Below are 56,599 nucleotides of genomic sequence, written 5' to 3'. Positions count from 1 at the left end.
TCGTGTACTTGTGTCCCGTCAGCTTGGTGGGATCGGTGACGGTGCCGCCGGAAATGATGCCGGCGCCGCCGCGCGTGAAGTTGCCCGGATCGGCCGCCGTGGTGAACTTGCCGTTGCCCGTCAAATTGTTTTCGAACACGGCCGCGCCCGAATCGCTGGTGGCCAGGTAGCGCGCCGAGCCCACTTGCAGCTCGCGCTGGCCCTGGTCGCCCACGTAGGTGGCGCCGCCCGGCGTCTGGCTGAACGGCTGGGTGGTCGACTTGTAGCCGGAAAACAGGTAACCGCCAGCATTGTCGGACGTGTTGGCGATGCCCATCAGGTCGGTCAGGCGGCCCTTCAATTCCGTGGCCAGGCTCTGGCGGTCGATATCCTTCAATGCCGGATTGCCGGCCTTTAGCACCAGTTGCTGCACGTCGGCGATCAGCGAGGTGGTGCTGCCCAGCGCCAGCTCTTCCTGCGAAAGGAAATTCTTGGCGTTCGAGCGGTTCGTCACGAATTGCGTGTTGATCGATTGCGACTGCGTCACTTCCAGCGCGCGCGCCGAGGCGATCGGGTCGTCGGCCGGCGTCAGGTTGCGGCGATTCGCCGACAGCTGCATCTGGGTGCGGTTCAACGCGCCCTGCAGATTGTTCAGCTGCGTGCTGCCCGCGTCATAGATCATTTTGGTACTGATGCGCATGATGCTGCCCTTCCTGATGGCGGCGGGGCGCTATGCGCCGCCGCCTGAATAATTAACGTCCGAGGCCGATGACCACGTCGAACAGGGTGCTGGCGATCTGCATGACCTTGCCGCAAGCCTGGTAGGCTTGCTGATAGCGCAGCAGGTTGGCCGCCTCTTCATCGAGGTTGACGCCGGAGACAGCCTGCTGCTGCGTGCTGGTTTGTTGCAATAACGCAAGACTGGCCAGGCCGCTGACCTGTACTTCGCGCGTCTTGTTGCCGACATAGCTAACGGTTTCCGCGTACGAACCCTGGAACGTGGCCTTGCCGCCATCGAGAATGTTTTTCGTCTGCAAGCCCGCCAGCAAGGCGGCATTGCGGCTGTCGCCTACGCCGCCCGAGTTCGGCGCGATGGTAAATTTGTCGCCCTGCGCGGGCGCACCCGTCATGTTGAAGTTGATGCCGCCGAAGCTGAAGCTGTCGCCTTCCGTGTACGGGATAGTCGCCGTGCCGGCCGGATATGTGGTGGTCGCGCCGTTCAAGCCTTTCACCGTCACGGCCTGGCCCGCAGGGAAACCCGACAGCGAAGTAGTGGCCTTGTCGTACGTCAAGGTGACGGTACTCGTCAAGGCATTGCCCGGCGTTAAATACGCCTTGTCCACGCTACCCAGGCCGAGCTTGCCGCTGCCCGTATTGCTGACGGGCGCGCCCGTGGCGATCGGCGCGCCGGCGGCCAGCTTGTTGCGGTCGGTAATCGCCACGGCCAGGTCGGCAGCGCCATGAGCGGTCGGCCTGACCATGAAATTGTCGCCTTCGGCGGCCGCGCCCGTGATGGAGAAATCCACGCCGTCGATGGTTTGCGGCACGGTTTGCGGATACGGATTGATGGTTGTTTTCGCGCCATCGCTCTGGCGCGTCACCACGTAATTGGCGCCGTCATACTTGACGGCATAATCGCTGGCCGTCAGCTTGGTTGGATCGCTGACCTTGGCCGACACCACGGTCGTGCTGGTCGCATTGTTGCGGTAGTCGGCGCCGATGACGGGATCGGGCAATTTGAAGAAGTCGCCCCCCATGTCGCCGTTCAAGTCCTGGCCCAGCTTGTGCTGTTCATTGAAGGTGGACGCCAGCGCGATGGCAACCTTGCCCAGCGAATTCTGGATGCGGTCCAGGCTGCCGCTGCGGAATTCCAGCAAGCCGCCCAGCGCACCGCCGCTCAGGGAACTTTCCGACAGCTTGGTGACGCTCGTACCCGTCACATAGCCCACGTCCAGGCGGTTCGGATCCGTCGGCGACGGCGTGGTGGCCAGTTCAAAGTTCTTCTCGCCCACCACCAGCGGCTGGCCCGAGCCGATCGAGACGGTAATCGAGTTGCCGGCGCCAGGCTGAACCGTTGCCTTGACGTATTTGTTCAGCTCCGTGATCAGCTGGTCGCGCTGGTCCAGCAAATCGTTGGGCTGATTGCTTTCATTCACGGTCAGATTGGTAATCGCGGTATTGAGTTCCGCGATCTGCTTGGCGTAGGAGTTGATCACTTTCACGTTCGAGGTGATCTGCGAATTGACGCCGTCGCCGATTTCCGTCAGGCGCGCGCTGAGGCCCTGGAAGCGCGCCGTCAACGAGTTTGCGCTCGACAACAATGCCTGGCGCGACGACACGGACGAGGGATTCGAGCTGAAATCCTGCACGCCCTTGAAGAAATCGGCCATCGCCGGCGACAGCCCGGCCGTGGGATCGGCCAGCATATTGTCGATCTGGCTGATCTGCGTGTAGTAGGCGTCGAGCGAACTGGTGGCCGACTGCGCGCCATTCACCTGGGCCGCCATGAAACCGTCGTACTGGCGCTTGACTTGCGATACCTCGGTACCATTGCCAACAAAGCCATAGCCGGCATTGTTGAACTGCGCCGTCTGCTGCAGCACCACCTGGCGGTTGTAACCGTCCACGTTGGCATTGGTGATGTTATGCCCGGTCGTCGACAGGCCCACCTGCGCTGCAAGCAAACCGCTCTTACCGATGCTGAGTAGATTCGAAGTCATGGTGTCTTATTGGTTACTGTCATGAGTATTTACGGCAGCCGCGGCGAAAACTTGAAGCGCGCGGCCTGCACAGGGGTGCGGCGTGTTACTAGCCGACCAGCGAATTCTTGATGATTTTTGTCAATTTGGCAGCGTAATTCGGGTCCGTCGCGTAGCCGGCTTTCTGCAAGCCGTGAGCAAACGTGCTGGCGTCGCCCGCGCTGGCCAGGACTTTCTCGTAGCGCTTGTTGTTGGTAATCAACTGCGCATAATCCTTGAAGCTGTCCGCATAGCTGTCGTAGGCGCGGAATTTTTCCACCTTGCGCTGCGCCTTGCCATTCACGTATTCCGTGGTGACGGCTTCCGTGACCTTGCCCTTCCAGTCGCTGGACGCCTTGATGCCGAACAGGTTGTGGCTGCTGCTGCCGTCGCGGGCGATGATTTCGCGCTTGCCCCAGCCCGTTTCCAGCGCCGCCTGGCCCAGCATGAACTTGGCAGGGATACCCGTGGCGCGGCTCGCTTCTTCCGCATGCACGCCCAGTTTTTCCTGGAAGGCGCGCACGTGCGGCGCCTGCGTGGCGTTGGCCTTGTCGCTCAGGGTCCTGCCGGTGGTGGCGGCGGAACCTTCGGTGAGAGCGCCCTGCTGCTGGCGGAACGCGGCCAGCGCCTGCGCCATGCTCGACGAGCGGGGCGACGGCGCTTCGGCGCCATCGGCGGCCAGCGCCTGGTTCGACGACGACAACTGGCGGATCAGCACGTCCGCCAGGCCCGTGCCCCGCTTGGCCAGGTTCTGGCTCGTCTGCTGGTCCAGCATCGAGGTGTACATCTTGCTTTGCTGGCTATCCATGATGCCGTCCTGCGGCGTGGCTTCGCGCATGCTTTTCATCATCATGTTGATGAACATGGCTTCGAATTGCGTGGCCGCCTCTTTCAGGGCGGCGGGGTCCTTCGCCTTGGCGGACTGGCGCAAGCCATCCATGCCCTTGACGTCATAGGCGGCGGTATTGCTGAGGTCGGTTTGGCTGATCATGGCGTGTCCATCAAATGATTTCAAGTTCGGCGCGCAGCGAACCGGCCGCCTTCATCGCCTGCAGGATGGCCAGCAAGTCTTGCGGCGAGGCGCCGATGGCGTTCAAGGCTTTCACCACCTCGGACAGCGAGGCGCCGCCCTTGACCAGCATGACCTTGCCCGGCTCTTTCTTGATATCGATCTGCGCCGTCTGCGTGACCACCGTGCGCCCGCCCGACAATGGCGGCGGCTGGCTCACCTGCGGCTCGACATTGATGGTGACGGACAGGTTGCCGTGCGAAATGGCACATGTTTCCAGGGTGACGGACTGGTTCATCACGACGGAACCCGTACGGGCATTCATGATGACCTTGGCCGCCAGGCGGGCCGGATTGACTTCGATGCTTTCCAGTTGGCCCAGGAAGGACACGCGCTGGTCGCTGCCGCCCGGCGACTGCACCTGGATCACGCGGCCATCGAGCGCGGCGGCCGTGCCGGCGCCGTAGCGGCTGTTGATGGCGTCGACCACGCGGCTGGCGGTGGCGAAATCGGTGGCGTTCAATTCCAGGCGGATCGTGTTGTTGGCGCCCAGCGCCGAAGGCACGCTGCGCTCGACGGTCGCGCCGCCCGAGATGCGCCCAACGCTCAAATGATTGATGACGACGGAGCTGCCGGCCGCCTGCGCACCCACGCCGCCCACCAGCACGTTGCCCTGCGCCATGCCGTACACCTGGCCGTCGGCGCCCTTCAATGGCGTCATCAATAAAGTGCCGCCGCGCAAGCTTTTCGCATTGCCCATCGACGACACCGTCACGTCGAGCAACTGGCCCGGCTGGGCAAACGCGGGCAAGGCCGTCGTCACCATCACGGCGGCCACGTTTTTCAACTGCAAACTGGTGCCTTGCGGCAAGTTAATGCCCTGCTGCTGCAGCATCGCCGCCACGCTCTGGATGGTAAATGGGGTTTGCGTGGTCTGGTCGCCGCTGCCGTCGAGGCCGACGACGAGGCCATAGCCCATCAGTTGATTCTGGCGCACGCCGGCGATGCTGGCCAGGTCCTTGATGCGCTCGGCTTGCGCCGCGGGCGCCAGCAGGGAGAGAGCCAGGCCGCAGATGGCCAGCAAGCGGGGAAAGGTTACGCTCGCCATGATCAGAACGGCAGCAGGCTGAGGAAAAAGCGCGACGCCATCGAGGCCATTTCGGCGCGGTCGATCTGGCTGTTGGTGCGGTATTCGACGCGCGCATCGGCCACCTGGGTCGATGGCACGACGTTGCCCGTGCCGATGGTATCCGGATTGACCATGCCCGAGAAGCGGATGAATTCCGTGCCCTTGTTCATGGCGATCTGTTTCTCGCCGGCGACGATCAAGTTACCGTTCGGCAGCACTTCAATCACCGTCACGCCGATCACGCCGGAAAAGGTATTGCTGGCGGACTGGTTATCGCCATCGGCAAATTTCGTCGCGCCATTCGCCGCCACGGTGCCACCCAGGCGGCCCTGCAGCATGCCTGGCGTGCTGAAGCCCACGCTGCCCGACTTGTTGCCCGAACTGGCGCCCGCCTTGACGGCGTTCGTGCGCTCGGTGATGGCGATCGTCATGGTGTCGCCCACGTGGCGCGCGCGGCGGTCTTCGAAGGCGGGACGGTAGGTCGACGGCTGGTAGATGGAGCCATTGTTGACGACCACGGGTTCCGGCATCGGCGCGCGCGTGGTGGTGGGATATTGCACGATGGACGTAGGCGTGATGGCGCAGCCGGACAGCAGGACTGCAGTGAACAAAGCGATGATGGGGTATTGCATGGCGAACCTCCGCTGCCATCCGGCGGCGGATGGCATGACGACTATGAAAATTAAAGTTGCGACAATTTCTGCAGCATTTGATCGGATGTGGTGATGGCCTTGCTGTTGATCTCGTAGGCGCGCTGCGTCTGGATCATGTTGACCATTTCCTCGGCCACGTTGACGTTCGACGTCTCGATATAGCCCTGCATCAGCACGCCGGCGCCGTTGGTGCCCGGGGTGTTGGTTTGCGCCACGCCGGAAGCGCCCGTTTCCATGTACAGGTTTTCTCCCTTCGATTCCAGGCCGGCCGGATTGACGAAGGTGGTCAGCTGCAGCGAGCCGATCTGCGATGGCGCCACGGTGTCGGGCAAGGTGACGGACACGGTGCCGTCGCGCGCCACGGTCAGGCTCAGCGCATTGGTCGGCACGGTGATGGCCGGCTGGATGACGAAACCTTCGGACGTGACGAGCTGGCCGTTGGCGTCCGTCTGGAACGAGCCGTCGCGCGTGTAGGCGGTGGCGCCGTCCGGCATCAGCACCTGGAAAAAGCCCGTGCCGTTGACCATCACGTCGCGCGAATTGCCCGATGCCTGGGGATTGCCCTGCGTATGGATGCGTTCGGTGGCCACGGTGCGTACGCCCGTGCCGATCTGCAAGCCCGATGGCAGCTGGGTCTGCTGCGACGATTGCGCGCCAGGCTGGCGTACATTTTGATACAGCAAGTCTTCAAACACGGCGCGCGACTTCTTGAAGCCCGTGGTGCTGACGTTGGCCAGGTTATTGGCGATCACGTCCATCTGCGTCTGCTGCGCTTCCAGGCCGGTCTTGGCAATCCAAAGGGAACGAATCATGATTTTTCTCCAATAACAGCGCTAACCAGCCCTGTAGACAATTTCTATGTGACCATTATGCGGGCGCCCCCATCAATTCAAAGCGAGGATCTGGGTGGCTTTCGCCGCGTTATTCTCGGCATTCTTCAACAAGCTCATTTGCGTTTCGAACTGGCGCGCCAGGGCGATCATGCTGACCATGGAGTCGACGGGGCTGACATTGCTGCCTTCCAGCGCACCGGTGGTCAGCTTGACGGCCTGGTCGGCCTGCGCCACCGTGCCGTCTTTCAGGCGGAACAGGCCGTCGTCGCCGCGCACCATTTGCTGCTCGGGCGGATTGACCAGCTTGATGCGTCCCAGCACCGTCGACGGGCCTGGCGGCACGTCCGTGGAAATCGTGCCCACCGTGCCGTCGCTGGCGATGGCCACCGTCACGCCGGGCGGAATGGCCATGGGCCCCGTATCGCCCTGCACCATCAGGCCCGACTGCGTTTGCAGCATGCCGTTTTCATTGAGTTTCAAGGCGCCATTGCGCGTGTAGGCTTCGGAACCGTCAGCCGACTGCACCGCGATCCAGCCCGCGTTTTCCACGGCCACGTCGAGCGCGCGGCCCGTGTGCTGCATCGGACCTTGCGTGAAATCGGAACCGACCGTCGAATCGACGACGAAGGCGCGCGTCGGCATCATGCCGTCGGCCACCACGGGCACGGCGCGGAACGAGTCGAGCTGGGCACGGAAACCCGTGCTGGTGGCGTTCGCCAGGTTGTTCGCCGTGGTCGCCTGCTTGTCGAGGATGTGCTTGGCGCCCGAGCCGGCGGTGTAGATGAGACGGTCCATGTGTTTTCTCCGTGCAAAACGAAAGCCGGGAGCAGTCCGAGAGGACGGCTCCCCTTACTCTTAACGCAGGTTGACGAGGGTCTGCAGGACCGAGTCCTGCGTCTTGATGGTTTGCGCATTCGCCTGGTAGGCGCGCTGGGCCGTAATCATGTTGACCAGTTCCGCCGTCAGATCGACGTTCGACACTTCCACCGACGAAGCGCGCAAATTGCCCAGGTTGCCCGTCTTCGGCTCGCCCGTGACGGGTTTGCCCGAGGCCGAGCTTTCCACCCAGGCGTTGTTGCCCAGCGGCTCCAGGCCGTTCGGGTTGACGAAGTTGCTCAACACCACTTGGCCCAGGCTGCGCGTCTTGCCATTGTTGTACTGGCCCTGGATGACGCCGTCGTCGCCCACGATGAATTGACTCAGCTGGCCCGCCTTGTAGCCGTCCGCTTCCGTTTTCTTTTCCGCCGTGGGGCTGCCCAGCTGGGTGGACTTGGTGAAGTCGACCTGGAGCGACAGGGTCGCATTTGCGCCCGTGGCCGGGAAGATCGGCAAGTTGACGGTGACGGGCAGGGTTTGCGGCGGCGTCATGGCCAGCATGGCGGCCCGGTCCAGGCTGCCGACCGTGTTGAAAACCAGCGAACCGGTCTTGATGGCTGGCACATTGGTGACGGCGCGGACGGCCGCGTCGATCTGGTCGGGCGTGCGGCTCGAATTGATACCGTTCGGCACGGCACTGCCGTAGGTGGCGGCGATGGCGGCCAGCTGCGCCGGCGTGGCGCCCGCAGCGGCGGCGGCGGCGGAGACGGCGGCACCGACGGCATTGCCATAGGCGACGGCGGCGGTCGTCACATTGGCCGGCACCAGCGGCACGGCCGTGGCGGCGGCCTGGTAGGCGGCGCGCGCGGCCAGCGAGGCAGGGTCCGTCTGCAGGGCGGCCGCGGCCTTCATGCTGGTCACTTCCGTGCCGTCAACGGCCGAGTAGACATCCCAGGTGTTGGTGCCCGTCTTGACGTAGAAATTCGACATGATGTGCGAATTGCCCAGCGAATCGAAGACTTCGACGGGAAACTGCTTGCTGTACGACGTGTCTTCACCGAGCTTGAACGGCACCGTGGTCGGCATGGGCGTATTCGAATTGAGGTTGACTTCCGTGCTGACCTTGGTCGTTGCCTGCGGTTTCATGTCCGACTGGTCGATCTGCAGGGGCACGATGGCGCCGGCGACGATCTTGCCGTTGGCGTCGGCCGGATAACCGGTCAGCTGCGCCAGCTGGGCGTTGACGATGAAGCCGCTCTTGTCGACCTGGAACTGGCCATTGCGCGAATACTGGATGGCGCCGTTGACGCTGGTACGGAAGAAGCCGCCGCCATTGATGGCGATATCGAGGGGATTCGACGACGATTCCAGGTTACCCTGGTTAAATTGCTGGGCGATTTGCGAGACCGACACGCCGATCCCCGCCTGGTTGCCGCCCACGCCATACAGCGAGTTGGCATAAATGTCGGCGAACTGGGCCTGCGACTGCTTGAAACCCACGGTCGACGAGTTGGCGATATTGTTGCCGATGACGTCCAGCGATTTGGCGGCGCCATTCAAGCCGCTCAGGCCTTGTTGGAAAGACATTGTGTTCTCCTGGTAGAAATTAGGGGTAGAGGTTCACGCTAAGGGGAAGCGGCTTACAGAATCTGTTTCACGTCGGCCATGGTGATGCTGCCCACGCCCGGGACATTCAATTTCACGCCATTCGCACCCGTCGACACGCTGGCGACCGAACCGAACATCAGCGCCGTTGCATCCTTGAGCTGGACACCGCCCCGCGTGGCTTCCACCGTGAAGGTGTAGGCGCCGTCGGCTAGCACGACCGGCTTGCCATCCTTGTCGAGATCGGCGGTGGAACCGTTCCAGCCCAGCGGCAAGGTGCCCGCCGCCTGTGCGCCCAGGTCGATGGAATGGACTTCCTTGCCAGCCTTGTAGATGACGACCCTGACCTTGTCGGCTGGCGTGGCCAGGTCCACGCCCAGCAGCGCGGCGCTCTTGCTCAGGTTGATGTCCTTGCCCGCCGTCAACACACCATGGCCGATGATGTTGGCCGCCTGCATCGATTCGGCTTGCTGGTAGCTGGCCTTCAAGCTTTCCACGGTGGTATTGAGCTTGTTGACGCCCGTCACCGTGGACAGTTGCGCCAGCTGGCTGGTCAATTGCGCATTGTCCAGCGGATTCATCGGATCCTGGTTTTTCAGCTGGGTGACCAGCAGGGTGAGGAATTTGTTCGTCTCCGCTTCGACACTGCCTGGCTCGGCCGTCGTCTTCTTCGGATTCATCGTCGCCATCAGGTCGGTGATTTTGGAGGTACTGGTATCGATGGTTGCCATAATGATCAGTCAGCCTTATTGGCCAATGGTGAGGGTTTTCAGGAGCAGCGACTTGGCCGCGTTCATGGTTTCCACATTGGTCTGGTACGAACGCGAGGCCGAAAGCATGTTGACCATTTCATCAACGGTATTGACGTTGGGCATGGTGACGTAGCCCTTCTCGTCGGCCAGCGGATTCTTCGGGTCGTAGACCAGTTTCATCGGCGAAGGATCTTCGATCACCTTCTGCACCTTGACGGCCGTGGCGCCGTTGGCCATGGGCACGGCTTCGAACACCACCTGCTTGGCGCGGTAGGCTTCGCCCGTGGCGCTGGTGGCGCTGTCGGCATTGGCCAGGTTGCTGGCCACCGTGTTCAGGCGCTGCGCCTGGGCGCTCATGGCCGAACCGGAAACATTGAAGATATTAAATAGCGACATGATTATTGTCCTCCCTGGATGGCCGTCAGCATGCCCTTGATCTGCGAGTTGAGGAACGTCACGGCCGCCTCGTAGCGGATGGCGTTGTCGGCAAAGGCGTTGCGCTCGAGGTCCATGTCGACCGTATTGCCATCGACGGCGCCCTGGGCCGGCGCGCGGTACAGCAGCGGCGTACCGTCGGCCAGGGTTTCGACCTTGCCGCCGCCGGTGGCGCCCGCAGCCGCGGCCACGCCCTTGCCCGGCAGATGCTGCGGCGCCGTGCCCTTCAGGGCCGGCGGCACGCCGTCCTTGCGCTCCATCGCGCCCTTCAGCGCGGCGGCGAAATCGACATCGCGCGCCTTGTAGTTGGGCGTGTCGGCATTGGCGATATTCGAGGCGAGCAATTCCTGGCGCGTCGAGCGCAGGCTCAGCGCCGTCTCGTTGAAGCGCATGTAATCGTCGAGTTTCCCTATCATGTCAGGCTCCGGAAAGATCTGCCACTGGCGCCCGAGATGGCGGAAGGATGGCGGTATAGTGATGACAGGAAACATAGTACGGCGCCCACCAGCAAGACCATCGCCGGATCAGACCGTACTTTTACCCCTTAATCGGCGCTTCGAACGGGGCCGCGCGCACTATCATGGCAGTATTCCAGAGGCCTATCACCATGAAAACACCGCTTGCTTTCCTCTTTGCTCTTGCCGCCCTGCCACTGCTGGCGCAGGCGCAAAACGCCGGCCGGCAAACGCCGGAAGCGCTGCGCAACAGCGTGGAACAATTCCTGCAAGTGCAAAGCAATGGCTTGCCCGGCAAGGTGACGATCACCGTCGGCGCCGTCGATCCGCGCCTGAACCTGGCCGCCTGCCCCGCGCCGCAAGCGTTCATGGCGCCGGGCGCGCGCGCCTGGGGCAAGACCACCGTGGGCGTGCGCTGCACGGCGCCCAGCAACTGGACTATTTATCTGCAGGCGAACGTGGCCGTCGTGGGCGACTACGTGGCCAGCGCCGTGCCGCTGGCGCAAGGACAAGCCATCGATGCCAGCCAGCTGGTGACGATGCAGGGCGACCTGGCCGCATTGCCGGCAGGCATCGCCACCGACATGGCCCAGGTCGTGGGCGCCAGCACGAATATTTCCTTGCCACCCGGCACGCCGATGCGCCTCGACACCCTGCGCCGCAAGCCGGTGGTGATGCAGGGCCAGCTGGTGCGTGTCGTTTCCAGTGGCAACGGTTTCCAAGTGGCATCAGAAGGACGCGCCATCGGCAGCGCCGGCGATGGCCAGACGGTACAGGTACGCACGCAGAGCGGCCAGCAGATCAGCGGCGTGGCGCGCGCGGGCGGCTTGGTGGAGGTCGCCTTTTAAACACGGATGGACAGCGATATTGTGGCCTGGCGCACTAAAGTTTCGGGAGAAGGTGCCGATAATGACACATATCCCGGAGTTTTTTGACTTCGACCAGACGAGGATCACGCTGTGAAAATTACCGATAACACCATTAAAAGCAATCCCGGCCTGCCGGTGGCGCCCGCGAGTACCTCCGGCGCCCGGAATGCCGAGAAAGCCCAGGCAACACCGACAACGTCGGACAATGTACGCCTGTCGCCGCAAGGACAGGCATTAGCGGCCAGTGCAACTGCCGGCAGCGGCGCCGTGTTCGACACGAAAAAAGTCGAACGCATCAAGCTGGCGATCGCCGACGGCCAGTTCCAGGTCAACTCAGAAAAAGTGGCGGACGGTCTCCTCGACACAGTCAAGGACTTGCTGCACTCACGAAATAGATAGGTTTCCTCATGCAATCAGTGACTCCGTTTTCCAGCCTGCGCGACGAGCAACAGCTCATGACCACATTGCTGGCATTGATGAAAGAAGAACAGCGGCATCTGGTTGCGGCTGACATCGATGCAATCACGGAGATCACGGCGCGCAAGACGGCGCTCGTCGGACAATTGAGCCAGCTGGCGGCGCAACGCCACCAGGCGCTGGCGGCAGCCGGCTTCACGGCAGCCGAAGCGGGCATGGAAGACTGGCTGGTCAGCGCCAGCGAAGCGGAAGCGGCGCCCCTGTGGAAAGCCCTGCTCGAGACGACGCGCGAAGCGAAGGAACAGAACCGGTTGAACAGCCTGCTGGTCAACAAGCACATGCTGCACACGCAAGGCGCCCTGAACGCCATGCGCCCTACTGCCCAAAGCGGCAATTTCTACGGCCCCAGCGGCCAACCGACGACGAACACGGCCAGCCGGCGCGTCGTGATCGGCTAAGTTTTCCCTCGGCGTTCACTACTCCAGACCAGGAAACAGCAGCGACAAGCACAGCAATAAGCCATTGCTGCACGCATGCGCCGTGGCCGCCGCTATATAGGCGGGCGCCACGCCCATGCTGCGCGCCGTCAGGTAGCTGGCCGCGAAGAAGCCGCCTGCAATAAAAGTCATGCTGGCGTGCAAAATGCCGGAGCCACCCATGACATGCAACAGGGAAAACAGTGCCGCGCTGGCCAGCAGGCTGTATCCGGTACGCACCCTGTAGCGGCGCAACACTTCAAGGGGCAGCCACTGCCCGATGATCGTCTCGAACAGCGGCGCCCAGACGACGACCGTCCAGAATATCGTCGCCATGCCGGCGCCCTTCAGGGATGCCGAAGCGGAGCCGCCCAGTTGCTCCTGCGAAAACAGTGCCAGCGCTGCCAGCAGCATCAATATGCAAACGAGACAATTCACGGCGCCTGCGCACAAGCCCAGGCACATGGCGCCCCGCATGGGGCGCGCTGCCATGCGCGCCCGCAGCGCAGCCAGGTTGACCGGCAGTTGCGGCATTGGCCAGTTCAGCGCTTTCAACATCCGTGTGTTGCTCCTCATGCGTATATTGCCCGCACGGGCAAATGTACGGCCATCATAGCCCGGCGCGGCAGTCACAAACTACGCCAATTGTTGCAAGCCATGCACAGGCACGGGCGCGGCAGCCATTCCCTCAAGAACGCCGCACCCGGAAACAACAGCGGCATCCCTTCCAAGCCGCACCTTTGAGCGCGCTCAAACTTGAGGCAGATGATAACTATATGCTAATCCCTAGCGTACGCCGCACATCTCCAGGTGGGACTTTCCTCACCGACACGAACATCGTTTCCGCAGGCATAGCTAATCCATTTCACGCGTCCAGCCTGCGCTTTTGCGCTGCGCCATGACGCACGCCACTTCAATCGCAAGTACACAGGAGCATGATATGAACTCTCTCTCAGTAACCAAGGCTGGCGCGGCGCTGCTGCTCGGCTGCACCCTGCTGGCGCCAGCCGCGCAGGCCGAGACGCAAGCCGTGTTCTACAACCATCTCGTCTCGACCGCCGTGGTGGCCACGCCGCTGCTGGCGCAAGACACCTTGTTCGTCGACACCTTCACGACGGAGCGCGGCTCGCTGCTGCAAACGACCACGTTTACGGTCGGCGCCGGCGTGCAGTCGTTCACGGGCAACGCGGCCTGGCTGGTCACGGGCGCCAACGAATTCGGTCCCCGCCTGACTGGCGTCAACATTGACTTGTTCGACTCCAGCAATAACCTGGTGCAATCGGATACCTTTACCGGCGTGCTGGGCGCGTTTGCCCATTCCACATTCAACGGTTTGCTGGGACCTGGCACCTACACCCTGGTGGCAAGCGGCACCGGCGTGCGTGATTCCGTGCTGGACATTTCCATCACCACGGCCGTGCCCGAACCGGAAACCTATGCCATGCTGCTGGCGGGAATGGGCCTGATCGGCTATAGCATACGGCGCCGCAAGACGACTGCCTGAGCGGCATCCGGGCGCCTGCAAGTACTGCCGTCGCTGGCATACATGGGGCCGGCGCGGCGGCTCCATGCACGGGCCAGCCTATGCAGGGCGGGCCTGCGCACTCAACCGTGCGCGGGCCGGCCCGTATGCTGGCGAAATTTCGCGGCGATGCCATTCGCCTTGATGAGGGCGGCGGCCTGCTGCTCGGGCGTCAATTCGTTTTGCAGCCAATGCCAGTATTCATCCTGGTAAGGGTTTGTCGTCCCTGGCGTGAGGATATCGCTGTACACCATGCGCAGGGCCAGCAGGTAGCCATACGCTTGCGGCGCGTCTTTCTGCACCACGTCGCCATCGCGCAGATACGCCATCATCAGGGTCGACACGCTGGTCAGTTCCGCCTCGTCCGCCTGCGCCGTCAGCTGGGCGATGGCTTGCCGCTTCCAGGCCTGCACCAGCGGATCGTCGGGACGGTTGCGCAGCGCGCTGCGGTCGCCGAACGGGCCTTCCGACAGGAACAGGGTGGCCGCGCCCGGCACGCCGCCCTGCGCGGCGGTGGCCAGATAGCCGAGGCGGTCCTCGCGCTGGCGCTGCGTCAGGCCTGCGCACAGCTGCTGCTGGGCGGTTTTTTCTTCCGCCGTCATCTCGCGCCCCAGCTCGAATTCCAGCCCCGGCAAGCGGCTTTCGCGCTGGAAGACGATGCAGTCGTCGATCAGGTTGTAGGCCGCATACGCGTCGTCCGGCTTGCCGCTGGCCACCAGGCGCGCAAGCTGCTGGGCCAGGGTCACGGGAACGGGTGCGGCATCGGCGGCGGGGGTGGCGTCGATATTCAAATACGACGCCAGGCTGCGTCCCGGCGGCGCGCTGGCGACAGCGGTGGCGGCAGTGTCCGGCGCGCCGCCATCGGGCGCGGGCCAGTACACGAGCGCCAGCACTGCCGCGATGGCAGCGGCGATGGCGATGCCGGTCAGTTTGCTATTCATGATGAGGTGGCGCATAAAGGAAATGCACGTTACCACAGGCGCACGGAACAGTGCCGCACGTACGCACCCCGCCTAGCCGCCAGCCTTTTTCGGCTGGTGGCCCAGTTTCACCAGCGCGGCCAGGATGGTGTCGACATGGTCGCCCTGCACTTCGATCACGCCATCCTTGACGGTGCCGCCCGAGCCGCACTGCGTGCGCAACTGCTTGCCCAGCAGGGCCAGCGCGATGGCGTCCAGCGCCAAGCCCTTCACGACGGTGACGCTCTTGCCGCCGCGGCCCTTGGTCTGACGCGAGACGCGCACCACGCCGTCGCCCGCAGGCGCCGCCTTGGCTTGCGCCTTGCACGCGCATTGCGCCAGCGGCTGGCGGCAGGCGGGACACATGCGGCCCGTTTCGGTGGAATAGACGAGACCGCCCTGGGAGCTGCTTTTCATGAGGAAGAGATAATAAGAGAGAAGGCCGCGATTGTACCAAGCGGCGGCGTTCAGTTGGCCGGTGTCGGCGCCACGGGCGCCGTCGGCACTTCCGTCACCGTTTCCGGGATGCCAGAGAGAATCGTCACGGCGACCCGGCGGTTGCGCGCGCGCCCTTCCGCCGTTTCATTGGGCGCCACGGGGATGTTGTCAGCGTGGCCGACGGCCGTCAGGCGCGACGCCTTGACGCCGCTGGCGATGAACAGGCGCACCACGGCGCTGGCGCGCGCGGCCGACAATTCCCAGTTCGAGGCAAAGTTCGAATTGCTGATCGGCTGCACGTCCGTATGCCCTTCCACCTGCACGTCGTGCGTATCGTCCTTGAGCAGCACGGCGACGGCGCGCAGGGCCTGGTCCGACTCCGCCGTCAGGCGCGCCGCGCCGGGGTCGAACAGCACGCTGGCATTGATTTCCACGCTCACGCCGCGGCTCGTCTGCGTGACCCGCACCTTGCCTTCCTTGACCAACGGCGCCAGGGTGGAGGTGAGGTCCTGCGCCAGGCGCGTCATGTGTTCACGCTCGCGGCGGATTGCTTCCGTGCGGCGTTTCAGGGCGGGATTCGGCAGCGGGATCGCTTGCGGCGCTTCCATGATGATGGGCGGCGCGCCCTTTTCCAGGCTGAAGGCCTGGCCGATGGCGTTCTGGAAGACGCGGTACTTGCCTTCGTTGACTTGCGAAATCGCGTACATCACAACAAAGAAGGCGAACAGCAGGGTGATGAAGTCGGCGTACGAGATCAGCCAGCGGTCCTGGTTGTCCGGTTCCTCGTCATACTTCCTGCGCGCGCGCCGCATCATGGTCAGTGCTCGTGCAGCAGGCTCGACACGCGCTCTTCGATGATGCGCGTATGGTCGCCCGTGGCGATGTCGTACAGCACGGCGGCCGTGATTTCGTACTGCAGCACGCGGCGCGAGACGATGGCCTTGAGTTTATTCGCCACCGGCAGGAACAGCAAGTTGGCCAGGCCCACGCCGTAGATGGTCGAGACAAACGCCACGGCGATGCCGCTGCCTAATTTACTTGGGTCGGTGAGGTTTTCCATCACGTGGATCAGGCCCAGCACGGCGCCCAGGATGCCGATGGTGGGCGAATAGCCGGCCGCCGACTCCCATACCTTGACGGCCTGGCGCTCGGCCATTTCGTAGGCGGAGATTTCCACGTCGAGCAGCTGGCGCAGCTTGTCCGGCGCGATGCCGTCGACGATCATGCGCAAGCCCTTGGCATTGAAGCGGTCGGCCGTGTTTTCCATCAGGCGCTCGAGCGCCAGCGGGCCGTCGCGGCGTGCCGTCAGGCTCCACTGGCCAATGTCGCGCGCCAGCGCGGCGCGCGTATCGGCTGGCGGCAGGAAGACCCAGCGCAGCATTTCCAGGCCGCGCACGAAAGTGCGCAGCCGCGTTTGCAGCAGCACGGCGCCGAAAGTGCCGATGATGACGATGGCAAAGGCGGCCGGCTGCAGCAGGGAGGCCATCTTGCCGCCTTCCAGTGCCTGGCCGACCAAGAGGCCTGCCAGCGCCAGCGCCAGCCCGATTACGCTGGACCAGTCCACGCCTGCTCCCTCAAAGTTGCGCGCAGGCGCGCGACGGCCTGGGTATGCAGCTGCGAGACGCGCGATTCGGATACGCCCATCACCGCGCCGATCTCCTTCAGGTTCAGCTCTTCTTCGTAATACAGGCCCATGAGTATTTTCTCGCGTGGTGGCAGCGCGTCGATGGCATCGATCACGGATTGCCGGAAATCGGTATCGAGCAGGGAACGCAAGGGGTCGCTGTCCTCGTCCACGCAGTGGCGGTCGAGGAAGCTGTCATTGCCGTCCGGGTCATGAAAGTCTTCGTAGTACACGAGCTGGTGGCCGCCGCCGTCGCCCAGCATTTCCTGGTAGTCGGCCAGCGACATCTTGAGCAGCTTCGCCACTTCCGACTCCGTCGGCGGATGGCCGAGGCGCTGCTGCAAGGTGCTCATCGCCTCTTCGATCTTGCGCATGTTCTGGCGCATGCTGCGCGGCAGCCAGTCGCTGGTGCGCAATTCGTCGAGCATGGCGCCGCGGATGCGCAGCACGGCATACGTCTCGAACTGCGCGCCATGCGTCTCTTCATAGCGGCTGATGGCATCGAGCAGGCCGATCATGCCGGCCTGGATCAGGTCATCGACCTCGACCGAAGGCGGCAATTTCGCCTTCATATGGTGCGCCAGACGCTTTACCAGCGGAATGTGCTCCGTCAGCAAATAGTCCTTGTTCGATTTCCCTTTGACCGTGTACATAGGCTGCTTATTGTTTTCTCATCTTATCTGGTGCTACGGTTGGCTTCAGGCGCTGAACTGGTGGGCGCTCCCCGTCTGGTACAAGGTGCCGCCAAGCACCGGCGCCGCCGAACGGGCCAGCCGCTCGGCCAGTCCGCGAAACGCCACCGAGGCGCCGGCCAGCGGAAACGCATCGACCACGCTGCGGCCCAGCCGCGCCGCGCGGTGCAGATACTCATCGGCAGGCACCGACCCCATCGACGTCAGCTTCACGGCCAGGTAGCGGCTCGCCGCCTGTGCCATATTATCGTATACCACTTTTGCTTCGGATTCGGAAGCGCCGGTGACGAGAATGCCGAACGGACGGCGTCCCAGTTCCTGGCTCAGGCGCTTGATCAGGCAGTACGCCGCCTTGATCGAAGTGGCGCTGGTCGACACTTGCACGACGATATCGGACGAGGCCATCAAGGGCACGGGGAAGCAGGCGCCCTCTTCTGCCACGACGCCGTCGACCAGCACGATGCCGCTCTGGCGCGCCAGCACGTCAAAGGTCTTGCCCAGGCGGCGCAGTTCGTCCTCGCCCGCATAGTCCATGCTGTCCATCAAATGGTTGCGCGCGCCCAGGCTGGCCACGCCGAAGCCTTGCGGCACTTGGTGGATGACCTGGTTCAAGCCGCACTGCTGGCGCGCCACGTCGCGCAGGCTGGCGCCGTGCGCCAGTCCCAGTCGCGCAGCCACGCCATCGCTGCCGCCGCTGGCGTCGAGCAGCAGCACGTCATTGCCGCCGTAGACGAGCGAGGCGCCCAGGTTGACCAGCATGGCGCCCTTGTCGTCCTGCGGCGTGGCCGAGAGGAACGTCATGACGCGCGGCTGCGGGCCGGCCAGCATGCGGCGCAAGCCTTCGGCCTGGTCGAAATCGAAATTAGCCAAGATGCACCCCGCGCGCTTCATTGTTGCGGGCGGCTGCCTGCGCCATCAGCAACGGCAGTTCGGCATCGGAAAACTGCGTGGCCGCCGAGTCGCGCTTGAGCTTGAAGGCGCGGTCGATCAGGTAGCCGCGGTCGGCCAGGTACAGGTCTTCCGGCACGCGCTGGCCGTTCGACACGTAGAACAGGTTCAGTTTCTGGCGGATCACCACGTCGAGCACGTTGCCGATCGAGGCCGCTTCATCGAGCTTGGTCATGATGCAGCCGGCCAGGCCGCTGCCCTGATAGGCGCGCACCACTTCGTTGAGGGTTTCCTGGGTCGCCGTGGAGTTCAGGCACAGCAAACGCTTCACGTCGGCGCCGGCGCCCGACAGCATGGCCACCTGTTCCGTCACCATCTGGTCGCGCTGGCTGACACCCACCGTATCGATCAGCACCGTGTGCTTGTTCTTCAATTCTTTCAGGGCGATGCGCAAATCCGCTTCATCCTTCACGGAATGCACCATCACGCCGAGGATCTTGCCGTAAATGCGCAGCTGTTCATGCGCGCCGATACGATAGGCGTCCGTGGTGATCAGGGCCAGCTTTTCCGGGCCGTGGCGCATCACGCAGCGGGCCGCCAGCTTGGCCGTGCTGGTGGTCTTGCCGACGCCGGTCGGGCCGACCAGGGCGAACACGCCGCCCTGCTCGATCATGGCATCTTCATTGGCGACCGTGTTCAGGTTGCGGCTCAGGACAGTCTTGATCCAGCGCATGCTTTGCGCGCCGTCCAGGCCGGCGGGCAGCTTGTCGATCAGGTAGCGCGCCAGGCTGGCGGAAAAGCCGGCGGCCAGCATTTCGCGCAGCACGACGGCTTTTTGCGGCTCGCGCTGCTGCGTCGAACCCCACGAGATTTCCGCCAGCTGGGTTTCCATCATGCCGCGCATGGCGCGGATTTCATTCATCATGCCGCTCATCTCGGCGGCGGCGTTCTCTTTGACGTGCGCCAGCGCGCTGGCCATCATCTGCTGCATGCGGGCCATGTCCACTGGCTCGGAGGCAGCCTGGCGCGGCGCGGCAGGACGTGGCGCGGCCGGGCGCTGGGCCGGGGCGGCCGGACGCTGCGGCGTGGCGAACTGGGTCTGCAACTGGGGCCGGGGCTGGGCCATTTCGGACGCGGCCGGCGGCGAAGCGAGCGAAGCGGCATCGTCATTGGCCAGCGCGAGGATTTCCACCACGCCGTCGGCCTGGCGGTTCGACAGGATCACGGCATCGGGGCCCAGCGCTTCGCGCACCTTGCGCAGCGCATCGCGCGACGAGGCGCCCGTAAATTTCTTCACATTCATGACCGGCCTCCCAAGGCGGGGGTGGCGCAATATTGGCTGAACTGTGTGACCATCATCGACTCCTGTTGCTTGAGTGCTGTCTTCCACATGGACACAGATCACTCGGACAGTTTCCATTATTAGCGATGCTTGCAGGAAACGATCGAAGGAACAGGACGGGAAAGTACCCGTTATTCAGTTTGCCGGGAGGAAATTGATGCTTTTTTGACCAAAAGCAACTGCTGGGGTCAGACCCCCTCGCACGTTGGCGATGACCTTCGTGTTGGCGGTGTTGAGGGTCTGACCCCGGCATTAACCATGTCAACTACTGCGCGCCCACCAGTGCCGTGACGCGGATCGTCTTGGTTTCCGGCACTTCCGCATGCGACAGCACCTTGAGTTGCGGCAAGGCGCGGCGCAGGAAGCGCGACAACAGGGCGCGCAGCGGCGCCGGTACCAGCAGCACCGGCGTCAGGCCCAGCGCTTCCTGCTGCTGCGCAGCCAGGCCTGCCTGGTGCGCGATGGTGTCGGCCAGGCCAGGCTCGATGCCGGCGCCGTCGCCGCCATTGCCCATCGCCTGCATCAGCAAACGTTCGAGGCGGCTGTCGAGGGTCATCACGGACAGTTCGGCCGCGCCGGGGAACAGTTGCTGCACGATGGCGCGGCCCAGGGCCACGCGCACCAGCGCCGTCAGCTCGTTCGGGTCTTGCGTGTTGACCGTGTGCTCGGCCAGGGTTTCGATGATGGTGCGCATGTCGCGGATGTGCACGCCCTCGGCCAGCAGGTTCTGCAGCACTTTTTGCAGGGTCGACAGCGACAGCATCTTCGGCACCAGGTCTTCCACCAGGCGCGGCGCATCCTTGCCCAGGTGGTCGAGCAGCGACTGCACTTCCGCGCGGCCCAGCAGCTCCGACGCATGCGAAGTGATCAGGTGATTCAAGTGCGTGGCCACCACGGTGCCCGCATCGACGACCGTATAGCCCATCGATTGCGCCTGGTCGCGCAAGCTGGCGTCGATCCACGTGGCGGGCAAGCCGAAGGCGGGGTCGTTCGTGGCCAGGCCCGGCAAGGTGCCGCTGGCCATGCCGGGATTAATCGCCAGGAACTGGCCGTTGAACGCTTCGCCCACGCCCACTTCCACGCCCTTCAAGGTGATGCGGTAGGCAGACGGCTTGAGTTCCAGGTTGTCGCGGATATGCACGGGCGGCGCCAGGAAACCCACTTCCTGGGCGAACTTCTTGCGGATGCCCTTGATACGCTTGAGCAATTCGCCGCCTTGCGTCTTGTCGACCAGGGGGATCAAGCGGTAGCCCACTTCAAGGCCCAGGGTATCGACGGGCATGATGTCTTGCCAGCTGGCTTCTTCCTGCTCGGGCGCCACGGTTGCTTGCGGCGCTTCGGCCGGCTTTTCGGCCGCCTCTTTTTCCTGCGTGCGTTTCTTGCTGATCAAATAGGCGGAACCGGCCAGCAGTGAGGCCAGCAGGATGAAGACCATGTTCGGCATGCCGGGAATCAGGCCCATGCCGCCGATGATGCCGGCGGTAATGTAGAGCACTTGCGGTTTCGCAAACAATTGACCCACCAGCTGGGTGCCGATGTCCTGTTCGCTGGCCACGCGCGAGACGACGATACCGGCCGCCGTGGAAATGATCAGCGAAGGAATCTGCGCCACCAGGCCGTCACCGATGGCCAGCAAGGTGTAGTTCTTCAGGGCGTCGGCAAAGCCCATGTCGTGCTGCAACAAACCCACCAGCAAGCCGCCGACGATATTGATGACGGTGACCATGATGCCGGCGATGGCGTCGCCGCGCACGTATTTGCTGGCACCGTCCATGGCGCCATAGAATTCCGCTTCCTGCGCCACTTCCGTGCGGCGGCGGCGCGCTTCGTCTTCGCCGATCAGGCCGGCGTTCAGGTCGGCATCGATGGCCATCTGTTTACCAGGCATGGCGTCCAGCGCGAAGCGGGCGCCCACCTCGGCGATACGGCCCGCACCCTTCGTCACGACGGTAAAGTTGATGATCGTCAAAATAATGAAGACCACGATACCGACCGTGTAATTGCCGCCAATCAGGAAGTGACCGAACGCTTCAATCACTTTACCTGCCGCATCGGCGCCCGTATGGCCTTCCGTCAGCACCACGCGCGTGGACGCCACGTTCAGCGACAGGCGCAGCATGGTCGACACGAGCAGGATGGTCGGGAACGCCATGAAGTCGAGCGGCTTGACCGTGTACAGCGCCGTCAGCAGCACGATGATCGATAGCGCGATATTGAAGCTGAAGAAGATGTCGAGGATGAAAGCGGGCAGCGGCAGTACCATCATCGCCAGCAGCATGATGATGATGATCGGCGCGGCGATACCCTTGCTGGCGTTGCCTTTCAATCCGCTGAGCCAGGCTGGCATGGTCAGGCCGTTCATGGTGTGCTTCCTTTATTCTTGTCTGCCGCGTCTGCCGCGGGTTTGGTCTGCGATGCGGGGTCGAGCGGGTCGAGCTCCGGCGGCACGTCGAGTTTTTTCGGCTTGTCCGGGCGCTGGCCTTGGCCGCTGCCATAGCTGCGCAGCTGGAACACATAGGCCAGCACTTCGGCCACGGCGCCATACAGCGCCTCGGGAATCTCGTCGCCGATGTCCGTATGTTTGTACAGCGCGCGCGCCAGGGCCGGCGCTTCCAAGATGGCGACCTTGTGTTCACCGGCCAGTTCGCGGATCTTCGCCGCCACCTCGTCGATGCCCTTGGCCACCACCTGCGGCGCGCCGCGCGAATTCTCGCCATACTTCAAGGCCACGGCGTAGTGGGTAGGATTGGTCACCACCACGTCGGCCGTCGGCACGTCGGCCATCATGCGGCGGCGCGACATTTCATGCTGCATCTGGCGAATCTTCGCCTTGATCTGCGGATTGCCGTCCGACTCCTTCGACTCTTGCTTGACTTCCTGCAGGGTCATTTTCATCTTGTTGGCGTAGTGCCACATCTGGTACGGACCGTCGATGGCGGCGATCAGGCCCAGCGCGCCGACGATCAGCAAAAAGGCCGTGATCAGCAGGCTGATCAAATGGGCCGAACCGGCGCGCAGCGATTCCACCGACAGGCCCAGCACGGCGTCCTTTTGATGCTGCATCACCATCCAGGCGACGACGCCGACGACGAGGGTCTTGGCGATGGCCTTGAGCAGCTCCACCAGCGCATTCTTCGAAAACATATTGCCCAGGCCGCGAATCGGGTTGAGCTTGCCAAAATTGGGGGTAAACGCCTTGGAACTGAACAGCCAACCGCCCACCAGCACGGGCGAAGCCAGGGCGACGAGCATGATGGCCGCGGCGTACGGCAAACAGGTCAGCAAGACCGAGCCGACGTCGTAGCCGATGCGCAGCATCATCGCATCGGGATTGAGGATTTGCTCCCGGTCCAGGGTCAGCCCGGAAACCATGACGGCCGTCAGCCGCCGCACGATGGCGTCGCCGGCAAACCACAGGCAGCAGCCGGACGCCATCAACACCGTAAACGTGGCCACTTCACGCGATCGCGGAACGTCGCCTTCCTCACGCGCCTGCTCGAGGCGCTTCGGTGACGCGGCTTCGGTCTTTTCTGCGTCGCTGTCTTCCGACATCAATCAACTCCGGTGAAGTCCTGCAGCCTGGCTAGGCGCAATACGGACTGGGCATGGAGCATTATCGGTACAAGTGCGTGCACGCCATCGGCGGAACAGGGGGGCAAATCCCCTGTATTTCCTTTGCTCCTCAGAAACCTTAGCGCGACTTCCTGGCTTCCGCCTGCTTCACGGTCTGCTCGATCGCACCAAACAGCGATTTGCCGTCGTCTCCAAGCATTTCCAATCGAACAACATCACCAAACAGCAGATACGGTGTGCTGGCGACGCCATCGGCGATGATCTCCTGGTTACGTCGCTCAACGATGCTGGAAAACCCCTTCTTGACTTCCTTGTTGGCGACGCCGCCCGCGCTGACCACGCTGCCGGCGCGCGCGTTGCGCGTCTGGCACAGATGGGCGAGCAATTGCGGGTAATTGAACGCCATGTCGGCGCCCGCGTGGGGCTGGCCCGTCAATTTGCCGTTCAGGCTACAGCGCAGCGCGTAATGCACCTTGCCGCCGCGCCAGGCGTCGCCCAGTTCATCGGGCGTGATGGCGACAGGCGAACAGGCCATGGCCGGCTTCGCTTGCAGGAAGCCGTAGCCGCTGGCCTGCTCGTCGGGCGCCAGGTTGCGCAAGGTGATGTCGTTGACCAGCATCAACAGCTTGATGTTCAGGTGCGCCTGGTCCGGCGTCGAGCCCATGGCCACATCGTCCGTGATGGCGGCGATGCCTGCCTCGTAATCGATGCCCCACTGCTCGTGCGCCAGGGTGATGTCATCGTGGGCGCCAAGGAAATCATCGCTGCCCCCCTGATACATCCTTGGCGCATCGCGCAGATTGCCCGGCGCTTCAACGCCTGCGGCCTTGCAGGCCCGCTCGATCTGTTGCAGATAAGAAGCGCCGGCCACGCGCAGGCTGCTGCGCGGCAAGGGAGCCATGCAGTTGGCCGGGTCGAACTCGAAGGCGCGGTGGCCGCGGCCGCTGTTGATGGTCTGGTACAGCAAATCCAGCTGGGGCGCGATGAAGCTCCAGTCGTCGAGCGCCTTTTGCAGGGTCGAGGCAATGCCATCGGCCAGGTGGGCCGTTTTCAGGTCGCGCGAGACGACAGCCAGCTGGCCATCGCGCGTGCCGTCGTTCAGGGTAGCTAATTTCATGTGCGGGAAACTTCGTCAAATGCAGGCAACAGGAGGCTAAAGACGCCAAAAAGCCGGGAAGCCCCGGCTTTGGCGATCAGAAGGGTTTTACGCCAGCAGCGCGATCTGCTCGGGAGTCAGATAGCACCACTCGCCTTCGGCTATGCCCAGCGATTCCAGGGTCAGGCTGCCGATGGCGGAACGGTGCAGCGCGCTGCAATGGTTGCCGGCGGCGGCCAGCATGCGCTTGACCTGGTGGTACTTGCCTTGCTCGAGCACGATTTCCAGCTGGTGCTCGCCGCGCTTGACGCAGACGAGGGCCGCCAGCGGGGCCGGCTCGTCGTGCAATTGCACACCGGCCAGCAACAGGGCCACCAGTTCATCCGTCACGGGCTCTTGCGTGGTGGCCTGGTAAATCTTGGGGACGTGGCGCTTCGGCGAGGATTGTGCATGGATAAACGGCCCATCGTCGGACATCAGCAGCATACCGGTCGTATCGTGGTCGAGCCGGCCAACGGGCTGGACTTCGCGCCAAGTGAACTGTTCCGGCAGCAGGGTCAGCACGCCAGGATGATGGCTGGGCTTGCGCGAACATTCGAAGTTGGCCGGCTTGTTCAGCGCCAGGTACAGGTGCGCGCGGTACACCCACTCTTCTTCAAACACGTGCAGCACCAGGCCTTCGGTCTCGACGGTGGTGCGGTAATTGGTCTGGGTGACGCCATCGATGACGACATCGCCATCTTCGATGAGGGAACGACAATATTTACGGGTGCCAAAACCCTGCGATTGCAGGATGCGGTCTAGGGATAATTTACTCATGGGCGTGACTTTACCAGAAGCGGCTGGCAGCGTGAAGCGGCCATGCGCCAGGCCTTTGAAGACACACCAGCCTTGCGCAGGCACAGATGAGCTAAAGTACAAGGTGAGATTTCGATATAAATGGCCAATTCCTTTGAGAAATATCAAGCGCTCGGAATATCGCATTGATAGACTGAAACTTCGTTAGGAATCCGCCTAACGAGCTTTAGGAATAATAACCAGACAACGACTCACAAGGACATTGTATGAAGCATACCGATACCATCGCCTTACAAGGCAGCATCGCCGACATGCGCCAGCGCATCGCTGCGGAACAGGCGGCCATGCACAAGGTCAGACTCGGCGTGGCACGCTGGAGCAACACCTCTGCGCAGCAAGATGCGGACGCGCCGCCATCGCCAGCAAGCCAGACGCACTGGCATGCCGAAGCGCAATGCCATTTCATGTGCTGGCTGGAACTGGGCGGTTTTGCCCACGCGGATGCGGACGCGGAAACCGACAAGGTGACGACGCCCGCTATGGCGGACTCACCGCCCGACATCAGTTCCGGCGTCAACACCATTGCGGCGCCGGCCCGGCAGGCAACTACCCTGCCCGCGCACTGCAACGGCTGCGCCGTCTGAACCCGGCCCACCTGCCAGCCATGCCCTGCCCTCGCATGCCTGCCTTGCCAGCACGCCCAACTACGACATCCAGCAACATGTGTCCGTCCGGCACGGACGACGCACAAAAGGAAACGGCGGCATTGCGCCGCCGTTCCCAAGCCCCATCGGGACTTTAGTGAGGAATGTAAATTCACTCAAAACCACATCTGCGATGCGGCGAGTAGTTCCAAGACCTGCCAATCAAGTTAGTACTGACAACATAGTTGATATATCGCCCCTCCTTGAAAAGAACTACGCTTTCACTATAGCCCAAGCAGCCCCTTTTTCAAGCCAATTTACCACCTTATTGAAAATCATTCTCGATTGGCTTGCCTGCCAGCCAAGAGTGATGTCCTCAGCGCAACGCCGGTTGTGACTGCTGCACGGCCGCCTTCATGGCACCCGCGCCCATGGCGGCGCCAAACTTTTTCAGCACCCGCTCCGGCAAGCCTTCATGCTGCGTGTAGTCGACGATGTCTTCCGCCTTGACGACGTCGCGCGCCACGCTGTCTACCGTGCCGAAATCGTCGGCCAGGCCCATTTCCACGGCTTTCGCGCCCGTCCAGTACAAGCCGGAGAAGGTATCGGCCGTTTCCTTCAGGCGCTTGCCCCGTCCCGCCCGCACCACCTCGATGAATTGCTGGTGGATTTCATTGAGCATGCTCTGCGCATACGCCTTGTGCTTTTCCGTCAGGGGGCTGAACGGGTCCATGAAACCCTTGTTCTCGCCCGCCGTCAGCAAACGGCGCTCGACGCCGACCTTTTCCATCACGCCCGTAAAGCCGAAGCCATCCATCAGCACGCCGATGGAGCCGACCACGCTGGCCTTGTTGACGTAGATGCGGTCGGCGGCGGCCGCGATGTAATAGCCGCCCGAAGCGCACATTTCATCGACCACCACATATAAAGGCTTGTCCGGATAGCCTTTGCGCAGGCGCTGCATCTCGTCGACGATCATGCCGGCCTGCACGGGACTGCCGCCCGGACTATTAATATGCAGCACCACAGCCACGGAACCGCTATCGGAAAACGCCTTGTCCAGCGCAGGGATGACGACGGCGGCCGAGCCGCTGCCTTCGGATTCGATGGCGCCACTGATGTCGATCAGGGCCGTATGGCGGCCCAGGGTTTCGCTGTCGTCGGCCGTGTTGTAGTCATAAAACACCCACAGGGCGAACAGCACGATCAGCAGGCCGAAGACCTTGAAAAAGATGCTCCAGCGGCGGTGCGCGCGTTGCTCTTGCAAAGTGGCAAATACCAGCTTTTCCAGCACGTCGCGCTCCCAGTTCCCCGCAGGGGCGCCGTGGCCGGCGGCTGGCGCGCTGCTGTCCAGCTTGTCATTCGTGTTATCGCTCATGATTCACTTTGTTTAAATTGCAATAAGGCTTGCCCCAGCCTCAGGCCGGCAGCGGCTGGACATATTCGTCGGGTTGCCAGTACAGCTGGCCATCGCGCTCGGCCACGGCGATCGGACGCAAGCGCCCGCCCTTGCAGGGACCGCCCGCGCACAGGCCGCTTTCCGGCACATAGATGGCGCCATGCGTCGAACACATCAGGTACAAGCCGCTGGACTCGAAAAACTCGCCTTCCGCCCAGTCCAGTTCGATCGGTACGTGGGCACAGCGGTTCAGGTAGCCATACGCCTTGCCACCATGGCGCACGACAAAGCCCGTGGTCGCTTCGCCGCCGGCAGAGACGGGAAAGCGCACGCCCTTGCCGCCATCGGCCACGGCGTCGGCGTCGCAAATGAAAACATCGACAACATCGTTCATCATGCGTGCTCGCTCAGCCATTGATGCAGGTCGGCCACCGTGGCGGCCGAATACAGGGGATTGCAAGCTTGCAACTGCGCCACCGGATGCGCTCCATACTCTACGGCAATACCTGCCGCGCCTGCATTGCTTGCCATCAATAAATCATGGCTGGTGTCGCCGATCATCACGGTACGGCGCATATCTTGCCCCAATTCGCGCGTCAGCTCCTGCAGCATGGCCGGATGGGGCTTGGAAAACGTTTCATCGGCGCAGCGCGTCGCATCGAACAGGGACAGCAGCTTGACGGCATTCAAGGAGCGGTTCAGGCCGACACGGCTCTTGCCCGTGGCCACCGCCAGGAAATACGCCTGCTGCGACAGTTCCTGCAGCATCTCGTGTACGCCGGGAAACAAGGTCAGCTCATGGTCGCGCGACAGGTAGTGATAGCGGTAGCGTTCGGCCATGCGCACATGGAATTTCGGCTCCACGTCGGGCATCACCAGCTGCATGGCTTCCTGCAAGCCAAGGCCGATCACATGCGAGGCCAGCAACTCGGTGGGAATGGGCAAGCCGAGGTCTTTGGCCGATGCCTGGATGCACTTGACGATGGTCGAGGTACTGTCTATCAGGGTACCGTCCCAATCGAAGACGATCAGATCAAATTGCTTTCTTGCCATGTTTCCCGACGGCATAGCCGCCGGCTCCTTGAGAATGAATGATGGCGACTGACTACCTTGTGAGTAGTGTCGCGCGCACGCAATGGTTACTTATCGTGCGGCAACGGCCAATGGTTTGCCCAAGCTTACCAAGAAACGCTCGCATTCGGCAGCCAGCGGCGCATTCAGGGTCATCGTCTTGCCCGTTTCCGGATGCGTAAACGTGATCTGGTGCGCGTGCAGGAACATGCGCTTCAGGGCGCCGCGCGTGCTGTCGGCTTTCAACAGGGCACGGTTGAGGGCGAAGTCGCCATATTTATCGTCGCCGGCGATGGGGAAACCGGACGAGGACAGGTGCACGCGGATCTGGTGCGTGCGTCCCGTCTTCAATTCCGCTTCCAGCAAGGCGAAGTTGTGATATTTATGCAACAGTGAAAACACCGTGTGCGACGCCAGGCCATCGGCCTGCACGGCCACCCGGCGCTCGCCTTCGGCCGTCGTATATTTGTGCAGTGGCAACTTGATATGCTGGCGTGCATTCTTCCAGTCGCCAGCCACCAGCACCAGGTAGCGTTTGTCTGTGACGCCGTCGCGCATCTGCTCGTGCAGGTTGGTCAGCGCCGTGCGTTTCTTTGCCAGCAACAGCAGGCCGGACGTGTCGCGGTCCAGGCGGTGCACCAGTTCCAGGAACTTGGCGTCGGGGCGCGAAGCGCGCAATTGCTCGATCACGCCGAACGACACGCCCGAGCCGCCATGCACGGCCACGCCGGCCGGCTTGTCGATGACGAGCAGCTGCGCATCTTCGAAGATGATCTTGAATTCGGCGGCCGGCGCGCCCGTGGGGGCCTTTTCGGCCACGCGCACGGGTGGAATGCGCACCACGTCGCCGGCGGCGAGACGGTACAGCTGATCGATACGGCCTTTATTAACCCGCACTTCTCCCGATCGCAAGATCCGGTAGATGTGGCTTTTAGGCACTCCCTTGCACACTCTTAATAAGTAGTTGTCGATGCGCTGGCCTGCTTCTTCCTCGGCGATCGTTACGAATTGGGCTTGCGGCTGAACCGGGGGTGTTGAAGGGGGAACAACATCATTTTGACTCTTCATTTACTATGTCTTCCCAGAAATCTCTCTAAGTCCTTCATTTTGAATATATAATTGTTTTTGCTGCGGCCCTGGCTGCTGCGAGTGTAAGAATAAAAGCACATTTTACACAGGGGCGTCTCCACCGGCCTCGCCAAATTGCAAATTCGGTGGAAAAAAATGTATATGCACCATCCCTGCGCGAATCAAGGTTGCACCGTAGTTGTAATCGGATAACGCGTGGAGATGCTGAAGTGAGTGTGGGATTATAAGGATAAGTACCCGTTAGCGCGACTTATCGAGTCGGGCTCGCGGGTTGATGAAGTTGATAACGCTTGCCGTTTTCGCCAAACCCCGTATGTGGCCAAATACTGAGGGTTGTCGATGATAGGCTGAGGCCAAGCCTCGCCATCGCGATCCCTGTAATGAGCCGGCTAACGATTTTGGCTCTGAATTTGCTGACCACTTGCATTCTCTGTCCCCGATGCAGTTCATTCTCATCCGGGCTGTTTCAGATGAGTTGCAAGTGTCCTGTGCACTCGGCATGACGATCGACCTCACCGCGCCTGTTGCGGCCGTAACGTATACCTCGTACGCGTTGTTGCTCCGCACGCCTGGGCATTTCCCCCGCCAGCACTCCCGTTCTCGCATATATCCCTGTACTTCGCCGCTTCCCCGGAAGCGGCTTTGAGATGGCCTACGGGTCGCGGAGTTATAAAAATGAAACGCATGTTGTTTAATGCCACGCAGCAAGAAGAACTGCGCGTAGCGATTGTCGACGGACAAAAACTGATCGACATCGATATCGAGACAGCCGGGCGCGAACAGCGCAAATCCAACATCTACAAGGGCGTGATCACGCGCATCGAGCCATCGCTCGAAGCGTGCTTCGTCAGCTATGGCGAAGACCGCCACGGCTTCCTGCCTTTCAAGGAAGTTGCCCGCACGTATTTCCGCGAAGGCGTCGACGTGCGTAACGCTTCCGTCAAGGAAGCGCTGCGCGAAGGCCAGGAAATCATGGTGCAAGTGGAAAAGGAAGAGCGCGGCAACAAGGGCGCCGCCCTGACCTCGTTTGTTTCCTTGGCCGGCCGTTACCTGGTATTGATGCCGAACAACCCGCGTGGCGGTGGCGTATCGCGCCGCGTGGAAGGTGAAGAGCGCCAGGAGTTGCGCGAAACCATGGATAAATTGGACTTGCCAGCCGGCATGTCCGTGATTGCCCGCACGGCAGGCATCGGCCGCAACGTCGATGAACTGCAGTGGGACTTGAATTACCTGATGCAACTGTGGCGCGCCATCGAAGGCGCCGGCAAGTCGGCCAACGGCGCTTTCCTGATCTACCAGGAATCGTCGCTCGTGATCCGCGCCATCCGCGACTACTTCCAGCCCGACATCGGCGAGATCCTGATCGACACCGACGAGATCTACGACCAGGCGCACCAGTTCATGAGCCACGTGATGCCCGACATGGTGCACCGCGTAAAGCGCTACAGCGACGACGTGCCGCTGTTCTCGCGTTTCCAGATCGAACACCAGATCGAAACGGCGTACAGCCGCACCGTGCCGTTGCCATCGGGCGGCGCCATCGTGATCGACCATACCGAAGCGCTCGTTTCCGTCGACGTCAACTCGGCCCGCGCCACGCGCGGCTCGGACATCGAGACGACCGCCTTCAACACCAACTGCGAAGCGGCCGAAGAAGTGGCCCGCCAGCTGCGCTTGCGCGACTTGGGCGGCTTGATCGTCATCGACTTCATCGACATGGAAGTGGCGAAGAACCAGCGCGAAGTGGAACAGCGCCTGAAAGACGCGCTGCACCATGACCGTGCCCGCGTACAAATGGGCAAGATTTCGCGCTTCGGCCTGATGGAACTGTCGCGCCAGCGCCTGCGCCCTTCGCTGTCCGAAGGTTCGCACGTGACGTGCCCGCGCTGCTCCGGCACCGGCCACATCCGCGATACGGAATCGTCCGCCCTGCAGGTGCTGCGCATCATCCAGGAAGAGGCGATGAAGGAAAACTCGGCCACCATCCACGTGCAAGTGCCCGTGGACGTGGGCGCCTTCCTGCTCAACGAAAAGCGCGGCGAAGTGCTGAAGATCGAGAACCGCCACCGCATCGCCGTGATCCTGATCCCGAACAAGCATCTGGAAACGCCGCACTACAAGCTGGAACGCATCAAGCACGACGATCCGCGTCTGGAAGATAGCCAGGCCAGCTACAACCTGGCCGAAAGCGCTGAAACCGACATGGCTTACAGCAAGCGCCAGAAGGAAGAAGCCAAGCCGCGCCAGGAAGCCGTCGTCAAGACGATCACCCCTGACCAGCCGGCACCGCTGGTCGAGCGCAAGCCCGTCGAAGCGAAACCGGCTCCAGTGGCCGCGCCTGCCGCACCACAGGGCCTGATCGCCAAGATCATCAGCTTCTTCACCGGCGCTCCGGCACCGGTGGCGCCAGCACCTGCCCCTGTCGCACCAGCCAAGCCGGCCGGCGCCGACCGTGGCGACCGCAACAGCCGTGGCCCGCGTGGCCGTGGCCGCAACGGCAAGCCAGGCCGCGAAGAACGCGAACCGGGCCAGGGCCGTCCAGCCCAGGACGATGCAGCGAAAGAAGCGGAAGCACTGGAAAAAGCGGCCCGTCCGCCACGTCCACCGCGTCCGCCACGCGAACCGCGTGAAGCGCGCGAGAACGGCGATACGGCAGCAGCACCACGCGAACGCGGTGAACGCCCTGAACGCGCCGAGCGTCCGGAACGCGCGGAACGTCCAGAGCGCGCCGAACGTCCGCCACGCCAGCCACGCGAAGGCCGCGAACCACGCGCCGACAAGGCTGTTGTTGCTGAAGTGAAAGCTGAAGAGCTGGCACTGGTTGGCGCCACCGCCAGCGCAGTGAATGTCGTCGTGGCGTCAAACGGCCCGGAATCCGACGCCGCACCGGCAAACCTGCTGAAAGCACCGGCAAATGCCGGCCCTGAAGGCGAAGAGACGGAAAACGACGTGGAAGGCGAAGAACCGCGCCGCCGCCGTCGTCGTGGTGGCCGCAACCGCAACCGCCGCGACCGCGAAACGGGCGAGCTGATCGAATCGGCAAACGGTGACAACGAAGGCCAGGACGCACCCGTGATCAGCTTTACGGTCGCTCCGGCGCCGGAAGCTGCAACGGATGCAGCTCCAGTCGCCGTCGTGGCTGCCGCCGCTGTCGTTGCCGTCGCCGCGCCAGTGGAAGCTGCAACCGAAGCTACCCCAGCCGTCGTGGCTGAAGTCGTGGAAGTGGTCGAAGTGGTGGAAATGGTCAAGGTTGAGGAAGCCGCACCAGCGGCCGAAGTGATCGTGCCGCCAGCCCCTGTGGAAGCCGTCGTTGCTGCAGCGCAAGCTGAACCAGCTGCTGCCGAACCGGCACCAGCTGCCGAGTACAGCTTTGCCGAGAAAGCGGAAGCTGCACCGGCGCCAGCGCCTGCTCCAGCGGAAGTCATCGTCGAAGCGGCGCCAGTCGTGGAAACGGCAGCTGCCGTGGAAACCGCCGCCGTGGCTGAAAAAGTTCCAGCAGCAGCGCCAGTCATCGAAGCGGCGCCTGCCGTAGCGGAAGCGGCACCCGTGGTTGCCGAAGTGGCTCCTGCACCTGCCGCTGCCCCGGCACCAGCACCTGTCGTTGCTCCTGCTCCGGCGCCAGCCCCTGTGGCAGCGCCGCTGGACTTGAGCGCAGTGCTCGGCTCGGCCGGCCTGACCCTGGCTGCCACCGATCCGGAAAAACTGCGCCTGGCGCAGGAAGCGGCCGCCAAGGCAGTCGCTCCGGTACGCAAGCCGCGCGAACGCAAGCCATTGCCGCCGCAATCGGATGAGCCGTTGATCCAGGTCAACACGCAGCGTCCATAAGCGCGCCGGGTTCGCCCAGCCGCCAATGATGAAAGGGGAAGCTCAGGCTTCCCCTTTTTTATGTCCACTTTTTTGCTGCCATCCACCCGCCATGCACGAGAACGCCAATCTGCCTCCCGCCCCCGTCAGCCTGCGCAGCGCCTTCTGGTACTGGCTCAAGCTGGGCTGCGTCAGCTTTGGCGGCCCGGCCGGGCAAATCGCCATGATGCATGCGGAACTGGTGGAAAAGCGGCGCTGGATTTCCGAGCAGCGTTTCCTGCACGCCCTCAATTACTGCATGCTGCTGCCGGGGCCGGAAGCGACCCAACTGGCCATCTACATCGGCTGGCTGATGCACCGTACGCGCGGCGCCCTGGTGGCGGGCCTGCTGTTTTTGCTGCCCTCGCTGCTGGTGCTGATCGCCCTGTCCTGGCTGTACATGGCGTATGGCCACGTGGGCGCCATCGCCGGCGTCCTGTACGGCATCAAGCCGGCCGTCGTCGCCATCGTGCTGGCGGCCGCCTGGCGCCTGGGCCGGCGCACCTTGCGCAGCCCCGCCTTGATCGCCATCGCGGCGGCCGCATTTGCCGCCATCACCGTGCTACAGCTGCCATTTCCGCTGATCGTCTTCGTCGCCGCCCTGCTCGGCATGGCGGGCGGGCGCTGGCTGCCGGGCCACTTTCATGCCAACGGCGCGTCGCACGGCGGCGCGGCCCGCTACGGCGCCGCCCTCATCGATGACGACACGCCCACGCCGGACCACGCGCGCTTCCGCTGGCCGCGCCTGCTTGGCACGGCTGCCGTGGGCTTGGCGCTGGCCTTCCTCGCCTGGCTGGGCCTGGCGCTGGCGGGCGGGGCGGACCAGCCGCTGGCGCAGATGGGCGTGTTCTTCAGCAAGGCGGCCCTGCTGACTTTTGGCGGCGCGTATGCCGTGCTGCCCTACCTGGTGCAGGGCGCCGCCGACCACTACCACTGGATCACGAGCGCGCAAATGATGGATGGCCTGGCGCTGGGCGAAACGACGCCCGGCCCCCTGATCATGATCGTCGCCTTCATCGGCTTTGTCGGCGGCTGGAGCCACGCCGTGACGGGTGAGCAGCTGTGGCTGGCGGGCGTGTGCGGCGCGCTCGTTGCCAGCTGGTTCACTTTCCTGCCCTCGTTCATCTTCATCCTGGCCGGCGCCCCCCTCGTGGAAGCGGCGCGCGGCAATTTGCGCCTGAGCGCGCCGTTGACGGCCATCTCGGCGGCCGTGGTGGGCGTCATCGCCAGCCTGGCCCTGTTCTTTGGGCGCCACGTCTTCTGGCAAGAAAACCCGCTGCCGCACTGGGACTGGGTAGCGATTGCCATCGCGCTGGCGGCCGGCGTGGCGCTGATCAGGTTTCAAGTAGGCACCATCAAATTGCTGCTCGCCTGTGCCATCTTCGGCCTCGTGCTATCGTATCTGCCTTGACCGATTTTACGTAAGTGGCATGACCTTTCATGGCTGACAAGATTATCTACCTCGCCGAAGCCCGCAATGGGGCACCGGCGATCCCCGCGCGGCTGGAAAGTCCCAGCGGTAACGTGGCCGACAGCCTGGGCCGGCCCCTGCACGACTTGCGCATCTCGATTACCGACCGCTGCAATTTCCGTTGCGTGTACTGCATGCCGAAAGACGTGTTCGACAAGAACCACGTGTATCTGCCGCACACGGATTTGCTGTCGTTCGAGGAAATCACGCGCGTGGCGCGCCTGTTCGTTGAACACGGCGTGGAAAAGATCCGCCTGACGGGCGGCGAGCCGCTGCTGCGCAAGAATATCGAAAAGCTCATCGCCATGCTGGCCGCGCTGCGCACGCCGTCGGGCCAGCCGCTGGACCTGACCCTGACCACCAACGGTTCCTTGTTGGCCAGAAAAGCGCAGGCGCTCAAGGATGCGGGCCTGAACCGGGTCACCGTGTCGCTCGACTCGCTCGACGACGCCACCTTCAAGCGCATGAACGACGTCGATTTCGCTGTCGCCGACGTGCTGCACGGCATCGATGCGGCGCATGCCGCCGGCCTGGGGCCCATCAAGATCAACATGGTCGTCAAGGCCGGCATGAACGAGCAGGAAATCGTGCCCATGGCGCGCCACTTCAAGAATACGCCCTACATCCTGCGCTTCATCGAATACATGGACGTGGGCGCCTCGAACGGCTGGAACTTGCAGGAAGTCATCCCTTCGGCCGAAGTCGTGCGCCGCATTGCCGCGCACCTGCCCTTGCTGCCCATCGACCCGAACTACACGGGCGAGACGGCGGCGCGCTGGCGCTATGCGGATGGCGGCGGCGAGATCGGCCTCATTTCCAGCGTCACGCAGGCATTCTGCGCCGACTGCAGCCGCGCCCGCCTCTCGACCGAGGGCAAGCTGTACACTTGCCTGTTCGCCAGCAGCGGCCACGACTTGCGCAGCCTGCTGCGCGGCGGCCGCAGCGACGCGGAAATATCCTCGGCCGTGGCGCAGCTGTGGCGCGGCCGCGGCGACCGCTATTCGCAATTGCGCACCAGCCAGACGGACTTGACGAGCGGCGCACTTGAGCACGGTAAAAAGAAAGTGGAAATGTCGTACATCGGCGGCTGAATCCGCGGCGGCGCACGCCCCGCGCTGCTACCATGGCGCATGCACCAATTTTCCTACCTGACATGATCAACAAACACGACATTACCGGCCTGATCCTGGCCGGGGGCCTCGGCACGCGCATGGGCCAGCGCGACAAGGGCATGCTGCCCCTGCATGGCCAGCCCCTGGCCCGCCACGTGCTGCAACGCCTGGCGCCGCAAGTGGGCCAGCTGGCCATCAGTGTCCACGCGGATGCCGGCGATTACGCGCGCTTCGGCTTGCCCGTGTGGCCGGACTCTCTGCCGGGCCAGCTGGGGCCCCTGGCAGGTTTGCACAGCGGCATGCGGCACGCCGGCACGCCCTACTTGCTGACGGTGCCGTGCGACTCTCCCTTGCTGCCGCCCGACCTGGCAACGCGCCTGGCGGCCGGCTTGATCGATAACGATGCCGACCTGGCCATCGCCGTCACCGAAGAGATCGACCCAGCGACGGGCTCGGCCGTGCGCCGCCCGCACCCCGTCTTTTGCCTGGTGAAAACCTCGGCCCTGCCCCAGTTAGACGCTTATCTGCGCGGCGGCGAGCGCCGCATGCGCACCTGGCATGGCCCATTGAGACTGGCCGAGGTACTGTTCGAGGACGGCGCCGCGTTCGGTAACATCAATACCCCGGACGAGCTGGCAGCCCTGCAGGCGCAGGGATTGAGCGTACCGATGGCGCAAGCCATCCTGGCCGACACCGTCGCGCCCGTCGCCGAGATCGAGGAACTGCCCCTGCCGCAAGCGTTCGAGCGCATCCTGGCGGCCGACATCATCTCGCCCATCAGCGTGCCCGCGCACGACAACTCCGCCATGGATGGCTATGCGCTGCATGGTGCCGACCTCGGTGGCGACGCACCCGTTACCCTGGCCGTGGTCGACACCATCCTGGCCGGGCGTCCCGGCACAGTCACCGTGCAGCGCGGGCAATGCGCGCGCATCATGACGGGCGCCGTCATGCCGGACGGCTGCGACAGCGTGGTGCCGCAGGAACTGGTACAGCAAGCCAGCGAGCACAGCATCACCGTCGCGCCGGACTGCATCCGCCCTGGCGACAACCGCCGTTTCAAGGGCGAAGACTTGATGCAGGACCAGCCGGCCCTGCTGCAGGGCAAACTACTCGGACCGGCCGAACTGGGGCTGCTGGCCTCGCTTGGCATCGCCACGGTGCCCGTGCGCCGACGGCTGCGCGTGGCCTTCTTTTCCACCGGCGACGAATTGCGCTCGATCGGTGAAGCGCTCGACGCGGGCTGTATCTACGACAGCAACCGCTATACCCTGCTGGGCATGCTGAGCCGTTTGGGCTGCGAAGTGCTCGACATGGGCATCGTCAAGGACAATCCGCCAGCGCTGGAAGCGGCCTTGCGCGGCGCCTGCGCCAAGGCTGACGTCATCATCACCTCCGGCGGCGTGTCCAGCGGCGCGGCCGATTTTACGCGCGAGATCCTCGCGCGCCTCGGTGAAGTGGCCTTCTGGCACATCAACATGCGCCCGGGCCGCCCCATGGCCTTCGGCCGGATTGCCAGCGAGGGCGACACGGCATTGCTGCTGGGCCTGCCCGGCAACCCCGTGGCCGTGATGGCGGCGTTTTATTTCCTCGCCCGCCCCACCCTGCTGCGCCTGATGGGCGCCGATGCGGACACGTCCGCCCTGCCCCTGCTGCAGGTGGCGGCGCAAGCGCCTATCCGCAAGAAACGGGGCCGCACGGAATACCAGCGCGGCATCGTCGAACGTGGCGCGGACGGACGCCAGCACGTGCGCGTGACAGGCGCGCAAGGTTCGGGCATCCTGCGCTCGATGACGCAAGCCAATTGCATGATCGTGCTGCATGAAGCGCAAGGCCACGTGGCCGCCGGCGACCTTGTCGACGTCGTGCTGTTCCATGGGCTGATGTAAACAGCCACTCCCTCCTCCTTATCTTCGCCTTCAACGGCCCGCCCTGCGCGGGCCGTTTGCATTTCCCCATTGCAATCAATTCCCCTGCGCGGCCGACGTTCGCCTATCGAGATAAAAATATTAATCATTTCCAGTTAAAACAAATCAATAAACACAACACTAATTGTAATAATTTTATTTATTAGTTGATATTGAAGTTTCTTCGATGATAACATTCGAACTCATACAAAAAGTTCAATTTTGATATTGTTTTCACGAGGAACAACAATGAGACACAGCTCTTGGATCGCGGGAGTCAGCTTGCTGGGTGCGGCATGCCTGCTTGCCACCTTGTCCCTGGCGCCCTTGCCCGCCTACGCGAAAGGCACCGCGCGCGCCAATGTGCTGGATAACTGCAACTGGAATCGTCCCGGTGTCGATCCGTTCATGGGTGACGTGGTCGCAGCCGTGGACCGCTATACGGATATCGCGCCGCCCGTGCGTGAACAATTGAAGGAGCGCATGCGTGCGCGCCAGTACGATGAAATTGTGGTGATCAGCCGCGACGCCATCCGCGGCAAGGGCAATTACAACGCGCGCATCAGCGACATGCATTTCGGCCCGGGCCGCGTCTGCCGCAACGTCACACGTGCGGGCTGGAGCGAACAGATGCAGGAACGGGGACTCGTGTATTGCGTGCAGGGCCAGTGCATCCTCGTGCCGACGATCTGCCGCAATGTCAGCCGCATCACGCAGGCGCCCGCGTCGGCGCCGCCGGCGGCAGGCGCCGCTCCCGGCGGCGCAGCACCCGTTGCCGCCGCACCGGCCGCACCGGAAGCGGCAGGCGTGCCCCTGATCGACAATCCCGACGCCTTGCGCGGCGGCTCCTTCACGGGCGGCGCCATGCCGCCCGAGGTGGCCAGCATTCCTTTCCTGCCCTTCGATTTTGTGCGTACAGTCGGCGGCATCACGCCGCCGGCCGGCATGGGCGGCGGAAGTGGCGGAGGTGGTGGCAGCGGCCTGCCGCCGGACCAGGGCAGCAGCATCATCGTGCCGCCCACCGTGATCCTGCCAACCTTGCCGCCCACCGGCCCGACAGTCTTGCCGGCCGTACCGGAACCGCAAACCTGGGCCATGCTGCTGGCGGGACTGGCGCTGACGGCCTACGGCGCGAGAAAACGCCGTACCGGCAAGCCTGCCGCCTGAGGCGTAGCCAGCCGGGTGTGGACTTGTTACTATGGTGCATTCCAGACAAGGATCGCCATGCCCGACATCGATAGCCGTTCGACACGCCTCATTGCACTGCGCAACGAGGGCCGGCACGCGGAAGCGCTGCCGCTGCTGCAAGAGCTGTTCGCCGAGGCCGGGCAAACCCTGAATCCGGCAAGGTCGAGCTATTTCATGATCATGCTGGAGTGGAAGTTCTTGGCCGAGGCTTACGCGCCCGCGTACGCCGCCCTGCAGGCGGAGCGTGATGCGCAAATCCAGCTGCTGCTGTCAGGCAACACGTTTGGCGGCAGGTCGCGCTTCTCTCTCATCGCCGAGATGAACGACACGCTGGGCGATGCCCGTTCCACCGCCGACCTGTTCGTCCGGCTGGACACATGCGCCCCCGAACTGGCGAGCCAGTACGCCTGGCAAGCCCTGCCAGCCGTCGTCGAGTCAGGCAATTTCGCGCTGGCGGAGCGCTATCACGGCGCCCCGCTGGAGCACCTCGATATGGTCAATGAGCTGGCCGCCAGCCTGCCCCTGTTTCCTGCGCCGCGCACGCCGCCGCGGCTGGCGGCGGAACTGATGAATCTGGTAAAAGACGTGCGGATCGCCGCTGCCATACTGCGCGGCCAGGGACAAGCCGCCGAGGCGGACGCACTGTGCGCCGCCTTGCTGGCCGGCCTGACGAATGACGCCATGCGCGCGCTGGCGCAGCGCGAACTCGATGCGCCAGGCAGTATCACCGCTGACATCGTCAACCGCCAGATGGCGCAGGAACAGCAAGACCAGCAGACTTAGCTGGCCGCTGCGGCGAACAAGGCGGCGCTATTCGCCGTCCGTCTTACCCAACAGCAAGGCGGCCGCCTCGCCCGGCAAGGCTTCCACGGATTTCAATTTGCGCGCCATCTGCCGGCTGCGCACTTCCGCGCTTTCAATATTCTTCGCCGCTTTTTCCAGGGTCAGCCGGGTTTGCGACAGCACCTCGCCGAACTTGCCGAATTCCGTCTTGACGGCGCCGAGCACCTGCCACACTTCGGACGAGCGTTTTTCCAGCGCCAGGGTGCGGAAACCCATCTGCAGGCTGTTGAGCAAGGCCGTCAGGGTGGATGGCCCGGCGATGCTGACCCGGTGCACGCGCTGCAATTCGTCGGCCAGTCCCGGGCGGCGCAGCACTTCCGCATACAGCCCCTCGGTAGGCAGGAACAGGATGGCAAAGTCGGTCGTCAGCGGCGGCGCCAGGTATTTCTCGGCGATGGTTTTCGCTTCACCCCGCACAGCCCGCTCCAGCTCGCGTCCGGCCAGGGCCACGCCGTCCGCATCGGCCCGCTCTGCCGCTTCGACCAGGCGCTCGTATTGTTCCTTGGGGAATTTCGCATCGATGGGCATCCACACGGGCGGTCCGCCCTCGACCATGCCCGGCAGTTTCAGGGCGAATTCCACGCGCGCGCCGCTGCCCGGCACCGTTTCCACGTTTTTCGCGTACTGGTCGACAGTGAGTACCTGCTCCAGCAGCATTTCCAGCTGCACCTCGCCCCACGTTCCCCGCGTCTTGACGTTGGTAAGCACCCGCTTCAAGTCACCCACGCCCAGCGCCAGCTGCTGCATTTCACCAAGGCCCTGGTGGACTTTTTCCAGCCGCTCCGACACTTGCTGGAACGAGGCGGACAGGCGCGTTTCCAGGGTGGCGTGCAGTTTCTCGTCGACCGTCTTGCGCATCTCTTCCAGGCGCGCGCCGTTATCTGCCTGCAATTCGCGGATCTTGTTTTCCAACGTGGCGCGCACTTCCAGCATGCGCTGCGCATTCGATTCCGTCAGCTGGGCCAGAGTTTGATTGGTGCTGTCGGCAAATCGCGCCAGGCTTTGCGCCTGTTCTTCGCGTCCGACTTTGCCCTGCGCCTGCATCTGCGTGCGCAGGCTGTCGAGCTGCTGCAGGGTGGCCGCCTGGAATTGCGCCAGGCCGGCCGCCAGGTCCTGCCGCGTGGCCTGCGCCGAGGCCTGCAGTTGCAGCCGCACTTCGCGCTCGACCCGGTCGATGCGTTCCAGGCTTTGCTGCTGGTGCTGCTGCACCAGCGCCAGGGTGGTGGCGCCATCGCCGGCCGCGCCACGCGGGCGCAGCAAGATCAATAGCAACAAGACGATGGCGACGATGGCGGCGCCCAGCAGGCTGTAAAACTCGATTGGGCTCATGGGATCAGTCAGGTTTGTTGCGCATCCAGTCGGCCGTCTGATAGAACGATTCCATCAGGCGCACGCGCAAGGACTCTTCGATGCCCGTGTCTTCCATGGCCCACGCCATGGCGCGCAGCCACTGGTCGCGCTCGCTGGTGCCGATAGCGTAGGGCAAGTGACGGGCGCGCAGGCGCGGGTGGCCGAATTTCTCGATATACAAATCCGGCCCGCCCATCCAGCCCGTCAGGAAGAAATACAGCTTGTCGCGCGAGCCGTCCGTCGATGGCGGATGCATGACGCGGATGCCGGCGAACTCGTGCTCGAGCTCCATCAAGTCATAAAAACGGTCGACCATTTCGCGCAGCACGGGGGCGCCGCCGATGGTCTCGTACAGGGTGGGGGCAGTGGTATCAGTCATGGCCGCCATGATAGCGCAAGCGCTGGCGGCCCATGCGGCGTCAACACTTACTGCCACAATAAATGGCAATATACTTGACCAATCAAGCTTTTATCAAATACCATACAATTTTTAACCAAAGACAAAAACAACATGTCAACCACCGTACAAGCTCCTTTGCTACGCAATACCAACTTCCGCTGGCTGCTCGGTGGCGGCCTCGTGTCCATGCTGGGCGACCAGTTCAGCATGCTGGCCCTGCCCTGGCTCGTGCTGAGCCTGACAAACGATAGCCTCAGCCTGGGCATCGCCGTGGCCCTGATGGGCGCGCCGCGCGCCGTGCTCATCTTGTTGGGCGGCACCATCGCCGACCGTCACTCGCCCCGGCGCGTGCTGCTACTGAGCAAATATGCGAACGCCGCCATCCTGCTCGCGCTGGCCGGCCTGCTGATGCTGGACCACGCCAGTGTGACGCTCGCGTATGCGGCCGCGCTGGCGCTGGGCGTCGCCTCCGCCTTCGCCATTCCCGCCGGCACGGCCATCCTGCCGCAAGCCGTGCCGCCGCAAACACTGCAAACGGCCAACAGCCTGCAGATGGGTGTGCGCCAGCTGTCCTTGCTGGCCGGCCCCCTGCTGGCGGCGCTCGTGCTCGGCACCCGCGATGGCAGGCAGCAAACCGGCATGGCGGCGCTGGCCGCCGCCTTTGCCATCGATGCGCTGACGTTCCTGTTCTCGGCCTGGACCTTGCGGCAAGTCACCTTGCGGCCACTGGCGGCCACCACGGCGCAGGGCATGTGGCGCGACATGGCGGCGGGCCTGGCCATGGTGTGGCGCGACATGGCCTTGCGCAGCTGCTATGCCTACTGGGCCGTGGTGGCGTTCTTCGTCATGGGGCCGCTGCAAGTGGCCTTGCCCGTACTGGCCAGCGAGCGCCTGCACGGCGCCCCGGCGCTCGGTTTGCTGATGGGCGCGCATGGCGCCGGCACCCTGGCCGGCATGCTGGCGTCCAGCCTGGGCGGCGCCTGGCTGCGCCGCCGCTTCGGCGCCACCCTGCTGGCCGTCGACGCCATCGTCGCCATCCTGCTGATGGCGCTGGGGCAAATCGATACCGCCTGGCAAGGCGCGGCCTTGCTGGCCGTCACGGGATTACTGGGCGGTTATGTGCAGGTGGCCATCTTTACCTGGATACAGCGGCGCGTGGCGCCCGCCATGCTGGGCCGGGCGATGGCGCTGTTCATGGGTATCTTCCTGGGACTGGCGCCGCTGTCCGCAGCGGCCACGGGCGCGCTGCTGCGCCACCTGAGCGTGGGCGAACTGTTCTGCGCCGGCGGCGCCCTGCTGCTGGCCGCCGCCATCGCCGCCGCCCTGTTCACGGATATTGCGCGCATCGCAAGCACCGGTTACGTCACCCAACCTTGAGGAAGTCTCACCATGGATAAAACACAGCAAGCCGCCTTGAAAGCAGCTTACCGGCAACAGGCGCCCGCGCTGGGCATCATCGCGCTGCGGCATTTGCCCAGCGGGTGCACCCTGCTCGAGCGCAGCCGCAACGCCCCCGGCGCGCTGAACCGCCACCGCTTCGAACTCACGCTGGGCACGCACCGCAATGCAAGCCTGCAGGGGGACTGGCGGCGCGACGGCGAAGCGGCTTTTCGCTTCGACATCATCGACACCGTCAATCCATCGGCCGATCCCGGTTTCGACGCGGACGCCGAGCTGGACGCCCTGCTGGCGCTGTATCAGGCGCAACTGCTGGAGCAGGGGCAATCACGCTATTGAGCGGCCATGCTTTACACTTGCGCACTCACGCACTGCGCAGCAAATGAAAAGGACGTCATGACCGATCTCACTCCCCCATCGCCGGACGGCGGCAGCGCGCTGGATTTTTGCCTGCGCCTGGCGCGCGCCCAGGCCATGCTGGTGCGCCGCTTCGACAGCACGCTGGGCAATCTGCATGGCCTGAGCTTTGGCGATTATCAATTGCTGTACCACTTGCAGCGCGCTCCGGGCGGGCGCCTGCGCCGCATCGACCTGGCCGAGCGCCTGGCGCTGACGGCGTCCGGCATCACGCGCTCGCTGATGCCGCTGGAAAAAATCGGCCTGGTGGCGCGCCAGGCCGATGCGCGCGATGCCCGCGTCGGCTATGCCGCCATCACGGCGGCGGGACTGGAATTGCTGGCGCACGCGAATACGACGGCGCAGGCGCTGGGCCAGGAATTGCTGGGCAATGCCAGCGCGGAACAGCTGGCGCCCCTGTCTCTGCTATTGAGTGGCATTGCCGGCAACCAACCCGGCCAAGCCTGACATTTACACCAGCGCCAGCTTGCGCAGGCGCCGCGTCGATGGCCAGCGCGCCATGCCCGTCTCGTCGCGGATGGCGGCGCAGGCAGCCAGCACCCGTGCGCACTCGTCCTCGCGCAAGCCCGCATTCAGGGTCAGGCGCACCAGCGAACGGTTTTTCGGCGTGGCCGGCGCACAGAACACGGCGCCGTAGATGCCGTGCCGTTCCAGCGCCTTGCGCAGGATCAAGGTATCGGGTTCGCTGCCCGCTTCCAGCGCGATGATCTGCTCGGTGCCGTCGCTGACGTTGTAGCCGAGCTCCATCAGCCCATGCCGCAACTGCACGCTGTGGCGCCGCAGCGCGACGCGACGGGCATCGGCGGCGCGGATGAAGTCGAGCGCCGCATCGAACCACGCCAGCTCGTGTTCAAGCAGGCAGGAACTGAAGATGGCGGGCCGCGAGGCGGACAGGAAATATCCCTTGAAACGGGCCGAACAGGTGATCAGCCCGGCCCGGCCCGCAAACGCCTTGGCCAAGGACGCCGTGCGGAAATGCACGCGCTCGGCCAGGCCCAGCTCCACCACCAGCCCTGCGCCCTGCGGGCCATGCGTGCCCAGCGAGTGCGACTCGTCGACGATCAGCATGCTGCCGCTGCGTTCGGCAATTTCCACCATCTCCAGCAGCGGCGCCACGCTGCCATTCGTGCTGTACAGCGCATCGACGATGATGATGCCGGGGCCATGCTTGTCGAGCTGGCGCTGCAGGTGGGCGCCATCGTTGTGCAGGAAGGCGACGGGCACGGCTTGCGCCGATTGCACGCCCTCCCACAGCGAAGCGTGCGCCTGCATGTCGAGGTACACGGGGATGCCGGGTCCGGCCAGGCTTTGCAGCAAACCCACATTCGCAGCCCAGCCCGACTGCGCCAGCACGCACGCTTCGCTGCCGAGATAGCCCGCGAAGTTCTGTTCCAGGCGGTGCTGGCGGCTGCCCTCCTGCAGGAACACGGACGACATCAGCATGGCGCCGCCGCCCTGCAAGACGCGCGCCTGGGCCGCCAGCAGCGCCGCCTCGCCGGCGATGTTCAGGTAATCATTACCCGCCAGCATGACTGCACTGGCCGGCATGGCTTGCCATTCATGCAAGTGCTGGCCGCCAAGCAGCTTCTCGATACGCTCGACGTAATGTTCATCCATGCGCGCACGCACGAAAGCAGGCATCAGTTGTTCGGCGCGGACGGCGCGGGACGACAGGGGGGAAATGGCGTTTAACATAGGAACTCCTGATTGGTTGCGAGGGAACTACCGCGTCCAACATGCGCGAGCCATCCGGCAAGAGTTTGATACAGCTCAACAGTTATGCCGATATCCTGCTGATACAGAGTGAACCCGCCGATCATGTTGCATTGACACGCCTCAACGAACACGCCCCCCTGACCATGATGCACGCGCAGTCCCCTTCCGGAAAACGATGGCAAGGCAAGCTGCTCCAGCCTTTCCTGCATTTCCACGACGCCATCGAACACACGCCTGTGCGGCGCGCCCAGGTGCGCACCCTCGCGCTCATCGGTGCGCTGGGCATGCCCCTGTACTACGCGCTGTGGCATTATTTCTTTCCGCAGGAATACGAATCGCCGCTGCTGCGCAGCGTGGCGGCGCTGCTGTTCCTGCCCGCGCTGTGGCCCGGCCGCTTCAGCAATACCTGGTTCAGCGTCTACCTGTTCCTGGGGCTGACCTTCGAACTGCCGTTTTTCTTCACGTACATGTTCCTGATGAACCACGCCTCGACCATGTGGGCCCATTCGCTGCTGGTGGCGCTGGTCGTGCTGTTTCACTTCGATACGCGCATCGCCATGCTGGCCTACCTGAGCGGCACCCTGCTGGCCTGCCTGGCGTTTGCCGTGGCCGGCGAGCCCGCCTTCCTGCTCAGCGGCGACGTCTTGCAGCAATTGCCCGTGCACTGGTTCACGATTGCCGTGCTGTCCGTGGTCAAGGTGGGGCGCAATGTGGGCGCGCAAGAGAAACTGGCCGGGCTGGCGGCCGGACTTGGCAGCGTGGCGCACGAATTGCGCACGCCCCTCGTCAGCGTCGAGGCGAACGTGCGCGGGCTGCAGCGCGGGCTACAGCAAAACCTGCAAGGCCAGCCGCCCGACGCGGCCAGCCTGGAAGCGCTGGCGCGCATCCAGTTCGAAGTGCGCCACATGCACCACATGATCGATCTGTTCCTGCTCAGCGCCAGCGCCGTCAACCGCAAGCTCGAAGCGAACGAAGCCGTGGCCATGCACGACAGCGTGGCGGCCGTGCTGCGCCGCTATCCGTTTACCAGCACGGCCCAGCGCGACATCGTCAAGGTCGACGTGCGTGCCGATTTCACGTTTCCCGGCCAGTCGGAACTGTGCGTGGTGATCCTGCTGAACCTGCTGCGCAATGCCTTGAAAAGCATCCACCGCGCGGGCAAGGGGAGAGTGCGCATCATCATCGATGGCGCCCACCCCGTGCCGCGCCTGCTGTTCATCGACACGGGCTGCGGCATCGCCACCAGCCGCCTGCCGCTGATCTTTGACCGCTTCTATTCGTACCCCTCGCACAATGGCAGCGGCATCGGCCTGGCCCTGTGCCGGCAAATCATGCAAGCCTGGCAGGCGCGCATCCGCTGCGTCGCGCGCGAAGGCGCCTACGCCATCTTCGTGCTGGAATTTCCCCAGCCCCTGCCCGTGTCCACGCACAACCGTTTTCCATCCATCCACCGCGCGAGGTGACGCATGCAACTGCCCGTCTACACCCATCCGACCCTGACCGTATTGATCGACGACAGCGATTCCTTCCTGAAAAGCCTGGCGTTCCAGCTCGATCCCGGCCTGGCGCGCAAGACTTTCCACGACACGAGCAGCGCCCTGCAGTGGCTGCGCCAGAGCGCGCAGCCGGGCGAGACGCCGCTGCACGTCAACTTCGACACGCAGAACCTGCCGCCCGACCAGTGCAACGTGGCGCTCGATATCGAACGCATCTGGCGCATCAGCGGCCAGGCGCAGCGCTTTGCCGTGCCCTCCGTGCTGGTGGTCGATTATTCGATGCCGCAGATGAATGGCCTGGAATTTTGCGAGGCCGTGCGCGACCTGCCGTGCAAGAAGATTCTATTTACGGGCGCGGCCGATGAAAAAGTGGCCGTGACGGCCTTCAACCGGGGCTTGATCGACCGCTACATCAAGAAAAGCGACGACGATGCCCTCGACATCCTGGAACAGGAAATCGTGGCATTGCAGCGCGAATTCTTCCTGCAGCAATCAGAGACCGTGCGCGATTTGCTGATGCTGCACGACTACACTTTCCTGCAAGACGAGGCGCTGGCCGCCGTCGTGCACGAGCTGTGCCAGCGCCATGGTTTTGTCGAATACTATATTTTCCCCAATCCCAGCGGCATCCTGTTCTTCACGCGCGACGGCCACGCCAAGCTGATGATCATCGAGACGGAACGCAGCCTGCACACGCAGTACGAAATGGCGCGCGACAGCGACGCGCCAGCATCCCTGCTGCTGGCCCTGCTGGAAATGCGCGTGATCCCCTATTTTTCGGACGCCGACAGCGACGGCATGTACGCGGCGCAGATCGGCGAAAACTGGTTCCGCTACTGCGCCGCACCCACCATCTGCCTGGGCCGCGTAACGTATTTCTGGGCCCTGTTCGACGTGCCGGCGCACCAGCTGGGGCAACCGGTCATGTCCTATGCGCAATTTTTGCGCGCGGGCGCGGGCGACAGCGTGAGTGCTTAGCCTTCGCGCAAAGTTTGCAACGGCGGATGTTTCAAGACATTGCGCAGCCCCAGCCAGCCGCCGGCGATCGCGCACAGGGCGCCGGCCAGCAGGCCGAAGGCCCACACGCCGGGCGCGAAGCTCCAGGCAAACTTGAACTGGTACGTGGCCAGAGCCCAGCCCATGGCCGCCGCGCCCGATGCGGCCAGCAAGCCGGCCAGGGCGCCGACGAGCGAGAATTCGATCAACTGCGCCTGCGCCAGCTGGCGCCGCGTGGCGCCCAGGGCGCGCAGCAATCCCGCTTCGCGCGTGCGCTCGTCCTGCGAGCCCATCAAGGCCGCATACAGCACCAGCAAGCCCGAGGCCAAAGTGAACGCGAAGAGGAATTCGACGGCCGTCACCACCTGGTCCAGCACGCCCTGAATCTGTTTCAGCACACCGCCCACGTCGACCACCGTCAGGTTCGGGTAGTCGCGCAGCAGAGCATTGCCCAGGTCCGCCTGCGCGGGCGGCAAGTGAAACGCCGTGATCCACGTCTGCGGCGTGTCCGCCATGGCGGCCGGATTGATGATGACAAAGAAATTGACGCGCATCGAACCCCATTCCAGCTTGCGCAAACTCGTGATGGCCGCTTCCACGGGCTGGCCGGCGATGTCGAAGCGCAGCTTGTCGCCCAGTTTCAGCTTCAATGTCTTGGCGATGCCCTCTTCCACCGACGCCTCGGCTGGCGCGCCGGGCGCATTGGCGAACCACTTGCCGGCGACCAGCTTGTTTTCTTCCTGCATGGTGGCCATCGTCGACAGGTTGAATTCGCGGTCGGCCAGGCCCTTGGCGCGGTCGTCCTCGTAGGTGGTTTCCGTGATGGCGTTGCCGTTCACGGCCACCAGACGCCCCCGTATCATCGGATACAGGGGCGCGTTGGCCACGCCGGCTTTGGCCAGGCGCGCGGCGATCGGCTCTTTTTGTTCGGGCAGGATATTGATCATGAAACGGTTCGGCGCATCGGGCGGCGTGGCGTTGCGCCAGGCCACCATCAAGTCGCCGCGCACCACCGTCAGCAGCAGCAAGGCCATCAGGCCCAGGGCCAGCGACACCACCTGGATGACGGTGGCGCCCGGGCGGCGCTGCAAGGACGTGACGGCAAAGCGCCAACCCTGGTGATTGAAGGCGCCGCGCAAGGTTTTCAGCGACTTGATGCCCAGCCAGCCGGCCAGGGCGAACAGGGCGAAGCCGCCGAGGAAGCCGGCCGCCGTCAGCAGCGCCAGTTTCACGTCGCCCGCCTGCCACAACAGTAGCACGACGAAAGCGGCGATACCGAGGCCATACGTGGCCACGGCCAGCGCCTGCGGCGGCTCCTGCTCGCGGCGGATCACGCGGTTGTGCGGGACATTGCGCAACTGCAAAATCGGCGGCAGGGCAAAGCCCAGCAAGAGCAGCATGCCGGTGGCCACGCCTTGCAGGGCGGGCAGCATGGAAACGGGCGGCAAGTCGCTCTGCACCAGTTTGCCCAGCAACTCCAGCAGCACCAGGTGGCCGCCGAAACCGACAGCCACGCCGACGACGCTGCCGGCCAGGCCAACCAGTAAAAATTCGATCACGTACATGGCCGTGACCTGGTTTTGCGTCAAGCCCAGGCAGCGCAGCATGGCGCACGCGTCCAGGTGGCGCAGCATGAAGCGGCGCGCGGCCATGGCCACGGCGACGGCCGCCAGCATGGCCGACAGCAAGCCGACAAGGGACAGGAAACGATCGGCGCGGTCCAGGGTCGATTGCATCTGCGGGCTGCCCGATTCCAGCGACTCGATGCGCACGCCTTTGATGGCCTGCGTCTTGATCTGGCTTTCCAGCCAGGCTTGATATTGCGCAAGCTCGGCCGCCTTGGCCGGTGGCGCCGACAGCAGCAGCCGGTACGATACGCGCGAGCCGTTCTGCACCAGCGCCGTGGCGGCCAGGTCGCCCAAGGGCAGCATGACTCTCGGGGCGAAGTTCAAAAAGGAGGCGCCGCGGTCGGGCTCGCTGGCGATCAGTTGCGTGACCGTAAATGCCTTGTCGCCCAAGGTCAAGGTGTCGCCCAGCTTCGCGTTCAGGCTGGACAGGATCGCCGCATCGACCCACAGGGTGCCGGGCGCCGGCACCTGGTCGGTTGGCCGTCCCACGGCATCCTGCGCTTCGCTCAGTGTGGTCGTGATTTTCAGCTTGCCCCGCTGCGGGTAGCCGGGCGAGACGGCCTTGATGGACGCCAGCTGCGACAGCGATTGCTCGCCCTCGCCCGCCTGCGCCATGCTGGGAAACGTCACCGTGTCGGCCAGTATAAAACCGCGCTGCTGCGCTTCGGCGCGCCAGGCTGCATTGACGGGCTGGTCGGCGCTGATGACCAGGTCGGCCCCCAGCAGCTGGTGCGCGTCGCGGTTCAGGCCCGCGCGCAGGCGGTCGACAAAGAAGCCGACGGCCGACAGGGCCGCCACGGCGACGATCAGCGCGACGAGCAGGAAACGCAGTTGCCCGGCGCGCCAGTCGCGGCCGGTCATTTTCAGGGAGAGGCGGAACATGGGCGGCGGGTCTTTATGCGAGTTGGTTGTGATGCGTTATTGCGCGATGCCGTGGGCGGCCGCGTGCTGGGCGAAATACGCATCGACGGTGGCGAGGAAAGCGTCTTTCTGCGCCTGCGGCAGGAAGGCGGCGATGAAACCGTTGCGCGCCAGGCGATGCGCGTGGGACAGGCCCAGTGGCAGCGCGTCGAAGATGGCGTCGAAATTGTCGTTCATGTAGCCGCCGAAATACGCGGGATCGTCCGAGTTCACCGTCACCAGCAGGCCGGCGTCGAGCAGTTGCACGAGGTTATGGTCATGCATCTGGTCGAATACGCGCAGCTTGGTGTTCGACAGCGGACACACGGTCAGGGCGATCTGTTCGCGCGCCAAACGGGCCGTCAGTTCCGCGTCTTCCAGGCAGCGCACACCATGGTCGATACGTTCGACCTGCAAGTCGTCGAGCGCCGTGCGGATGTAGGCTGGCGGACCTTCTTCGCCCGCGTGGGCCACCAGGTGCAGGCCCAGCTCGCGGCAACGGGAGAACACGCGCGAGAATTTCTCGGGCGGGTTGCCCACTTCCGACGAGTCGAGGCCGATGCCGATGAATTTGTCGCGGTGCGGCAAAGCGTCTTCCAGCGTCTCGAATGCTTCTTCCTCGCTCAGGTGGCGCAGGAAGCACAGGATCAGGGCCGCGCTGACGGGGCTGTCCTGGCAGGCGCGGTGGATGCCGTTGATCACGTCGGCCATGGCCACGCCGCGCGCCGTGTGGGTTTGCGGGTCAAAGAAGATTTCCGTGTGCAAGACGTTATCGGCCTCGGCGCGCTGCAGGTAGGCTTGCGTCATGTCGTAGAAATCCTGCTCTTTCAAGAGCACGCTTGCGCCAGCATAATAAATGTCGAGAAAAGACTGCAAATCCGTAAAAGCATAGGCGCTGCGCAAGTGTTCCACCGATTCATAGCCAAGCGGCACGCCATTGCGCGCTGCCAGTGCGAAAATCAGTTCCGGCTCCAGCGAGCCTTCGATATGGATATGCAGTTCGGCCTTCGGCATGCCGCGGACGATCGCGCGCAATTGGGGGTTCATCATGGGTGTTCCTTATAGGGTGACGATAAAAATGCTGGCTCGCGCACGCGCGGCGCGCAGGGCCATCAGACATGCAGGCATCTTAGCGCAAGATGGCCAGCCTCACCGGCGCCCGGCCGCCATGGCGCCGGCTGCGGCAGCGCCACGGCCGGCATCGGCACGCGCTGGCGAATTGTCGTATGATGGTTTAAAAGGCCTACAAAGGTTCATTGAAATTGAGGAAAAATTTGATGATTTATCCAATTAAATCAACAATTTACAAACAAGTATTAAGGATATGCTGACATATCTTTTGACTTCCTGATCCTTTAGAGCAATAATTAATTTCATGGGGTAAAGGTAAGTGCAACAAGCGCTATCAACAGTGAAAAAATAAGCCGGCTGGCCACGTCAGCACACGGCATCAAGCGCCAGTTTTTTGGTCCGGGCAATCCGGACTCGCAAAGACAGCCGGGCTTGAAACAACAATAAAAATCGGTACGGGGTACAGAAAAAATTCAGACGGCAAGCCCAGGCGAGTGCCAGGCGGGCGGCCATGGTGACTGGCAGTTCAGGTTTACATTAAAGGACATTGACATGACCATTTTTGATAACTATGCAGCACGCTACGAGCGCACCCGCGAAGAGGAAATGTCGCTCACCGAATACCTGGCCCTGTGCAAGAAGGACAAGCTGACGTACGCCAGCGCGCCCGAACGCATGCTGGCCGCCATCGGCGAGCCGCAGCTGGTCGACACGCGCAACGACACGCGCCTGTCGCGCATCTTCGCCAACAAGGTGATCAAGATCTACCCCGCCTTCCGCGAGTTCTACGGCACCGAGGAAGTGATCGAGCAAGTCGTCTCGTATTTCCGCCACGCGGCGCAAGGCCTGGAAGAACGCAAGCAGATCCTGTACTTGCTGGGGCCTGTCGGCGGCGGCAAATCGTCCATCGCGGAAAAACTCAAGTCGCTGATGGAACACGTGCCCTTCTATTGCCTGAAAGGCTCGCCCGTCAACGAATCGCCACTGGGCCTGTTCAACGAGGAAGAGGACGGCACCATCCTGGAAGAGGATTACGGCATCCCGCGCCGCTACCTGCGCAACATCCCCAGCCCGTGGGCCGTGAAACGCCTGCATGAATACAATGGCGATATCAACCAGTTCCGCGTCGTCAAACGCTATCCGTCCGTGCTGAAACAGATCGCCATCTCGAAAACGGAGCCGGGCGACGAAAACAACCAGGATATTTCGTCCTTGGTGGGCAAGGTCGACATCCGCAAGCTGGAAGACTATGCGCAGGACGATCCGGACGCCTACAGCTATTCGGGCGGCCTGTGCCTGGCCAACCAGGGCTTGATGGAATTCGTGGAAATGTTCAAGGCGCCCATCAAGGTCTTGCACCCGCTGCTGACGGCCACGCAGGAAGGCAACTACAAGGGCACGGAAGGCTTTGGCGCCATTCCATTCGACGGCATCATCCTGGCCCACTCGAACGAATCGGAATGGAAGACGTTCAAAAACAACCGCAACAACGAAGCGTTCCTTGACCGTATCTATATAGTCAAGGTGCCGTACTGCCTGCGCGTGTCCGATGAAATCAAGATCTACGACAAGCTGGTGGCCAATTCATCGCTCGTCAAGGCCCCGTGCGCGCCCGGCACCCTGCGCATGATGGCGCAGTTCGCCATCCTGTCGCGCCTGAAGGATCCGGAAAACTCCAGCATCTTCTCGAAGATGCTCGTCTACGATGGCGAAAACCTCAAGGATACGGACCCGAAAGCCAAGTCCATGCACGAATACGTCGATTATGCGGGCGTGGACGAGGGCATGAACGGCCTGTCGACGCGCTTTGCCTTCAAGATCCTGTCGAAAGTGTTCAACTTTGACAATTCCGAAGTGGCCGCCAATCCCGTGCATCTATTATATGTACTGGAGCAGCAGGTCGAGCGCGAGCAGTTTGCGCCGGAACTCGAGCAGCGTTACTTCTCGTATATCAAGGAGCACCTGGCGCAGCGTTATGTGGAATTCATCGGCAAGGAGATCCAGACGGCGTACCTGGAAAGCTATTCGGAATACGGGCAGAATATCTTCGACCGCTACGTGACGTTCGCTGATTTCTGGATACAGGACCAGGAATACCGCGATCCGGACACGGGCGAAAGTTTCGACCGCGAATCGCTGAACAATGAACTGGAAAAGATCGAGAAGCCGGCGGGCATTTCCAATCCGAAGGATTTCCGCAACGAAATCGTCAACTTCGGCTTGCGGGCGCGGGCCTCGAACGGCGGCAAGAATCCCGCCTGGACCAGTTATGAAAAGTTCCGCACTGTGATTGAAAAGAAAATGTTCTCGAATACGGAGGAATTGCTGCCCGTGATTTCCTTCAATGCCAAGGCCAGCGCCGACGATGCCAACAAGCACGCCGACTTCGTGGCCCGCATGGTGGAAAAAGGCTATACGGCCAAGCAAGTACGCCTGTTATGCGAATGGTACTTGCGCGTACGCAAGTCGTCATAGCGCGGACAGCGGAGGCGCGCTCCCGCCTGACGACCGGCGGGGCGCGCAAGACGAGAGGCAAGGAGGCACCCTTTGACATACCTTATCGACAGGCGCTTGCAAAGCAAGAATAAATCCGCCGTCAACCGCGAGCGTTTCCTGCGGCGTTACAAGGGCCAGATCAAGGATGCCGTGGGGCGCGCCATCAAGGGGCGCTCGATCACGGACGTCGAGAATGGCGAGAAGGTCAGCATCCCCGTCAAGGACGTGGGCGAACCGTCGTTTGGCCACGCGCATGGCGGCGTATGGGAAGTGGTCAATCCCGGCAACAAGGAATACCTGAAAGGCGACCAGATCGCCCGGCCGAAAGGCGGCGCCGGCGCCGGGCGGGGCAAGGCGGGCAATAGCGACGAGACGACGGAAGACGATTTCATCTTTGAGTTGTCGCGCGAAGAATTCATGAATTATTTCTTCGAGGACTTGGAATTGCCGCACATGGTGAAAACCCAGCTGACGGCCACCACGGAATTCAAGAACCAGCGCGCCGGCTACAATATGTCGGGCACGCCATCGAATATCCACGTGCTGCGCTCCCTGCGCGGCGCGCTGGGCCGGCGCATCGCCGTCGGCGGCGGCGCCCGCAAGCAGCTGGCGCAGGCCGAGGAAGACCTGGCGACCCTGCTGCACGAAGGCGCGCCCGACAGCGACCCGCTCGTCACGGAACTGCGCCGCCTGATCCACCACCTGCACACGCGCTTGCTGGCGATTCCCTTCATCGACCCGTTCGACTTACGCTACAGCAACCGCATCAAGGTACCCAAACCCATGACGCAGGCCGTCATGTTCTGCATCATGGACGTGTCCGGTTCCATGGACGAGTCGCGCAAGGATACGGCCAAGCGCTTCTTCATCCTCCTGTATCTGTTCCTCAAGCGCGTCTACGACAAGATCGAGGTGGTCTTCATCCGCCACCATACGGCGGCGGCCGAAGTGGACGAGCACGAATTCTTCAATTCGCGCGAGTCGGGCGGCACCGTCGTGTCGTCCGCGCTGCACTTGCTCAATACCATCATCGACGAACGCTATGGCGCCGGGCAATGGAACAGCTACGTGGCGCAGGCGTCCGACGGCGACAACTGGGACAACGATTCCATGCTGTGCCGCCAATTGCTGATCAATACCATCATGCCCAAGGTGCAGTACTACACCTATGTCGAGATCACCGACGGCCCGCAGCAAAACCTGTGGGAGCAATATGCGGGCGTGCTCGACCATCACGCCCATTTCGCCATGCAAAAGATCGTCACGCCGGCCGATATCTACCCGGTCTTCCGCGAACTGTTCAAGAAACAGGTGAAATGATGAGTGCAGCCTTTGACCGCGCCAGCAATACCCCGGGCGAACCGTTCGTGCGCCTGCGCCACCCGAACGCCCTGCCCGAGCAGTCGGAATGGACCTTCGAGCTGATCGAGCAAATCCACGAGGAAATCCGCCGCGTGGCGAAACAGTTTGGCCTCGACACCTATCCGAACCAGCTGGAAATCATCACGGCCGAGCAGATGATGGATGCCTACACCTCGGTGGGCATGCCCGTCTCGTACAACCACTGGTCGTTCGGCAAGCATTTTCTGTCCACCGAGAAAAGCTACAAGCGGGGCCAGATGGGCCTGGCCTACGAGATCGTCATCAACTCGAACCCGTGCATCGCCTATCTAATGGAGGAAAACAGCCTGACCATGCAGTCGCTGGTGATCGCGCATGCGGCCTATGGCCACAATTCCTTCTTCAAGGGCAATTACCTGTTCCGCGCCTGGACGGATGCGGACGCCATCATCGACTATATGGTGTTTGCCAAGAATTACATCGCCGAATGCGAGCAGCGCCATGGCGTCGACGCCGTGGAATTACTGCTCGACTCGTGCCACGCCATCCAGAACTATGGCGTGGACCGCTACAAGCGCCCGGCGAAACTGTCGATGGCGAAGGAATATGCGCGCCAGAAAGAGCGCGAAGCCTATGTGCAGTCGCAGATCAATCAGTTGTGGCGCACCCTGCCCCGGCGCGATGAAGACGAGGACGAGGACGACCAGCGCAAGGCCGCCCCCCGCTTTCCGCCCGAACCCGAAGAAAACCTGCTGTACTTTATAGAGAAGTACGCGCCGCTGCTGGAACCGTGGCAGCGCGAGATGGTGCGCATCGTGCGCAAGATTTCCCAGTATTTCTATCCGCAGCGCCAAACCCAGGTCATGAACGAAGGCTGGGCCACCTTCTGGCACTACACGATATTGAACCAGCTCTACGACGAAGGCGTGGTGGGCGACGGCTTCATGATGGAATTCCTCAAAAGCCATACCAACGTCGTCTACCAGCCGCCCATCGACAGCCCGTACTACAGCGGCATCAATCCGTATGCACTGGGTTTTGCCATGATGAGCGACATCCGCCGCATCTGCGAGCACCCGACGGACGAAGACCGCGCCTGGTTCCCCGACATGGCCGGCAGCGACTGGCGCAAGAGCCTGGACTTTGCCATGCGCAATTTCAAGGATGAAAGCTTCATCGCCCAATACCTGTCGCCGCGGCTGATCCGTGAATTCCATTTCTTTGCCGTGCTTGACGACGACAAGAATGAAAAGCTGGCCATTTCCGCCATCCACGACGACGCCGGCTACCGCTACGTGCGCCAGCAGCTGGCCGAGCAGTACAACCTGGGCAACCGCGAACCGAACATCCAGGTCTGGTCCGTCAATACGCGCGACGACCGGGCATTGACCCTGCGCCACACGCAATTCCAGCGCCGCCCCCTGAACCAGCAGGCGGCCGAGGTGCTCAAGCACGTGGCGCGGCTGTGGGGCTTCGATGTGCACCTCGATACGGTCGACCCGCAGGGCGTCGTCCTGGGCACCTTGAATTGCCGGCGGGAAAAACGCAACCGGCGCGATGACCCGGTTGTCCGGCCATGAAATGATTTGTTGATAATAATCAATGGCAAGAACATAAGCGTTTCCTATGCCTACATAGGAATTCAGTATGGCCTGGCGGCCTCAAATGGGCCGCCAGGACCGCCTTTTTTGACCTGGATAAAGTCCCTTCCGCACCCGTTTGGTG

General features: G+C 63.2%; 51 protein-coding genes (1 of these 51 cut by a window edge). 19 read left to right on the top strand and 32 right to left on the bottom strand.

What is annotated here, in order from left to right; translation table 11 throughout:
* From flgL to flgB, 11 genes are all read right to left on the bottom strand, one after another.
* Positions 1-679: the 5' portion of a flagellar hook-associated protein FlgL gene (flgL, locus tag ASN89_RS08825; RefSeq protein WP_058049011.1), read on the bottom strand. Its footprint begins 563 nt before the window's first position; the window shows 679 of its 1,242 coding nt (coding positions 1-679); its start codon is at positions 677-679; its stop codon lies beyond the left edge, outside the window.
* Between the two features lie 52 nt (positions 680-731).
* Positions 732-2,699, bottom strand: a complete 1,968-nt coding sequence (flgK, locus tag ASN89_RS08820; RefSeq protein ID WP_046685932.1) for a flagellar hook-associated protein FlgK — start codon at positions 2,697-2,699, stop codon at positions 732-734.
* Between the two features lie 88 nt (positions 2,700-2,787).
* Complete coding sequence (gene flgJ / locus ASN89_RS08815; protein WP_058049010.1) at positions 2,788-3,708, bottom strand: flagellar assembly peptidoglycan hydrolase FlgJ; 921 nt, start codon at positions 3,706-3,708, stop codon at positions 2,788-2,790.
* A 10-nt stretch (positions 3,709-3,718) separates the two neighbouring features.
* Entirely contained in the window at positions 3,719-4,834 is a 1,116-nt protein-coding gene (locus ASN89_RS08810; protein WP_046685934.1) for a flagellar basal body P-ring protein FlgI, read from the bottom strand.
* 2 nt (positions 4,835-4,836) lie between these two features.
* Positions 4,837-5,487: a flagellar basal body L-ring protein FlgH gene (locus tag ASN89_RS08805; RefSeq protein ID WP_058049009.1), complete on the bottom strand. Its 651-nt coding sequence runs from the start codon at positions 5,485-5,487 to the stop codon at positions 4,837-4,839.
* Between the two features lie 50 nt (positions 5,488-5,537).
* A complete protein-coding gene (flgG, locus tag ASN89_RS08800) occupies positions 5,538-6,320 on the bottom strand; it encodes a flagellar basal-body rod protein FlgG (protein ID WP_034754070.1) in 783 nt (260 codons plus the stop codon).
* A 72-nt stretch (positions 6,321-6,392) separates the two neighbouring features.
* Positions 6,393-7,136, bottom strand: coding sequence for a flagellar basal body rod protein FlgF (locus tag ASN89_RS08795; protein ID WP_058049008.1), 744 nt, complete (start codon positions 7,134-7,136; stop codon positions 6,393-6,395).
* 60 nt (positions 7,137-7,196) lie between these two features.
* Entirely contained in the window at positions 7,197-8,744 is a 1,548-nt protein-coding gene (locus ASN89_RS08790) for a flagellar hook protein FlgE (RefSeq protein ID WP_058049007.1), read from the bottom strand.
* Between the two features lie 53 nt (positions 8,745-8,797).
* Complete coding sequence (locus ASN89_RS08785; RefSeq protein WP_046685938.1) at positions 8,798-9,493, bottom strand: flagellar hook assembly protein FlgD; 696 nt, start codon at positions 9,491-9,493, stop codon at positions 8,798-8,800.
* A gap of 15 nt (positions 9,494-9,508) precedes the next feature.
* Positions 9,509-9,910 (bottom strand): flagellar basal body rod protein FlgC, encoded by a 402-nt coding sequence (gene flgC / locus ASN89_RS08780; RefSeq protein WP_034754081.1) that lies wholly within the window; start codon positions 9,908-9,910, stop codon positions 9,509-9,511.
* A 2-nt stretch (positions 9,911-9,912) separates the two neighbouring features.
* Complete coding sequence (flgB, locus tag ASN89_RS08775) at positions 9,913-10,365, bottom strand: flagellar basal body rod protein FlgB (RefSeq protein ID WP_058049006.1); 453 nt, start codon at positions 10,363-10,365, stop codon at positions 9,913-9,915.
* 191 nt (positions 10,366-10,556) lie between these two features.
* Here flgB and flgA point away from each other — a divergent pair, with 191 nt between their 5' ends.
* From flgA to ASN89_RS08760, 3 genes are all read left to right on the top strand, one after another.
* Positions 10,557-11,252, top strand: a complete 696-nt coding sequence (gene flgA / locus ASN89_RS08770) for a flagellar basal body P-ring formation chaperone FlgA (protein ID WP_046685940.1) — start codon at positions 10,557-10,559, stop codon at positions 11,250-11,252.
* Positions 11,253-11,363: 111 nt separating this feature from the next.
* On the top strand, positions 11,364-11,672 hold the full coding sequence (gene flgM / locus ASN89_RS08765) for a flagellar biosynthesis anti-sigma factor FlgM (protein ID WP_034787161.1): 309 nt from the start codon (positions 11,364-11,366) through the stop codon (positions 11,670-11,672).
* An 8-nt stretch (positions 11,673-11,680) separates the two neighbouring features.
* Positions 11,681-12,148: a flagella synthesis protein FlgN gene (locus ASN89_RS08760; RefSeq protein ID WP_046685941.1), complete on the top strand. Its 468-nt coding sequence runs from the start codon at positions 11,681-11,683 to the stop codon at positions 12,146-12,148.
* Between the two features lie 18 nt (positions 12,149-12,166).
* On the opposite strand, the gene ASN89_RS08755 is transcribed toward ASN89_RS08760, so the two are convergent.
* A complete protein-coding gene (locus ASN89_RS08755; RefSeq protein ID WP_161911765.1) occupies positions 12,167-12,700 on the bottom strand; it encodes a CPBP family glutamic-type intramembrane protease in 534 nt (177 codons plus the stop codon).
* Between the two features lie 406 nt (positions 12,701-13,106).
* Here ASN89_RS08755 and ASN89_RS08750 point away from each other — a divergent pair, with 406 nt between their 5' ends.
* Positions 13,107-13,670 (top strand): FxDxF family PEP-CTERM protein, encoded by a 564-nt coding sequence (locus ASN89_RS08750; protein ID WP_052755940.1) that lies wholly within the window; start codon positions 13,107-13,109, stop codon positions 13,668-13,670.
* A 101-nt stretch (positions 13,671-13,771) separates the two neighbouring features.
* On the opposite strand, the gene ASN89_RS08745 is transcribed toward ASN89_RS08750, so the two are convergent.
* From ASN89_RS08745 to ASN89_RS08695, 11 genes are all read right to left on the bottom strand, one after another.
* Complete coding sequence (locus ASN89_RS08745; RefSeq protein WP_152988521.1) at positions 13,772-14,629, bottom strand: hypothetical protein; 858 nt, start codon at positions 14,627-14,629, stop codon at positions 13,772-13,774.
* A gap of 72 nt (positions 14,630-14,701) precedes the next feature.
* Entirely contained in the window at positions 14,702-15,064 is a 363-nt protein-coding gene (locus ASN89_RS08740; RefSeq protein WP_046685944.1) for a translation initiation factor Sui1, read from the bottom strand.
* 50 nt (positions 15,065-15,114) lie between these two features.
* Entirely contained in the window at positions 15,115-15,897 is a 783-nt protein-coding gene (motD, locus tag ASN89_RS08735; protein ID WP_046686263.1) for a flagellar motor protein MotD, read from the bottom strand.
* 5 nt (positions 15,898-15,902) lie between these two features.
* Positions 15,903-16,649, bottom strand: a complete 747-nt coding sequence (locus ASN89_RS08730; protein WP_046685945.1) for a flagellar motor protein — start codon at positions 16,647-16,649, stop codon at positions 15,903-15,905.
* Complete coding sequence (locus tag ASN89_RS08725; protein ID WP_010400804.1) at positions 16,631-17,362, bottom strand: RNA polymerase sigma factor FliA; 732 nt, start codon at positions 17,360-17,362, stop codon at positions 16,631-16,633. Before ASN89_RS08725 ends, ASN89_RS08730 begins: the two co-directional genes overlap by 19 nt.
* Before the next feature lie 45 nt (positions 17,363-17,407).
* Complete coding sequence (locus tag ASN89_RS08720) at positions 17,408-18,271, bottom strand: MinD/ParA family protein (protein ID WP_046686264.1); 864 nt, start codon at positions 18,269-18,271, stop codon at positions 17,408-17,410.
* Entirely contained in the window at positions 18,264-19,592 is a 1,329-nt protein-coding gene (gene flhF, locus ASN89_RS08715) for a flagellar biosynthesis protein FlhF (RefSeq protein WP_058049003.1), read from the bottom strand. Before flhF ends, ASN89_RS08720 begins: the two co-directional genes overlap by 8 nt.
* A 304-nt stretch (positions 19,593-19,896) precedes the next feature.
* Positions 19,897-21,993 carry a flagellar biosynthesis protein FlhA gene (gene flhA, locus ASN89_RS08710; protein ID WP_058049002.1) on the bottom strand — a complete coding sequence of 699 codons (2,097 nt, stop codon included), beginning with the start codon at positions 21,991-21,993 and terminating at the stop codon, positions 19,897-19,899.
* On the bottom strand, positions 21,990-23,183 hold the full coding sequence (flhB, locus tag ASN89_RS08705) for a flagellar biosynthesis protein FlhB (RefSeq protein ID WP_046685948.1): 1,194 nt from the start codon (positions 23,181-23,183) through the stop codon (positions 21,990-21,992). The genes flhA and flhB overlap by 4 nt, the downstream gene beginning before the upstream one ends.
* Positions 23,184-23,322: 139 nt before the next feature.
* Entirely contained in the window at positions 23,323-24,321 is a 999-nt protein-coding gene (locus tag ASN89_RS08700) for a fumarylacetoacetate hydrolase family protein (RefSeq protein WP_046685949.1), read from the bottom strand.
* A gap of 87 nt (positions 24,322-24,408) precedes the next feature.
* Entirely contained in the window at positions 24,409-25,119 is a 711-nt protein-coding gene (locus ASN89_RS08695) for a pseudouridine synthase (protein ID WP_034754110.1), read from the bottom strand.
* 245 nt (positions 25,120-25,364) lie between these two features.
* Between ASN89_RS08695 and ASN89_RS08690 the strand changes: the two genes are divergently transcribed.
* A complete protein-coding gene (locus ASN89_RS08690) occupies positions 25,365-25,742 on the top strand; it encodes a hypothetical protein (RefSeq protein ID WP_058049001.1) in 378 nt (125 codons plus the stop codon).
* A gap of 376 nt (positions 25,743-26,118) precedes the next feature.
* On the opposite strand, the gene ASN89_RS08685 is transcribed toward ASN89_RS08690, so the two are convergent.
* The 4 genes from ASN89_RS08685 to ASN89_RS08670 all read right to left on the bottom strand — a co-directional run bounded on the left by ASN89_RS08685 (position 26,119) and on the right by ASN89_RS08670 (position 29,280).
* Positions 26,119-27,120 (bottom strand): S49 family peptidase, encoded by a 1,002-nt coding sequence (locus ASN89_RS08685; RefSeq protein ID WP_058049000.1) that lies wholly within the window; start codon positions 27,118-27,120, stop codon positions 26,119-26,121.
* 40 nt (positions 27,121-27,160) lie between these two features.
* On the bottom strand, positions 27,161-27,538 hold the full coding sequence (locus ASN89_RS08680) for a Rieske (2Fe-2S) protein (protein WP_152988520.1): 378 nt from the start codon (positions 27,536-27,538) through the stop codon (positions 27,161-27,163).
* On the bottom strand, positions 27,535-28,194 hold the full coding sequence (locus ASN89_RS08675) for an HAD-IIIA family hydrolase (RefSeq protein WP_058049034.1): 660 nt from the start codon (positions 28,192-28,194) through the stop codon (positions 27,535-27,537). The genes ASN89_RS08680 and ASN89_RS08675 overlap by 4 nt, the downstream gene beginning before the upstream one ends.
* 90 nt (positions 28,195-28,284) lie before the next feature.
* Complete coding sequence (locus ASN89_RS08670) at positions 28,285-29,280, bottom strand: RluA family pseudouridine synthase (protein ID WP_034754116.1); 996 nt, start codon at positions 29,278-29,280, stop codon at positions 28,285-28,287.
* Between the two features lie 696 nt (positions 29,281-29,976).
* On the opposite strand from ASN89_RS08670, the gene ASN89_RS08665 reads away from it, so the two are divergent.
* The 6 genes from ASN89_RS08665 (at position 29,977) to ASN89_RS08640 (ending at position 39,605) form a co-directional block, all read left to right on the top strand.
* Positions 29,977-33,126 carry an Rne/Rng family ribonuclease gene (locus tag ASN89_RS08665; protein WP_058048999.1) on the top strand — a complete coding sequence of 1,050 codons (3,150 nt, stop codon included), beginning with the start codon at positions 29,977-29,979 and terminating at the stop codon, positions 33,124-33,126.
* 91 nt (positions 33,127-33,217) lie between these two features.
* The gene (chrA, locus tag ASN89_RS08660) at positions 33,218-34,555 is read left to right on the top strand and encodes a chromate efflux transporter (protein ID WP_058048998.1); all 1,338 of its coding nucleotides are present in this window, start codon (positions 33,218-33,220) and stop codon (positions 34,553-34,555) included.
* 29 nt (positions 34,556-34,584) lie between these two features.
* Entirely contained in the window at positions 34,585-35,706 is a 1,122-nt protein-coding gene (moaA, locus tag ASN89_RS08655; protein ID WP_046685954.1) for a GTP 3',8-cyclase MoaA, read from the top strand.
* Between the two features lie 62 nt (positions 35,707-35,768).
* The gene (gene glp / locus ASN89_RS08650; protein ID WP_058048997.1) at positions 35,769-37,616 is read left to right on the top strand and encodes a gephyrin-like molybdotransferase Glp; all 1,848 of its coding nucleotides are present in this window, start codon (positions 35,769-35,771) and stop codon (positions 37,614-37,616) included.
* A gap of 267 nt (positions 37,617-37,883) precedes the next feature.
* Positions 37,884-38,801: an MHFG family PEP-CTERM protein gene (locus tag ASN89_RS08645; protein ID WP_152988519.1), complete on the top strand. Its 918-nt coding sequence runs from the start codon at positions 37,884-37,886 to the stop codon at positions 38,799-38,801.
* A gap of 57 nt (positions 38,802-38,858) precedes the next feature.
* Entirely contained in the window at positions 38,859-39,605 is a 747-nt protein-coding gene (locus ASN89_RS08640; protein WP_058048995.1) for a hypothetical protein, read from the top strand.
* A 27-nt stretch (positions 39,606-39,632) separates the two neighbouring features.
* Here ASN89_RS08640 and rmuC read toward each other — a convergent pair whose 3' ends face one another.
* A complete protein-coding gene (gene rmuC / locus ASN89_RS08635; protein ID WP_058048994.1) occupies positions 39,633-40,994 on the bottom strand; it encodes a DNA recombination protein RmuC in 1,362 nt (453 codons plus the stop codon).
* 4 nt (positions 40,995-40,998) lie between these two features.
* A complete protein-coding gene (locus tag ASN89_RS08630) occupies positions 40,999-41,394 on the bottom strand; it encodes a group II truncated hemoglobin (protein ID WP_046686268.1) in 396 nt (131 codons plus the stop codon).
* 132 nt (positions 41,395-41,526) lie between these two features.
* Here ASN89_RS08630 and ASN89_RS08625 point away from each other — a divergent pair, with 132 nt between their 5' ends.
* From ASN89_RS08625 to ASN89_RS08615, 3 genes are read left to right on the top strand one after another with little or no spacing between them, the layout of a single operon-like run.
* Complete coding sequence (locus ASN89_RS08625; RefSeq protein WP_058048993.1) at positions 41,527-42,792, top strand: MFS transporter; 1,266 nt, start codon at positions 41,527-41,529, stop codon at positions 42,790-42,792.
* 12 nt (positions 42,793-42,804) lie between these two features.
* The gene (locus ASN89_RS08620) at positions 42,805-43,152 is read left to right on the top strand and encodes a GIY-YIG nuclease family protein (protein WP_046685960.1); all 348 of its coding nucleotides are present in this window, start codon (positions 42,805-42,807) and stop codon (positions 43,150-43,152) included.
* Between the two features lie 57 nt (positions 43,153-43,209).
* Positions 43,210-43,677 carry a MarR family winged helix-turn-helix transcriptional regulator gene (locus tag ASN89_RS08615; RefSeq protein ID WP_046685961.1) on the top strand — a complete coding sequence of 156 codons (468 nt, stop codon included), beginning with the start codon at positions 43,210-43,212 and terminating at the stop codon, positions 43,675-43,677.
* Between the two features lie 3 nt (positions 43,678-43,680).
* Here the strand turns inward: ASN89_RS08615 and cqsA are convergent, their stop codons facing one another.
* Positions 43,681-44,925, bottom strand: coding sequence for an alpha-hydroxyketone-type quorum-sensing autoinducer synthase (cqsA, locus tag ASN89_RS08610; RefSeq protein ID WP_046685962.1), 1,245 nt, complete (start codon positions 44,923-44,925; stop codon positions 43,681-43,683).
* A 41-nt stretch (positions 44,926-44,966) separates the two neighbouring features.
* Between cqsA and ASN89_RS08605 the strand changes: the two genes are divergently transcribed.
* Together ASN89_RS08605 and ASN89_RS08600 are read left to right on the top strand one after the other, a co-directional pair.
* Positions 44,967-46,409 (top strand): sensor histidine kinase, encoded by a 1,443-nt coding sequence (locus tag ASN89_RS08605; protein ID WP_235501915.1) that lies wholly within the window; start codon positions 44,967-44,969, stop codon positions 46,407-46,409.
* 3 nt (positions 46,410-46,412) lie between these two features.
* Positions 46,413-47,420 carry a response regulator gene (locus tag ASN89_RS08600; protein ID WP_058048992.1) on the top strand — a complete coding sequence of 336 codons (1,008 nt, stop codon included), beginning with the start codon at positions 46,413-46,415 and terminating at the stop codon, positions 47,418-47,420.
* Here ASN89_RS08600 and ASN89_RS08595 read toward each other — a convergent pair.
* On the bottom strand, positions 47,417-49,948 hold the full coding sequence (locus tag ASN89_RS08595) for an ABC transporter permease (RefSeq protein WP_058048991.1): 2,532 nt from the start codon (positions 49,946-49,948) through the stop codon (positions 47,417-47,419). The genes ASN89_RS08600 and ASN89_RS08595 overlap by 4 nt on opposite strands.
* Before the next feature lie 36 nt (positions 49,949-49,984).
* The gene (locus ASN89_RS08590; protein ID WP_058048990.1) at positions 49,985-51,016 is read right to left on the bottom strand and encodes an adenosine deaminase; all 1,032 of its coding nucleotides are present in this window, start codon (positions 51,014-51,016) and stop codon (positions 49,985-49,987) included.
* Between the two features lie 573 nt (positions 51,017-51,589).
* Between ASN89_RS08590 and ASN89_RS08585 the strand changes: the two genes are divergently transcribed.
* The 3 genes from ASN89_RS08585 (at position 51,590) to ASN89_RS08575 (ending at position 56,454) form a co-directional block, all read left to right on the top strand.
* Entirely contained in the window at positions 51,590-53,512 is a 1,923-nt protein-coding gene (locus ASN89_RS08585) for a PrkA family serine protein kinase (RefSeq protein ID WP_034754154.1), read from the top strand.
* Between the two features lie 72 nt (positions 53,513-53,584).
* Positions 53,585-54,853 carry a YeaH/YhbH family protein gene (locus tag ASN89_RS08580; protein WP_034754156.1) on the top strand — a complete coding sequence of 423 codons (1,269 nt, stop codon included), beginning with the start codon at positions 53,585-53,587 and terminating at the stop codon, positions 54,851-54,853.
* Positions 54,853-56,454, top strand: a complete 1,602-nt coding sequence (locus tag ASN89_RS08575) for a SpoVR family protein (protein WP_046686270.1) — start codon at positions 54,853-54,855, stop codon at positions 56,452-56,454. The genes ASN89_RS08580 and ASN89_RS08575 overlap by 1 nt, the downstream gene beginning before the upstream one ends.
* The last annotated feature ends 145 nt before the right edge of the window (positions 56,455-56,599 follow it).

Source organism: Janthinobacterium sp. Ant5-2-1, from assembly GCF_001445815.1.
Lineage (GTDB): Bacteria > Pseudomonadota > Gammaproteobacteria > Burkholderiales > Burkholderiaceae_D > Janthinobacterium > Janthinobacterium lividum_E.
Note: the sequence above shows the minus strand (reverse complement) of the source record. Positions and strands in the feature narration are given on the sequence as shown.

Excerpts from the sequence above, each read along its gene's own strand:
- ASN89_RS08585 (WP_034754154.1), top strand. The coding sequence starts at position 51,590 with ATGACCATTTTTGATAACTATGCAGCACGCTACGAGCGCACCCGCGAA.
- chrA (WP_058048998.1), top strand. The coding sequence starts at position 33,218 with ATGCACGAGAACGCCAATCTGCCTCCCGCCCCCGTCAGCCTGCGCAGC.
- ASN89_RS08640 (WP_058048995.1), top strand. The coding sequence starts at position 38,859 with ATGCCCGACATCGATAGCCGTTCGACACGCCTCATTGCACTGCGCAAC.
- flhF (WP_058049003.1), bottom strand. The coding sequence starts at position 19,592 with ATGAATGTGAAGAAATTTACGGGCGCCTCGTCGCGCGATGCGCTGCGC.
- ASN89_RS08575 (WP_046686270.1), top strand. The coding sequence starts at position 54,853 with ATGAGTGCAGCCTTTGACCGCGCCAGCAATACCCCGGGCGAACCGTTC.
- ASN89_RS08675 (WP_058049034.1), bottom strand. The coding sequence starts at position 28,194 with ATGGCAAGAAAGCAATTTGATCTGATCGTCTTCGATTGGGACGGTACC.
- flgJ (WP_058049010.1), bottom strand. The coding sequence starts at position 3,708 with ATGATCAGCCAAACCGACCTCAGCAATACCGCCGCCTATGACGTCAAG.
- ASN89_RS08700 (WP_046685949.1), bottom strand. The coding sequence starts at position 24,321 with ATGAAATTAGCTACCCTGAACGACGGCACGCGCGATGGCCAGCTGGCT.
- ASN89_RS08755 (WP_161911765.1), bottom strand. The coding sequence starts at position 12,700 with ATGCCGCAACTGCCGGTCAACCTGGCTGCGCTGCGGGCGCGCATGGCA.
- glp (WP_058048997.1), top strand. The coding sequence starts at position 35,769 with ATGATCAACAAACACGACATTACCGGCCTGATCCTGGCCGGGGGCCTC.
- ASN89_RS08750 (WP_052755940.1), top strand. The coding sequence starts at position 13,107 with ATGAACTCTCTCTCAGTAACCAAGGCTGGCGCGGCGCTGCTGCTCGGC.
- flgB (WP_058049006.1), bottom strand. The coding sequence starts at position 10,365 with ATGATAGGGAAACTCGACGATTACATGCGCTTCAACGAGACGGCGCTG.
- flhA (WP_058049002.1), bottom strand. The coding sequence starts at position 21,993 with ATGAACGGCCTGACCATGCCAGCCTGGCTCAGCGGATTGAAAGGCAAC.
- ASN89_RS08760 (WP_046685941.1), top strand. The coding sequence starts at position 11,681 with ATGCAATCAGTGACTCCGTTTTCCAGCCTGCGCGACGAGCAACAGCTC.
- ASN89_RS08785 (WP_046685938.1), bottom strand. The coding sequence starts at position 9,493 with ATGGCAACCATCGATACCAGTACCTCCAAAATCACCGACCTGATGGCG.
- ASN89_RS08725 (WP_010400804.1), bottom strand. The coding sequence starts at position 17,362 with ATGTACACGGTCAAAGGGAAATCGAACAAGGACTATTTGCTGACGGAG.
- cqsA (WP_046685962.1), bottom strand. The coding sequence starts at position 44,925 with ATGTTAAACGCCATTTCCCCCCTGTCGTCCCGCGCCGTCCGCGCCGAA.
- ASN89_RS08745 (WP_152988521.1), bottom strand. The coding sequence starts at position 14,629 with ATGAATAGCAAACTGACCGGCATCGCCATCGCCGCTGCCATCGCGGCA.
- flgC (WP_034754081.1), bottom strand. The coding sequence starts at position 9,910 with ATGTCGCTATTTAATATCTTCAATGTTTCCGGTTCGGCCATGAGCGCC.
- ASN89_RS08790 (WP_058049007.1), bottom strand. The coding sequence starts at position 8,744 with ATGTCTTTCCAACAAGGCCTGAGCGGCTTGAATGGCGCCGCCAAATCG.
- ASN89_RS08600 (WP_058048992.1), top strand. The coding sequence starts at position 46,413 with ATGCAACTGCCCGTCTACACCCATCCGACCCTGACCGTATTGATCGAC.
- ASN89_RS08740 (WP_046685944.1), bottom strand. The coding sequence starts at position 15,064 with ATGAAAAGCAGCTCCCAGGGCGGTCTCGTCTATTCCACCGAAACGGGC.
- rmuC (WP_058048994.1), bottom strand. The coding sequence starts at position 40,994 with ATGAGCCCAATCGAGTTTTACAGCCTGCTGGGCGCCGCCATCGTCGCC.
- ASN89_RS08595 (WP_058048991.1), bottom strand. The coding sequence starts at position 49,948 with ATGTTCCGCCTCTCCCTGAAAATGACCGGCCGCGACTGGCGCGCCGGG.
- motD (WP_046686263.1), bottom strand. The coding sequence starts at position 15,897 with ATGCGGCGCGCGCGCAGGAAGTATGACGAGGAACCGGACAACCAGGAC.
- ASN89_RS08690 (WP_058049001.1), top strand. The coding sequence starts at position 25,365 with ATGAAGCATACCGATACCATCGCCTTACAAGGCAGCATCGCCGACATG.
- flhB (WP_046685948.1), bottom strand. The coding sequence starts at position 23,183 with ATGTCGGAAGACAGCGACGCAGAAAAGACCGAAGCCGCGTCACCGAAG.
- flgK (WP_046685932.1), bottom strand. The coding sequence starts at position 2,699 with ATGACTTCGAATCTACTCAGCATCGGTAAGAGCGGTTTGCTTGCAGCG.
- moaA (WP_046685954.1), top strand. The coding sequence starts at position 34,585 with ATGGCTGACAAGATTATCTACCTCGCCGAAGCCCGCAATGGGGCACCG.
- ASN89_RS08810 (WP_046685934.1), bottom strand. The coding sequence starts at position 4,834 with ATGGCGAGCGTAACCTTTCCCCGCTTGCTGGCCATCTGCGGCCTGGCT.
- ASN89_RS08795 (WP_058049008.1), bottom strand. The coding sequence starts at position 7,136 with ATGGACCGTCTCATCTACACCGCCGGCTCGGGCGCCAAGCACATCCTC.
- ASN89_RS08615 (WP_046685961.1), top strand. The coding sequence starts at position 43,210 with ATGACCGATCTCACTCCCCCATCGCCGGACGGCGGCAGCGCGCTGGAT.
- ASN89_RS08590 (WP_058048990.1), bottom strand. The coding sequence starts at position 51,016 with ATGATGAACCCCCAATTGCGCGCGATCGTCCGCGGCATGCCGAAGGCC.
- flgA (WP_046685940.1), top strand. The coding sequence starts at position 10,557 with ATGAAAACACCGCTTGCTTTCCTCTTTGCTCTTGCCGCCCTGCCACTG.
- ASN89_RS08685 (WP_058049000.1), bottom strand. The coding sequence starts at position 27,120 with ATGAGCGATAACACGAATGACAAGCTGGACAGCAGCGCGCCAGCCGCC.
- ASN89_RS08645 (WP_152988519.1), top strand. The coding sequence starts at position 37,884 with ATGAGACACAGCTCTTGGATCGCGGGAGTCAGCTTGCTGGGTGCGGCA.
- ASN89_RS08620 (WP_046685960.1), top strand. The coding sequence starts at position 42,805 with ATGGATAAAACACAGCAAGCCGCCTTGAAAGCAGCTTACCGGCAACAG.
- ASN89_RS08630 (WP_046686268.1), bottom strand. The coding sequence starts at position 41,394 with ATGACTGATACCACTGCCCCCACCCTGTACGAGACCATCGGCGGCGCC.
- ASN89_RS08695 (WP_034754110.1), bottom strand. The coding sequence starts at position 25,119 with ATGAGTAAATTATCCCTAGACCGCATCCTGCAATCGCAGGGTTTTGGC.
- ASN89_RS08665 (WP_058048999.1), top strand. The coding sequence starts at position 29,977 with ATGAAACGCATGTTGTTTAATGCCACGCAGCAAGAAGAACTGCGCGTA.
- ASN89_RS08805 (WP_058049009.1), bottom strand. The coding sequence starts at position 5,487 with ATGCAATACCCCATCATCGCTTTGTTCACTGCAGTCCTGCTGTCCGGC.
- ASN89_RS08680 (WP_152988520.1), bottom strand. The coding sequence starts at position 27,538 with ATGATGAACGATGTTGTCGATGTTTTCATTTGCGACGCCGACGCCGTG.
- ASN89_RS08605 (WP_235501915.1), top strand. The coding sequence starts at position 44,967 with ATGCGCGAGCCATCCGGCAAGAGTTTGATACAGCTCAACAGTTATGCC.
- flgG (WP_034754070.1), bottom strand. The coding sequence starts at position 6,320 with ATGATTCGTTCCCTTTGGATTGCCAAGACCGGCCTGGAAGCGCAGCAG.
- ASN89_RS08670 (WP_034754116.1), bottom strand. The coding sequence starts at position 29,280 with ATGAAGAGTCAAAATGATGTTGTTCCCCCTTCAACACCCCCGGTTCAG.
- ASN89_RS08625 (WP_058048993.1), top strand. The coding sequence starts at position 41,527 with ATGTCAACCACCGTACAAGCTCCTTTGCTACGCAATACCAACTTCCGC.